Below are 56507 nucleotides of genomic sequence, written 5' to 3' on the forward strand. Positions count from 1 at the left end.
TCATCACCATCCTGGGACCTTCGGGATGCGGAAAGTCGACCCTCTTGCGCATCGTCGCCGGGCTTGAGGCGCCGAGCGAAGGGCGCGTGCTGCTCGACGGCAAGGCGGTGACCCGGCCGGGGCCGGATCGCGGCATGGTCTTCCAGTCCTATACGCTGTTTCCGTGGCTGACGGTCGCCGAAAACATCGCCTTCGGCCTGCGCGAACGCGGCATGGCCGAGCGGGAGAGGGGCGAAATCGTCGCCTCCTATATCGACCTCGTCGGGCTGAAGGGCTTCGAGAATCACTGGCCGAAGCAACTCTCGGGCGGCATGCAGCAGCGCACGGCGATCGCCAGGGCGCTGGCCAACGACCCCGCGATCCTATTGCTGGACGAGCCGTTCGGCGCGCTCGACAACCAGACGCGCGGGCTGATGCAGGAACTGCTGCTTGGCATATGGGAACGGCGCAAGAAGACGGTGCTGTTCGTCACACACGACATCGAAGAGGCGATCTTCATGGCGTCGCGCGTGGTGGTGATGACGGCCAGGCCCGGCCGAATCAAGTCGGATGTCGCCATCGACCTGCCGCACCCGCGCCACTACACGCTGAAGACCAGTCCGGAATTCTCCGTGTTGAAGGCGCGGCTGACCGAGGACATCCGCGTCGAGGCGATGCGAACGGCAGAAGTGCTCTGAGGCGCGCCTCTACGCCGCTAGCAGCTGCTTGCGGTCGACGCGTTCCTGCTGCGGCGAGCGGGCGTAGAGCTCGCGGTAGCATTTCGAGAAATGCGAGGCCGAGACGAAGCCGCAGGCGACCGCCACCTCGACCACCGGCATCGAGGACTGGATCAAGAGATGCCTTGCACGGTCGAGGCGGATTTCGAGGTAATAACGGGCCGGCGAGCGTCCCATCTCGGTGCGGAACAGCCGCTCGATCTGGCGACGCGACAGGTCGACATGGTCGGCGATCTCGATCAGCGACAGCGGCTCCGACAGATTGCCTTCCATCAGTTCGATGATGGTCAGCACTTTCGAGTTCTGTACGCCGAGCCGGGCGCGCAGCGGCAGGCGCTGGCGGTCGGTGGGGCTGCGCACGCGGTCGGTCAGCACCTGTTCGCAGACGCGGTTGACGAGATTCTCGTCGAAATCGTCGCCGATCAGCTTCAGCATCATGTCGAGCGCGGCGGTGCCGCCGGCGCAGGTGTAGATGTTCTGGTCGATCTCGAACAGGTCGGCAAAGACATTGGCTTTCGGGAATGCCTCGGAAAAGCCTGGCAGGTTCTCCCAATGGATGGCGCAGCGCTTGTTGGACAACAGGCCGGCAGCGGCCAGGACATGCGCTCCGGTGCACAGGCCGCCGACGGAGACGCCGCGATTGTATTCCTCGCGCAGCCAGGCAAAGGCGGACTTGTTCTGGTAGCGCTCGACATTGGTGCCGCTACAGACGATGGCCATGTTGGGGCGATCCGGCCCTCCCATCTTCCTGCGCTCCTCCTCCAGCGAGGTGTTGACCGCGCATTCGACACCGTTCGAAGCGCGCACCGGCTTGCCGTCGATGCTGGCGAGGCGCCATCGATAGGCCTCGTAGCCGAGCATGCGATTGGCCGAGCGCAGCGGGTCGAGGGCCGTCGCAAAGGCGATCATGGTGAAGTCGGGGATGAGGAAAAATACAAACGATCGCTTGATCGGATGCTTAACGGCGTTCACGGGAACCTCACGCAGCCATGGCGCGAACAGAATGTCGCGAATAGCATAGCGACAACAGGAAAAACCATCCTTGTCAATCGGCTAAGGAGCTTTAGCAAGATTTAATTTGCGACATGCGTCGCAAATGGGCAATCCGCCGCCGCGCCGCACCGCCGTCATGGCGCAAGCGCTGGCAAAGAGTGTACAAACAAAACGCCGCCTCGGCGGAACCGGGCGACGTCATCTATTCAGGCAGCGCGAGGGAGCGCTGCCTGCATCGGTTCAGGCGACGAAGCCAAGGCGGGCGGCAGCCATGGCGCCGGTCTGGCCGGGCATGGTGTTGGCAAGGCGCTGGCGCTCGAGGGCCGTGGTCAGGTTCATTTCGCGGCGAGGGAAAAGGCGGGCAAAAAGCTTCATGTTCATCTCCAATCGGTTGCTCAGACGGGTCGCCTTCGCTTGATGGAGTGGGGCAGCTCGTTTGCTGGCGTGGATATAGGCTTGTGTAAGTAAAAACTAAATCGCAAAAGCGAAGCACTTGATATGAAAAGCGACACGCAAGGCGGGAGACTTTTCAGGCGCTCCCGGATTTTTCGATAATTTACAGATGGTTAGCTCAAAACCAAGCCGCTATGCGGCTTGTTCATATGCGCCATGCAGCGGTAGCATGGCTCCGAAATTCATGTGAACGCAAATAAAACGGCAAAACAGGTCGGTAAAACAAGAAGACCTGCCGGGCGGTTTGCGCGGCAGGCCTTCAATGCATGATACACACGGTTTACTTTGCTCCAGCCCAGGATCCGACGCCGGTACGCGTGCCGGCCTTCGTGTCGGCCGCTTCAGGCCAGCCAATATCCTTCTGCAGCTCGATCGGCAGGGAGCGGATGGCGCGTTCGGTCTGGTAGCGGGCGCGGGCCGCGCTGATTTCGGTCGCAAGCCGACCGATGGATGACAGGATAGACATTTCGATCTCCTCATGTCGGGGCGGAAGTGCCCAGAAATGCGTTACGTCAGGTCTGTTTCAGCTTCATTTCATGTCGAAGGCAGGTCTGTGTCGTGATCGTTTCGTGGCTGCCTTGGCAGCATCCTGCTTCGATGGAGTTGACTATGCGCCTGAATTGATGTTCAATCAAACGAAATGGAATGATAGTTTGCATCAGAAAAATTGAAGGTCGATCGTCATGAACGCCCCACTCAATCATCCGCTGCCGCTGCTGGACCTCGACGTGCTGCGCACTTTCGTGGCGATTGCCGAAACCGGCAGCTTCACCACCGCGGCCAATGCCGTCTTCCGCACGCCGTCGGCGGTCTCCATGCAGATCAAGAAGCTGGAGGATATTCTGGGCCGCTCGGTGTTCGCGCGCGATGCTCGCTCGGTGACGCTGACCACAGATGGGGAAATGCTGCTGGGCTATGCCCGCCGTCTGCTGTCGATCAACCGCGAGGTGGTGTCCAAGTTCATCGTTCCCGACATTGTCGGCGTGGTGCGGCTGGGCTCGCCGGATGATTATGGCGAGCGCGTGCTGCCGCATGTGCTGAAGCGTTTTGCGCAGTCGCATCCGTCGATCGCCGTCGACGTCACCATCGACCAGAGCAGCAATCTGCGCCGGCGCATGGATGACCGGGCGCTCGACATCACGCTGCTCACCAATTCCTACAAGACCAGCGCGCTCGGCGCCGAGGTGCTGTTGACGGAGCCGATCGTCTGGGCCGGCGCCAAGGGTGGCTGCGCGCATCTGCGCGAACCCTTGCCGGTGTCGCTGTGGGAAGAGGGCTGCGCCTGGCGGGCAGGGGCGCTCGAAGCGCTGAGCCGCGAGGGCCGCAACTACCGCATCGCCTATATGAGCGCGCATACGGCGGGCCAGCGCGCCGCCATCATGTCAGATCTCGCCGTGGCGCCGCTGCCGAAGTCTTTCCTCGGCAACGACATGGTCGAGCTCTGCCCCAAGGACGGCATGCCCGATATCGGCACCTATAACCTCGCCATGGTGGTAGCGCCGGATGCCAGCGCGCCGGTCAAGGCGGTGGCCGACCACATTCGCGCGACGTTCGAGCTCTTCCGGGAAACCGGCAAGTTCTGATCAGCTGGGGTGCTCCGACTGGAGGCTCAGCCCCGAAGCCTCGGCGGACGGCGCTTCGAAGCTTGCGTCGGCGCCTTCAACAAGGGGCGAGGGGTTCTCGGTCAGAAACGCCACGATCCGTTCGCGCGCGCGGCGTGATTCCGGCATGTCGATCAGCGGCCAGACGTGGAACATGCCTTCCTCGTGGACGAGCTCTACCTCGACGCCGGCGGCCCGCGCCTTTTGTGCGAAGATCAGATTGTCGGGCGTGAGAAGATCGCGAGAGCCCGTCAGGAGCAATGTCCTGGGCAGCACCGAGAGGTCGCCATAGACGGGGCTGATATGCCAGTCCGTCGGATGTATTCCGGCACTGTAGAGCCGGATAGCCTCCCGTCCGCCCGCGATGCCGAGCCAGGGATCGTTCCGCTCCGCCTCGAACACCTCGGGGTTTGCAAGCGAGACGTCGAGCCCGGGTGAGATCAGCACATGGCGCGACGGCAAGGGCAGGCCTTCTTCGGCGGCCATCATGGTGAGCACCACGGCCATGTTGCCGCCGGCGGAATCGCCCATGAAGATGATGTCTTCCGCCTCCGTCTCGCCGAGCATCCGGCGATAGACGTCGCCGACCATGCCGAACATGGCGTGGAAGTCATGCTCGGGCGCGATGGGATAGATGGGCACCGTAAAGGCATAGCCCAGCCGGTCGGCCATGTCGGCGATCAGGTGCCAATGATAGGGTGTGATTTCAAAGACATAGGCGCCGCCGTGCAGATAGAGAATCCGCTTCCGCTCGCCGGCCTTTGGGGCGATCTCGTAGACGGGAAAGCCGTCGACGGTGCGTGTCTCGATGTTGAAGCGCTGCTGCACTGACGCCGGAGGGTGATGGTCCTCCGTCCGGCGCGCCGCAGCGATCCAGCGCTGCAGGTTTTCCGGGCTGGAAAACGCCTTCTTGCGACTGTGCCTGAGCACGAAGGACACGACGTGGCTTTTCAAACTTGGCATGCGGATACACGGGTTTCGGCGGCAGCCGACTAAGAGAAGTCCCCTTCATATTTGAAGATCGTGCCCTGGTCGAAGATGTCAAGATTTGCGCTGTGTGCACACGTCGCTGTGATCGGCCCCGCATTTCTCGCGGGAGGGATCAGCGCTGCGGCAGAAGGGCTGCGCGCAGGCGGTTGCTGGTGACGGCCGGAGCCCCGCGCGGGCTCCGGCGCGTGCCGAGCAGTTTGCACTTTTCGGCGAAGGTCATCAGCGCGCAAAGCCCAAAAGCAGAGCGGAAAGCGCCGCCTGCGGGTCGCTGGGCGGCGAGGCCGGCCAGCCGATGTCCTTCTGGACGTGCGCCGGCAGGCTGTTCAGGGCGCGGACGGCCTTGTTCCTGGCATGGGCCTGCCTGATGGTCGCACCGTAGCGGCCGAGATTTTCAAACATCGACATTTTCATCTCCCTTGAAGAACGGCGGCGGCCGAGGATTATCTTCGGCCGCCGTTCGATGCCGGGTAAATGCGCCTGCCATGTATCGGTCGGATTTCGCGAAAACGGTGATTTGGTTTCCGGATCAGTCAATCCGGAAACATTTGCATACAAATGAAATGGGCGTTCGATGCCGGTGGAAGATGGGCGTCAGATAGTGCCTGTCATTCTGCTCGCATGCCGATGCTATTCCCGGCCACGTCGCGCGGCGTGGCCTTCGCGCGAGCGCCGGCGCGGGGTGGCGTCGCCGGCGATGCCGTCTTCGCTCACTGTCTTGCGCGGCGGCAGTTTCACCGCCGCCGACAGTTTCGGGAACGGATCGACCTTGTTCGGCAGCGCCATCGCATAGACGAAGTGCTCCTGGAATTTGGGCTCCAGTGCGGTCTCGATCTTCTCGATCTGGCTAACCGTCTCCTCGATCTCGCGACGATAGCCGCGATTGAGCAGCGCCATGCGCGCACCCGCGCCGGCGGCGTTGCCGACGGCCGAGACCTTGTCGAGGTCGCAATCGGGGATCAGGCCCAGCACCATAGCGTATTTCGGATCGATGAAGGAGCCGAAGGCGCCGGCGAAGTGGATGCGGTCGACATGCTCGGTGTTCTGCTTTTCCATCAACAGCTTGGTGCCGGCATAAAGCGCTGCCTTGGCGAGTTGGATGGCGCGCACGTCGGTCTGGGTGATGGTGATCTTTGGCTCGCCTTCCTTCAGCACGTAGGAGAAGGTGCGGCCGTTGGCGACGATACGCGGCGAGCGCATGCTGAGCGATCCGTCGACGACGCCGTCTTCGGAAATGATGCCGGCCAGATACATCTCCGCTACGATCTCGATGATGCCGGAGCCGCAAATGCCGGTGACGCCGGTAGCCTGCACGCTGTCGAGGAAGCCCGGCTCGTCGGACCACAGTTCAGAGCCGATGACGCGGTATTTCGGCTCCAGCGTCTCGGGATCGATGCGCACGCGCTCGATGGCGCCGGGCGCGGCGCGCTGGCCGCCGGAGATTTCGGCGCCTTCGAAGGCCGGACCGGTGGGCGAGGAAGCGGCCACGACCCGCGCACGATTGCCGAGCACGATCTCGGCATTGGTGCCGACGTCGACGATCAGCATCATCTCGTCCTGGCGATGCGGGCCCTCCGACAGCGTCACCGCCGCGGCGTCGGCCCCGACATGGCCGGCGATGCAGGGCAGCATGTAGAGGCGTGCGCCCGGGTTGAGCTTGAGGCCGATATCCGAGGCCTTGATGCGCACCGCGCCGGAGACGGCGAGCGCGAAGGGGGCGCCGCCAAGTTCGGTCGGATCGATGCCGAGGAACAGATGGTGCATGATCGGATTGCCGACGAAGACGGAATCCAGGATGTCGTTGCGCTGGACATTGCCTTCGGCGCAGACCTTGTCGACAAGGCCGGAGATCGCCTCGCGCACGGCGACCGTCATGCCCTCACGGCCATCCGGATTCATCATCACATAGGAGACGCGGCTCATCAGATCCTCGCCGAAGCGGATCTGCGGGTTGGACGTCCCGGAGGAGGCGGCGACACGGCCCGACAGCAGCGACACCAGATGCATGGCGATGGTGGTCGAACCGATATCGCAGGCCAGCCCATAAGCCTCGTTCTTGAGGCCGGGCCACAAAGCGATGACGCGCGCGATGTCGCTGTCGGCATCCTTGTGGATGGCGGCGGTCGCGGTCCAGTTGCCCTTGCGCAAGATGCCCTGCACCTGCGGCAGCAAATAGAAATCGAATTCGAGGTTCTTGAAGTTCCAGTCCTTCATCAGCGCGATCTTGAGCCGGTCGAGGTCGCCTGACGGATTGTGCATGTCGGGTTCTTCGATCTCGACATAGCACATGCGGATCGCCGTATCGCGCGCGATCACCCTGGTGTCGGCATCCTTGCGGATAGTCTGTGCGTTGATGACCGTGTCCTGCGGCACGTCGATGACGAGGTCGCCGAGGATCTGCGCCGAGCAGGAGAGGCGGCGCCGTTCCGGCAGGCCGCGCACGCGTTCATAGCGCTCTTCCTTCGGGCCCTTGGGCGAGATGTGGTCGTTGGAGGAGACGATCTTGTGCTTGGCGAAATTGCCTTCCTGAACCTCGACCTGGCAGCGCCCGCAAGTGGCGCGACCGCCGCAAACGCTTTCGACATAGACGCCGAGCTGGCGCGCGGCATCGAGCACCGGCGTGCCGACCGGAAACCGCCCGCGCTTGCCCGACGGCATGAACAGCACGAGCGGATCGGTGATGTTGGTATGCGAATTCACGATTGCGCGCTTATCCCCTTGCCATGCGGGCTTCACGGCCGCCACGGCGGCGACCGCCATTGCCGCCGCCTTCGCCTGGTGCATTGACCGCCGTCGGTGCGGCGACCGCCTGGCCGCCTTCGGCCGGCTTGTAATCCTTATAGGTGCGAATCCAGTTGGTGCAATTCTCGTCGGTGCCGTTCAGAACGTTGGCGCCGCGCACGGCCTCCATTTCCTGCGGGCGCACCGGGTTCATGATCGCCGATGTCATGCCGGCGCCGATCACCATCGGGATGAAGGCGGCGTTGATGCCGTGGCGGTGCGGCAGGCCGAAGGAGATGTTGGACAGGCCGCATGTGGTGTTGACCTTCAGTTCCTCGCGCAGGCGCCGCAGCAGGGCGAACACCTGGCGGCCGGCATCTCCCAGCGCGCCGATCGGCATGACCAGCGGATCGACGACGACGTCATGGGCGGGAATGCCGAAATCGGCGCAGCGCTGCACGATTTTCTTGGCGACGGCGAAACGAACGTCCGGATCCATCGAAATGCCGGTCTCGTCATTGGAGATGGCCACGACCGGGACGTTGTATTTCTTGATCAGCGGCAGGATGGCTTCGAGTTTTTCCTCCTCGCCGGTGACGGAGTTGACCAGCGGGCGGCCCTTGGCGACCTTGAGTGCCGCCTCGATCGCGGCGGTGACCGAGGAGTCGATCGACAGCGGCAGGTCGACCAGACCCTGGACGATCTCCAGCGTCTGCACCAGCAATGCCGGCTCGGTCGCGTTGGGGTCGACGGCGGTGACGCCGGCATTGACGTCGAGCATGGTGGCGCCGCAAGCGGCCTGTTCGAGCGCGTCCTTGATGACGGTTTCGAAATTGCCGGCGACCATCTCGGCGGCGAGTTTCTTGCGGCCGGTCGGGTTGATGCGCTCGCCAATCACGCAGAAGGGCTGGTCGAAGCCGATGATGATTTCTCGTGTCGCCGAGGCAACGATGGTCCGGGTCATGAAATCTCTCCGTCGTGATATAAAGAGTTCTTTATATCGTTATCTCTTGTCGATCAAGCGAATGGTGGTTCTCCGCGCAAGTCAATGCGCGGTCTTCACCATGTCCACCTGGGTTTCGGTAACATCGTCGTGCAGGATATGGTCGAGCCGGTCGGCGACCATCTGGTCGTCGCGGCGGATCTCGCGCTTCCAGGGCTGGCGGCCCTTCAGCACGCCCGATTCATCGACGATCTCGGCGACATACTCCTCCTGGCGGTAGGCCATCACATGGATGCCCGAAACGCCCGGGATTTCCTTCACCTCATTGATGATGTCGATGCAGAGCTGCTTGCCTTCCTTCTTCTGATCCTGGGCGCCTTCCAGCCGCTTGATGACGGTATCGGGAATATGGATTCCGGGCACGTTGGAGCGGATCCATTTGGCGGTCTTGGCCGAGGCGAGCGGTCCGACACCGCACAGGACGAACACTTTCTCCGTGTGGCCGAGATCGCGTGCCTTCTGCATGAAGGTCCTGAACATCGGCACGTCGAAACAATACTGCGTTTGAACGAACTGAGCGCCGGCGGCGATCTTCTTGCCGAGATGGATCGGGCGGAAGTCGAAAGGCGGTGCGAACGGATTGACGGCCGCGCCGAGGAACAGCTGCGGCGGCGTGGTGAGCTTGCGGCCGGACAGGAACTTGCCGTTGTCGCGCATGATGCGGATGGTTTCGAGCAGCGACATGGAATCGAGATCGAACACCGGCTTGGCGCCGGGCTGGTCGCCGGCCTGTACGCCATCGCCTGTCAGGCACAGCATGTTGGCGACGCCCATGGCAGCCCCGCCCAGCACGTCGCCCTGGATGGCGATGCGGTTCTTGTCGCGGCAGGCGATCTGCATGATCGGGGCATAGCCCATACGGGTCAGGAGCGCGCAGATGCCGACCGACGACATGTGGCAATTGGCGCCCGACGCATCGACGGCGTTGATGGCGTCGACCCAGCCGTCGAATATCTTCGCCCTGTTGTAGACGTCTTCGGGATCGGCGCTGTCGGGCGGGTTGAGCTCGGTGGTGACCGCGAATTCACCGCGTCGCAGGACGCGTTCGAGCCGGCCGCGCGAGGTGTGGCCGGGCAAGGGGTCGAGCGGCAGATGGATGCCGGCCGGGTTCTCGTCACGCTGGCGGGCGATCATGCGGTCGCTCCGGTCTTCGCATCGGCGGCGGCTTCACGGGCCGCTGCCGCCTGCGCGGTGACGCGCAGCCAGGCGGACGTTTCGCGCAGCGACTGGTCGACCGGCTTCTGCACCGCAAGAATCCTGTCGCCGTGCTCCATGTTGCGCGAGCCTTCCCAGGCCTTGACCCAGACGCAAGGCATGTCAGGCTCGACCTCGCAATTGCCGTTGGCGCGCACGCCGCCGCAGGGGCCGTTGCGCAGCTGTTTTGGGCAGTTCATCGGGCACGACATGCCGGTCGAGGACAGGATGCACTGGCCGCACATGCGGCAGTCGAACATGAAGCCCTTGACGCGCTTTTCGACAAACTTCACCGGGGCCTCGACACGGCTGTAGCCGATGCCTTTCCACAAGGGATGCAGCAGAAGGAACGTGTCGGCGAAGCGGGCATAGAACCATTCGAGCAGGCGCGAGTGCCGGACCGACCATAATCTCACCGCGAAGGAGCGCTGCACGCGGCGCTGTGGCGACACGTCGGCCGGCTTGTAGTCGGATTTCGGTGCTGCCTTTTTGACCAGGGTGGCCTGGGTGACCGGCTGGAGCGCCGCCGGGCTCTCCTTGGCGGGAATGGTTTCAGACATTTTCTTTGCCGCCCGCCTTCACCAGAGCGACCAGCCGCTCGCGGTCATATTTCGCGTCGATCTCCTGAAATGCCTTCTCGACCTCGGCTTCGAGGTCGTCCCCGACCGGGACCGGGTCGGCCTTGCGCCATTCGGCCAGATAGTCGTCCGTGCCGCCGGCGCCGGTCCGCATGGCGCACATGTCGATCGCCTCGGTAAAGCGCAACGGCAGTTCGCGCTTGGCGTTCTGGCGGCCTTTCCTGACGATGACCTGGGCAGGGATATCGCGCCAATAGACGACGATCAGATCGGCCATGAATTCTCACTCCTCGATCTGCGAGCATTGCCGCATGCGCAATTGGGCCGCTTGTTATGGGACGACGCGCGCGCATTCAAAAGCGACGCATTTGGATGTCGTAAAATGAAAGGCGCGTTTATTCGTTCCGGCTTGCACGTCGGCAGGCTCGAGACGTTGGGATAGCCCTGCCTTCGGCACGCGGCGCCGGACGAGGAATGCGCTACCAGATGCCGGTTCTGAACCCCGTCCAGAGGTAATACCAGATCGTCGGATGGTACCATTGCTTCGACGGCAGACCTGGATCGAACGTCGTGAGTTTTCCGGCAAGCGCATCGCTGACCGCCTCGACGCAGATGTCGCGCGAAAACGCCGTCTGGCGCAGCGCATAGCTTGAGATCGTGTCGCCTGGTTTCGGCTGACCGTAAGCCTGTTTCAGCACGCCGCCCGTGTCCACGCCGGCATCGACCAGATGCACAGTGGTGCCGAAATTCGCGGCATCTCCCGATGCCCGCGCCCAATAGCCGCCATTCATGCCGCGATATTTCGGCGTGATGCCGGCGTGGTAGTTGAGCACCGGGCATGGCATCCTGGCCAACATGTCCTTTGACAACAGCCGGCAGCCGTTAAGCAGGACAACACCGGGCTGGATCTTCCGGATCGCCGCGAGGCACTCCGGGCCGTTGGCCGAGGCAACATGGATGATCTCCTGGCCCGGCCGCGGCTCGGTCTCGAGCTTCTCCTGCGCAATCAACCGGGCGGCATGGCTGGCGTAGAGCCGCTTGCCCAGCCTGCTCAGCACCATCGTGCCGAGCTGGCCGATGGCCTGCAACCAGCCCTGGCGGCGGGCACGGCCAAGCAGCAATCGCTTTTTCGATTCAGGGACTTCCAGGATGACGCTGACAGGGCCGACACGGTCGGCGATGGCGTTGACCATTGCCCATACATGCGCGCCACCCCCGGTGACGACCACGATCGGTCTCGGATTGGTTTCCGGTATTGCCATTGATCTTGCCACCCCTGGGACCAACTGCCACGGCCGGACCTTAGGCGAGGCGGGTTAATCCTTGGTATGCCGGAGCCGGCAGGAAGGCTCCGCTCAGCGCTTGAACTCCATGATGTCGAGCTTCGATTCGTAATAGGGAGCGGGGAACTCGATGCGCCATTCCCCGTCGCTATTGCGGAAGGCATAGCCGACCTGGTCTGTCCGAGGACCGCTGCCATAGGGTTTTGCCTGGTCGTTGTTGACGGAACCGGAACCGAGATAGATCGCGCGCTTTTCGCCGTCGTCGAAGAAGCGGCCCTTGGTGCGCTGCGAGCCGGTGAGCTTTTCCAACCGCCAGCCGGAGCCGTCGTCGGTCACCCTGCATTTGAACCAGCCATAGATAACGAGGGGGCCCAGCCCTCCCACCTTGATGGTGCGGCATTGCCATTTGCCGGTGAGGTCCTTATCGGAGAAAGCAACCAGCGGCTTGGCCAGCAAGGCATCGAGCTGCCTGACCTCGCCAGGATTGCCCGCCTTCGCCTCGGCAAGAGCCGCCTTGCGCGTCTCGCCATATTTGTCCAGCCGCGCCTTGTCGGCGGCGGTGATCAGCTTCTGCACCTCGCCGTCGGCAAGGGCGGGTAAGGTGCAGCAGAGAAGGCCGGCAACGGCAAGCATCGGGCGAAGGGTCATCGGCATTCCTCGTCGGTGTCCGGCAGCCGACCGCTGGACGGCGCCTTTAGATGGCTGGCGCGCAATTTACCCATTCGCGGCAGGCTGTCATCAGTGCTTAGCAATGAAACGACGCTGCGATCCAAATTAAGGCAATTGGCCTGGGAACAGATCAAGGCCATTCTCCAGTAGGAGGCGGCGATCCGTCCTGTCTTTGCCTTGGGAAGGGCGATAATCGCCAATCGCCGCGCAGGAGGGCCGCAGCCCAGCCAGCGTCAGATGTCAGCCGCGGCCTTGGCTAGCCCGGCCGTCAGGTCTCCATAGCCTGTTGCGCGCCGCTCATAGACGAGGCCAAGCAGTTTCGCGGCCTTTTCCGCGACCTTGTCGAGCTCCGGATCGTCGGTCTGGGCCAGGTAGATCAGCTTCTCGTAATTGCCGAAATAGTCCTTGATCAGCTCCGGATGCCTGTCGAGGCCGAGCGGCTTCATGAAGAAGGCGTCGAACTGGCGGCAGAGGAAATCGGTCATGTAGAAGGACATCATGTCGTCGTCGGCGACCTTCGCATAGGCATCCATGCCCTGGTAGAAGGCAAAGCAATGCGGACCGGCCATGCGTTCGACGCCATGCTTCTCGCAGACCCGATCGAGCAGGCCGCCGGTGCCGCAATCGGCGTAACCGACGAAGATGTTGCTGTAGCCTTCCGCCTTGGCCTTTTCGATGGCCTTGTCCATCGCCGGCGCGATGCGGTCCGGATAGAAATGGAACTCGGCCGGAAGGCATGTCAATTCGAGGTGATGAAGCCCGAGCTGTTCCTTGACGGCCAACACCTCGCGCGCAATCATCCCGCAGGCGATGATGAGCAGCTTGTCCGCTTGATTCTGCTTGGGTCTGGGCATCTTCATGAAACCAGCCGAGCCGGCTTTCGTTGCTGTGGGGCGATCTACCGAGAGAGGGATAAACCGTCGATGAAACTGTTACGCATTGCGCCAATCGCAATCCTGGCCTGTGCCCTGGCCCTTTCGGCCTGTGCCAACACCGTTCGCGGCGTCGGCAGGGATATCAAGTCTACAGCCAAGGCCGTTGACGATACCGTCAAGAAGCCCTGACCGCCGCTGCTCCCAACATCTGGGAACAAAAAAGCCGCGCTGCAAGGCGCGGCTCTTCCTTTGTCGAGCGTCCGCCTTGCCTTGGTATCAGGCGGAAGCGCGCACATTGTGTTTGCGCTTCATGTAGTCCTTGGCCGTTTCGACCGCCACAGCGGCATCGCGGCAATAGGCGTCGGCGCCGACCGCCTTGCCGAATTCCTCGTTCAGCGGCGCGCCTCCGACCAGGACGACGTAGTCGTCGCGGATGCCCTTTTCCTTCATCGTGTCGATGACGACCTTCATGTAGGGCATGGTCGTGGTCAGCAGCGCCGACATGCCGATAATGTCCGGCTGGTGCTGCTCGATGGCATCGAGATATTTCTCGACCGCATTGTTGATGCCAAGGTCGATGACGTCGAAGCCGGCGCCTTCCATCATCATGCCGACGAGGTTCTTGCCGATGTCGTGGATGTCGCCCTTGACGGTGCCGATCACCATCTTGCCCTGCTTGGGCGCGCCGGTGGCGGCAAGCAGCGGGCGCAGGATGGCCATGCCGGCCTTCATCGCATTGGCCGACAACAACACTTCGGGAACGAACAGGATGCCGTCGCGAAAATCCTCGCCGACGATGCGCATGCCCTCCACCAGCGCCTCGGTCAGCACCTTGTAAGGCGCCCAGCCGCGCTCGAGAAGGATGTTGGTGCCTTCCTCGATCTCTTCTTTCAGACCGTCATAGAGATCGTCGTGCATCTGCTGCACCAACTCGTCGTCGGAAAGCTCGGAGAGGATGATCTCGTCGTCGGACATTGTTTCTCAGGCTCCTTGCTGCCGGGAACGACCATGGCAGCTTAAAATCAACGCGCCAATACCTAACCCGCGAGGGGCGGGTATCCATAGCTGATTTGCGACTTCCCGCAAAAGGAAAGCGACTGAAAAATCTATCGGTTTTCTTGTCGATTTTGCGACAGGCGTTGGCGCGGACGGGCCGTTTCGAATAGGGTGCATGGCTACGATCCGCCGGAAGCCGCGATAGGCGGCCACAACGGTTCCGGGCCGGACGCTAATCAAGCCGGTCCAAATTCAGGGAAGAACGATCATGAGCGAACACGCGGCAGTGGACCAGGAAGCGTCAAACGCGCGACGTGGACGCGGCGCCAGCGGCGGGGCGGCGGCAAGGCGGGCGGCACGTTCGGGCGGCGGTCCCGGCACCCAGCTCACCTACATCAAGCGCAAGATCAACGTCTATGAAGTGCTCGACGAGGAAGGCCTGGCGCTGATCGAGAAGAACACCGACACGGTGCTCGAAGAAATCGGCATCATCTTCCGCGACGATGCGGAGGCGTTGCAGCTGTGGAAAGAGGCGGGCGCCGACGTCAAGGGCGAGCGCGTGCATTTCCCGAAGGGGCTCTGCCGGTCGCTCTTGAAGACCGCGCCCTCCATCTACACCCAGCATGCCCGCAATTCCGAACGCTCGGTGCAGATCGGCGGCAATGCTACCGTCTTCGCCCCGGTCTACGGACCGCCCTTCGTGCGCGACCTCGACGGCGTCAGGCGTTACGCAACGATCGAGGATTTCCAGAATTTCGTGAAGCTCGCCTATATGGCGCCTTCCATCCACCATTCGGGCGGCACCGTGTGCGAGCCGGTCGACGTACCGGTCAACAAGCGCCATCTCGACATGATCTACGCGCACATCAAATATTCCGACAAGCCGTTCATGGGTTCGGTCACCGCGCCGGAACGTGCCGAGGACACGGTCGCCATGGCCAAGCTGGTGTTCGGCGACGACTTCGTCGAAAACAACACGGTCCTGACCAGCCTGATCAACGCCAACTCGCCGATGGTGTTCGACGAGACCATGCTTGGCGCGCTGAAGGTCTATGCGCGCCACAACCAGGCCTGCATCGTCACGCCATTCATCCTCGCCGGCGCGATGAGCCCGGTGACGGTCGCCGGCACGCTAACCCAGGTGCTGGCCGAGGTGCTTGCCGGCGCTTCGTTCACGCAGCTGATCCGGCCGGGCGCGCCGGTGCTGTTCGGCACGTTCGCCTCGTCGATCTCGATGCAGTCGGGCGCGCCGACCTTCGGCACGCCGGAGCCGTCGCTGGTATCCTACGGCGCCGCACAGCTCGCACGGCGCCTCGGCCTGCCATTCCGCACCGGCGGTTCGCTCTGCGCCTCGAAAATCCCCGACGCGCAGGCAGCCTATGAAAGCGCCAACACGCTGAACTCGACCATTCTTGCCGGCACCAATTTCGTCCTCCATTCGGCCGGCTGGCTCGAGGGCGGACTGGCGTCCTGCTACGAAAAATTCATGATGGACATCGACCAGCTCGGCATGACGCAGAAGTTCTCCGAAGGCGTCGACCTGTCGGAAAACGGCCAGGCGATGGACGCCATCCGCCAGGTCGGGCCGGGCAGCCACTATCTCGGCTGCGACCACACGCAGGCGAATTTCCAGACCGCCTTCTACCGTTCCAACATCGCCGACAATAATTCCTACGAGCAGTGGCTGGCCGAAGGCGAGAAGACCGCGCCGCAACGTGCCAACGAACTCGCCCGCCGCTGGCTGGAATCTTATGAGGCGCCGCATCTCGATCCGGCGATCGATGAAGCGCTGAAGGACTTCATCGCCAAGAAGAAGGGGTCGATGCCCGACGCCTTCACGTGAAAGGAGCCCGAGTCAGGCGGGGCTAAAGTCGCCAACATCATCCACAAGGAAGTCTGGCGGAGTGCTTTCTCCGATCCGGTCAAGAAGGGATGATTCTTTCGCGCGGCAAGATAGAGGAGATTGCGGCCGCGCTTGGCGCCAACGGCCTCATCCTGCGTGGCGGCTTCACCTTTGCGGATGGCGAGGCGGCGCCTTGTGGCCGCTCCGGTGCACCGGCCAGGTCGGCGCTCCTGATAGGGCAGGCGGGGGCGGCACCCTGGCCGCATTTCCTGCGCTGGCGTGACAGTCAATCGCAGGCCATCGCCGATCCGCTCGATGCCTGGTCCCGGCAGGTCATTGGCGCGGTCGCGGAAGAATTCGACGCACGCGCCGTATCGCCTTCCGACAAGCCCTATCTGCCGTTCCAGCAATGGGCGATGCGGGCCGAGGGCCTGAAGCCGTCGCCGCTCGGTATCCTCATGCATCCGCAATACGGGCTTTGGCATGCCTATCGCGGCGCGCTGCTGTTCGCGGACGAGATCGCGCTTCCGGAGACTCGCGAGGCGATCCATCTCTGCGACGCCTGCGTCGATAAACCCTGCCTGAAAGCCTGCCCGGTCGACGCCTATTCCGCAGAGGGGTTCGCCCATCAAGCATGCCTGGCGCATGTGCGCGGGCCAAGTGGCGACCCCTGCCGTGACGGCGGCTGCCTCGACCGCAACGCCTGTCCCTATGGCGTGGCCTATCGCTACCCCCCGGACGTGCAGGTCTTTCACATGTCAGCGTTCGCAGGCCTGTAAGCTCGTCGCGCTGCCGCACGAAATGTTGACTGCCAAAATCAGGCAACAGCTTGCCCTGCCGGCCTGCCCGGATATGTATCGCCCAGCAACCGAACGGAGCTGGCGATGGCGAAACAGGACCTTCAGATCAAGACCAGGGACGGTAAAGCGAGGGCGGGGCTGTTCCGCCCGGTCAACGCTTCCCCGCCCAAGGCCGGCGTCATCCTCTACATGGATGCTTTCGGCCCGCGCCCTGCGCTCGACGGCATGGCCGAGCGGCTGGTGGAGGAGGGCTACGCGGTTCTGGTGCCCGATCTCTTTTATCGCAACACGCCGTACGGTCCGTTCGATGCCAAGACCGCCTTCGTCGAGGAAAAAACCAAAGTGCCGCTGATGGCGCTGATCAGCGGCACGACGCAGGAAATGACGATTGCCGACAGCGGCGCCTTCCTCGACGCACTCGCTGCCGAAGGCGTCACCGGGCCGATCGGCGTTGTCGGCTATTGCATGGGCGGCGCGCGGGCGCTGAACGCAGCCGCCTTCTATCCGGATCGCATCAGGGCGGCGGCCAGTTTCCATGGCGGCAATCTCGCCAGCGACGCGGCCGACAGTCCGCACCGCAAGGCGGGGTCGGTCAAGGCACGCATCCATGTCGGCATGGCCGGCGTCGACAGGAGTTTTCCGCCCGAACAGTCGGCGCGGCTCGCCGAGGCGTTCAGGGTGGCGGAAGTCGATTACGTGCTGGAGAATTATGTCGGCATGGCGCATGGCTGGTGCGTGCCGGACCATAGCGTCTACAATGAAGTTGGCGCCGAGCGGCATTGGAACCGGTTGATCACCCTGTTTTCCGAGACGCTCAGGTAGGTCCTTCGGCCCCAACGCAAACCCAGCCCAATTTGCTGGACGCAGTGGGCCCAAACTTTCATGAGCTCGCGCCGCCCGTCCTTGGGCACCTTCATCCCGTAAACGGGGTGAAGGAGAACTGCTTTCCAAAAAAATCTTTCCCTCACCCCAAGGATTAGCCATTAGCCTTCGTCCAACAGGCAAATGATGGCGATGATGCTGGATGAGAGCGAAGCCTCCGACGCCGAGCTGATCGGGCGGGCGAAGGGCGGAGACAAGGGGGCTTTCGGCGCGTTGCTCGAAAGGCACTACGACTTCGTCTATCGCGCCGCCTACCGCTGGTGCGGCCGGAAGGCGGATGCCGAAGACATCGCCCAGGAAGTCTGCGTCCGGCTCGGCAAGGCGATCCGCGACTATCGCGGCGGCAGCGCCTTCACCACCTGGCTTTATGCCATGACGCTGAACGCCGCGCGCGACATGATGCGCAAGAGCGCCCGCGAGACGGTCAAGACCGAAGCCTATGGCGTCCATGCGCTGATTTCGGGCGAGAATTGCGAAGAGCCGGAAGACCCTGCCGAGGCGCTGTGGGCCGCGGTGCGGCGACTGCCGGACAAGCAGCGCGACGCCGTGCTGCTGGTCTATGGCGAAGGCTTGAGCCACGCCGCCGCCGCCGAGGCGATGGCGATCTCGGAGGCGACGGTTTCCTGGCACATCCATGAAGCGAAGAAACGGCTGAAGACGTTGATGCGCTCGGCCGGGGAAGTGTGACCATGGTCGACGACAAGGACCTTAGAAGGCTGCACGACATCGCAGCACCAGCACCCGGCGAGAGCGCGAAGGCGCGCGCCTTCGAAGCCGCCATGCGCGCCTATGATGAGGAAAATATTTCCGCCGCCGCCCAAGGATCGGTCGGCGGTCTTCGTCTCACAGAGCGAGCACGAAAGCTCTGGAGCGAAATCATGCAAAAGAAACTCATTGCCACGCCGGCCATTGCCGGGCTCGTCGCCCTGCCGATCGCCGGATACGCCACTTTCCATATGCTGAGGGAGCAGCCGTCGACTTTCGGTGGTGGCGAGAAGATCACCGAGACGCTAGCCGACAAGCCCGCCACGGTGAAGCCGCTGGCCAAACAGGCGACGGGCGATCAGGCGATCAACGAACCGCTCGCAACGAGCGCGCCTGAGAAAGACAAGAAGGCCGACGCGGAAAGCCGCGACGCAAAAGACGCCTTGGCGGCGCCGAGCAAATCCGAATCGGCCGTTGCCGGAGGCTTGGCACCGCAGAATGCGCAGGAACAGGTTGCGCCGGCGGAACCTGCACCACCTGCGCCAACGGGCGAGTTCGCCCTGGATAGCACTGCCGCGCCCAGCACGTCGCGAGCCGCACGCATGTCCAAAACGATGGTACCGCAGCAGCCCGCCATGGCGCCGGCGGACCAGATCGCACCACCGGAGGAAAACCGCGATCGCGTCCAGGATTTCAAGACCAATCCGGTGCATTCGGCACTCGAGGACCCGGTTTCGACCTTTTCGATCGATGTCGACACCGCTTCCTATTCCTTCGTGCGCCGTTCGCTGAAGGAGGGCTTCCTGCCGCAGGCCGACACGGTGCGGGTCGAGGAGATGATCAACTACTTCCCCTATGACTGGAAGGGGCCGGCCTCCGCGTCGACGCCGTTCAATTCGACCGTCAGCGTCATGCCGACGCCGTGGAACGCGCACAGCAAGCTGATGCATGTCGCCATCAAGGGTTTCGACTTCAAGCCGGCCGAGCAGCCCAAGGCCAATCTGGTGTTTTTGATCGACGTCTCGGGTTCGATGGACGAACCGGATAAATTGCCGCTGCTCAAGTCGGCATTCCGGCTTCTGGTCAGCAAGCTGAAGACCGACGACACCATCTCGATCGTCACCTATGCGGGCGATGCCGGCACGGTGCTGATGCCGACGAAGGTTGCAGAGAAGGACAAGATCCTCAACGCCATCGACAATTTGCAGCCCGGCGGCTCGACCGCCGGGGAGGCGGGCATCAAGGAGGCCTACAAATTGGCCGAGCAGTCCTTCATCAAGGACGGCGTCAACCGCGTGATGCTCGCCACCGACGGCGACTTCAATGTCGGCCAGAGCGACGACGACGATCTCAAGCGCCTGATCGAACAAGAGCGCAAGAGCGGCGTCTTCCTTTCGGTGTTCGGCTTCGGCCGCGGCAATCTGAACGACCAGATGATGCAGACCATCGCGCAGAACGGCAATGGTACCGCCGCCTATATCGACACCCTGGCCGAGGCCGAGAAGGTGCTGGTCGAGGATTCCTCCTCGACGCTGTTCCCCATTGCCAAGGACGTGAAGATCCAGGTCGAGTTCAATCCCGCCAAGGTCTCGGAATATAGGCTGATCGGCTATGAGACCCGCGCCTTGAACCGCGAGGATTTCAACAATGACCGCGTCGATGCCGGCGAGATCGGCTCGGGCCACTCGGTCACCGCCATCTTCGAGATCACCCCCAAGGGCAGCGGGGGGGAGCAGGTCGATCCGCTGCGCTATGGCCAGGCCGCGGTGAACAATGGCGGCGTCGCCAATGCGGACGAATACGCCTTCGTTAAGATCCGCTACAAGCTGCCCAAGGAGGACGTCTCGAAGCTGATCACCACGCCGGTGACGTCGGCCAACGAGGTGGCGTCCTTCGACCAGGCCAGCGCCGACCAGCGTTTCTCCGTCGCCGTCGCGGCGTTCGGCCAGAAGCTGCGCGACGAGGATGCGACGGCGAAGTTCGGCTATGACAAGATCATGGAGATCGCCACTGGAGCCCGGGGAGCCGACCCGTTTGGGTACAGGTCCGAGTTCCTGTCGCTTGTGCGCCTTGCCTCCGCGCTGGGCGGCAATCGGTAGTGATGACGGCCGGTTTCTTCAGATGAGACCGTTCCGACGGAGGAACCGACCCACGGGCGGGTGAGGCAGGCCGGCGAGGGATTTCACCCTTGCCGGCCTTTTTTCGGAATCTGCGATCGTTAAATTGCGCGGCATTTCCGGTACCGGATCGCAATTTCCTGTTGCTACGCCGGACAGGTATAGGGGCTTGAGGGAGCCGGAATTGCAGATCAGGACTACCGCCAACTCGACACCGCCGGCACGGGACGCTTCGGCGGGTTCACCAGCCCAATCGGCCGAATCCAGGCGCATCGGCGACGATGTCGCGCAGGCGCGCCACACCGCCATGTCGGCTCTGACCAACGAGCGTTTCCGCATCATGCTGGAGCAGATCACCGATCCGGTTTCATCCGGAGCGCTGATGACGATGCGCGGCGACAATGTCGTCGATCTCAAATCGGCGCAGTCGAGCTACGCCGACAACAGCGAGTGATCTAACCCGACCAAGTCAGGCCCGGCCGCGGCGACGCTCGCGGCGGGCCTCGCCGGTCTCGGCGGTGTTCGCCGTGGCCACCTTGTTGCGCATCGGACCGATGCGCTCGACGATCGTCTCGACGGTCGGGCGATCCGCCTTGGTGTGGGCGTCGAGCGCCTTGCGCATGGCGGCCAGGTGCTGGAACGAGGTGCCGCAGCAGCCGCCGATGATTTTCGCGCCGCCGTCGACGGCAAGGCGCACATAGTCGGCCATCAATTCGGGCGTGCCGGAATAGTGGATTTCGGTGCCGCGGAATTCGGGAATGCCGCAATTGCCTTTGACGATCACAGTCGCCTCCGGCTTCGCCTGCGTCATGTCGAGCAGCGAGGCGAGGATGTCGGAAGCGCCGACGCCGCAATTGGCGCCGACGCCGAGCGGTGCTTGCGACAAGCCGTCGGCGACGCCGTGTATGTCCTTCGGCAGCAGGCCCATCATGGTGCGGCCGGCGGTGTCGAAGGAACCGGTATAGGTGTAGGGCAGGCCGACGCGGATCGCCGCCTGGGCGGCGGCACGGATCTCGTCGGGCGCCGACATGGTCTCGATCCAGGCGACCTCGGCGCCGCCTTCCTTGAGGCCTTCGATCTGCTCGGCGAAGGCGTCGACCGCCTCGTCATAGGTCATGGCGCCAAGCGGCACCAGCAACTCACCGGTCGGACCAACGGAGCCGGCGACGATCACCTTGCGGCCGGCCTTGTCGGCAACCGCGCGGGCGATCTCGGCGGCGCGCTTGTTCAACGCGTGCACGCGGTCCTGCGCATGATGCAGCTTCAGCCGGTGACGGGTGCCGCCGAAGGAATTGGTCAGGATGATGTCGGCGCCGGCGTCGACGAAATTCTGGTGCAGGCTGGTGATGGTGTCCGGGGCGGTCTCGTTCAGCAGCTCAGGCGCCTCGCCGGCCTCCAGACCCATTGCGAACAAATTGGTGCCGGTGGCGCCGTCAGCCAAAAGCACGCCTTTTTGCGCCAGCAGCGCGTCGATCGGGTTGGTCGTCGTCATCGGGTTGGCTTTCATATCCTGAATTCGGATAAGGATATAAAGAAGTCTTTATGTCTAGTCAATGAAATAGCGACGGCAGCGTCGCAGCCAAAGGCGCCGTAATTGTCGACAGTGGTCATGCGGAGCCAGAGGAAAACGACATGTCGGCCAGATTGCGCGCGAACGCGGCCGCCTCGTGCGGATTGACGTCGGCGGCACGGATCAGATTGTCGAAATGCCGGGTCAATGCCTGGACCGGCTGGGTGGCGTTCAGCACGACATACATGTCGCCGACATAGATGGCGGCACGGTAGGGCCCGAAGATGGTGAGCGGGATGGAATAGCGCATGCGGCCGTCGTAGAGAAACAGGCGGAAAGTCGGGTAGAGATCGTCAAGCAACGTCGCCATATGGGCGAGTTGCTGCCGACGGTCGGCCTCCGGGAAGCGGTCCCAGACGCCGAGGCCGCGCGCAAAAATCTCCAGCGTGTGTCGCGGCATGCAGACTTCCATGTCGGTTTCCGGGCGCCGGTTGTATTCGATGCGGTATTGCGTCTCATTTGCCTGTGCGAGCCGGCTTCTGTTGGTGATGTTTGCCTCATAGTCGACCAGCGCGTGCGTCCGCAGAAGATCGGGGATGCCGGCCGGCACGTAGCGGATCTTGGTGCCGGCGGCCTCGGCGAACCATCTGGCCAGAAGCGTGCGGTCAAAACCGTCGGGGGCTTCCTCGATTTCCAGGCTTTCGCGGATTTCACCGGTGACGCCCTCGTCCTGGCTGAGGCCGAGCAGCCAGTCCAGCGACACTTTGAACTCGGCCGCAATGTTGAGCAGCGTCTCGGCCCGCGGCAGGCGCGTCGACGCGCCCGACATCAGCTGCGACAGCGCCGACCGATCGATGCCGACGGCGGTGGCGAAGGCGGACTGGTTGAGGTCGGACCTTGTCAGGAGCAGCTTGAGACGCTCCCGAAAGATTGCTGACAGATCTCGTTTGTCCATCTCCCAACTCCCGAATCATGAGGAAAAATTTTCGCCGGAACCTCCCCACGAGGCGCTTCTGGCGCAAATGAATCTCTAGGTATGTTTACAATCTGTAACATGTGCGGTCGAAAATGCGCAATCGCAACATTTTGTACACTTTGTCTCGTTGAGTCGAATCGTTTCTCCTGACACTATGCTGTCAGGAGCCACTGGGGTTCCGGCGACTGAGGGGCAGTGGTCGATAGCATGACTGGCAAGAGCATAAGGCGACGCAACACACCGGCCATCGAGTGGCCGACCGTAGCCCTCGCTTTCTTCTGTTACGGAGCATGGCTCGCCACCGGTCTGCTGCTCTGGCCGTCCTACCCGATCCCCGCACTCGCTCTCCTCGGTTTCATCCTGGCACTCCAGTCGTCGATCATGCACGAAGTGCTGCACGGCCATCCGACGCGCAATGCGCTGATCAACGAGGCTTTCGTCTTCCTGCCGATCGGTCTGGTCTGGCCGTTCCGCCGTTTCAAGACGCTTCACCTGCGCCACCATGCCGACGAGCGCCTGACCGATCCGCTCGACGATCCGGAGAGCTACTACCAGGCGCTGTGGCAGCATGACGACCTGCCGCGGGCAATGAAATTCCTGCTCAGGATCAACAACACCATGGCCGGCCGGTTCTTCCTCGGTCCCTGGCTGTCCTGCATCGGCTTCTTCATCGACGACGCCAAGCATATGATGGCCGGCGACAAGGCCATCCGCAAAGCCTGGCTGCTGCATGCGATCGGCCTCGCCATCGTGGCGCCGATCGTGCAGTTCGGCTTCGGCATTCCGCTTTGGCTCTATATTCTGCCTGTGTGGCTCGGCCAGTCGCTGATCGCGATCCGCACCTTTGCCGAGCATCAATGGTCCGAGCACCCGGAAGGCCGCACGGTGATCATCGAGCGCTCGCCCCTGTCGTTCCTGTTCCTCAACAACAATTTGCACTTCGTCCACCACAAGACCCCGACGGTGGCCTGGTACCGGCTGCCTCAGCTGTTTCGCGAGCGTCGCGAGGAATGGCTGCGGATGAACAATGGCTATGCCTATCCCAACTATTTCGCGCTGATCAGGTCCTATGCTTTCAAGGCCAAGGAGCCGATCGTGCATCCGGTGTTGCGGCGTCAGCCGGAACCGGGCAGGGCATTCAAGCCGCGCGTCAGGGCGCGCAGCATCAGTGGGCTCGGCACCGCACCGGTCCCGGCCGAGCCGCCCAAGGAATGAATCCTGCGACACGACCGACGGTGTCGGCTATTTCTAATCCAGCGGCGCGTTTTTGCGATCCCTTCTCCAGATTTGATGGTCAAATCCCGGCATGAGCGAATTCATTGCAGCGCTGCCGATGTATGACTGGCCCGAGGCGCACCGCGAGGTCGACGCCCAATGGGCACTGCTGCGCGATGCCTTCCGGCAAGGGGGGATAATCGATGCGCCGGAGTCCGTCATTCGCCGCAACGGCGATCTGCCGCCGGTGCCGGGCGGCATCCTTGACGACGCCGGCGTCCTGATCGCGCCCGATCCAGCGACACTGCCGCCGGACGCGCTCGATTTTCACCAGCTCTGGCTGCATCCCGCACTGCTGTTCGCGCAGACTTGCTGGGGGCCGATGGAGCTTGGCCTGACCAGCCATGTGCAGCTTGTCGGCCAGCCGAGCTATGACCTCTACGAAGGCGGCCAGGGCGAGCTTTATTCGAGCGCGCTGGTGATGCGGGCGGACGGCAAGGCGTCCGTGCCTGCGCCTGCCAATGGCAGGCCCGTCATCCCGCTCGATCTGATCCGCGGCAAACGCTTCACCTTCAACAGCCTCGATTCCATGTCCGGTATCATCGCGCCGACGCGCGATCTACAAGCGCTGGGCGAAAGCCTCGATGTGTTTTCCTCGCGCAGCGAAAGCGGCGGACATCGCGCTTCGATCGTCGCCGTGGCCGAGGGCAGGGCCGATGTCGCGGCGATCGACTGCGAGAGCTGGGCGTTGGCGCAGCGCTTCGAACCGGCGGCCCGGCAAGTGAAGGTCGTCGGCTGGACGGGCCTTCGCAAGGGCCTGCCCTTCATCACCGCGAAAGCGACGCCGGAAAAAGCGGTTGCCGCGATGCGCGAAGCCCTTGCCGGCTTAGCCGAGCAGCCTCGCATCCAGCGGATAGGTTGAAAGCTTTTCGTTGCCGGTGCCGGTGATCAGGATCTGTTCCTCGATCTTGACGCCCTCGCGCCCGCCGAGCCTGCCGATATAGCTTTCCACGCACAGCACCATGCCTGGCTCGATCACACCGTCCGGCGTGTCCGATGTCCAGTCGTCGGCATGCGGCAAGGTCGGGTATTCGTCGGCCAGCCCGACGCCATGGTAGAGCACGCCATAGCGGGCCGGGAAACAGTCGCCGGGCGGCACCGCCGAGCGCTCGACAAGATCGCGGAAAGAGATGCCCGGCCGCATCAGTTGCGTGTTGTGGGCGATCTGGTCGGCGGCGATGCGGAAAAGATCGCGTTGTTCGTCGGTTGGCTTCACATCCCCGCACAGCCAGGTGCGCGAGAGATCGGCACAGAAGCCATAGGGGCCGATCAGGTCGGTGTCGAAGGCGACGAGATCGCCCGCCTCGATGAGGCGCGAGGAGCATTCCTGGAACCATGGATTGGTGCGAGGGCCCGAAGCCAGCAGCCGCGTCTCGATCCATTCGCCGCCGCGGGCAATGTTGCCGCGATGCAGTTCGGCCCATAATTCATTCTCGGAGATGCCGGGCTTCAGCGCCTGTTCCATTTCGCCCATTGCCGCCTCGCAGGCGAGGATGGCGCGGCGCATGGCAAGGATCTCGTCCGGGGATTTGATCAGCCGCGCATTCTCCATCACCGCTTCGCCATTGCCGATGGAGATGCCAAGCCGGGCAAGTTCCTCGACGCCTTCCGGGTTGATGTGGTCGACCGCGATGCGGCCGTTGCCACCGCCATGTTCCCGCACCAGATCGGCGATCCCGGCCGCCCAGCGGCGGACTTTCTGCTCGGTGAGCTCGCCACTGTAGAGATACATCCACGAGACGGCGGGGCGAACCTCGTCGACAACGCCGGAATGGTCCGACAGATGCTCGCAGGAGAAATAGTCGAACAGCACCACCGGCCCCTCGGTGGCAACGAAACAATGCCGTGTCGGGTTGTGCGCCACCCAAAGCTGCATGTTCGTGGAATCGGTGGCATAGCGGATGTTGACGGGATCGTAGAGCAGCGCACCGGCGTAGCCGCGGCGCCTCAGCTCGGCGCGGATGCGCCCCAGCCGGTATCGGCGCATTTCGGCCAAGTCGGGGGCGGCAATGCCCGCCGCCGCCCATTCCGCTTCGGCTATCGCGCCGTAGCCCAGCACATGCTGGTTGAGATCGGCCGCCTTCTGGCGGGAGGCGTCGCGCAGCGCCTCGATCGAGCCTGATACAAACGGCATGATCTTGCGATGGCGGCCGAAGCTCCCCTTTGGCGCCGCGCTGTCCATGGCGAAACCTCAGCTCCGCATCTTCTCGCCGCTCGGGTCGAACGGCGGCTCGACATTGATGCGGGCCGGACGGCGATGGCCGAGAATCTCGATCTCGAACAGGCCGGCGCTTTCATCCTCGGCCAGCGCCGCCGGCACATAGCCCTGCGCCATCGATTTCTGGACGTAGTGTGCATAGCCGCCAGAGGTTACCCAACCGACCACGCGCCAGTCGCCGTCGACGATGCCGCGCACGGCGGACGCGCCTTGCGCCGCCTTGGAACCACGCAGTTCCTTGCCCGCTGCATCGAAGCGCGGCGCGCCAAAGCCATGCGGCTTTTCCACCGTACCGTAGTCCTTGCTGACCTTGGCCCAGATCGGCTCGTCACCCATCACATCGGCGTCGGCCGCCTCGACGATGAAGGACACGCGGCGCAGCTTCGGTCCTTCGGCCCGTTCCCTGGCGGCCACGTCGCGGCCGATGAAGTCGTTCTTCTCCAGCTTGATGAAGCGGTCCATCGAGCCTTCGAACGGTCCGTAGATCGGCCTGAGTTCGCGGAACCAGGTCGGGAAGTTCTTTTCCAGGCGCATCGACAGCAGGGCGCGCATGCCGAAATCGACCAGGCCGAATTCTTCGCCTGCATCCTTGATCGCCTTGTAAACCAAGCGCTGATAGGCCGGCGCCATCCAGATCTCGTAGCCGAGGTCGCCGGTATAGGTGATGCGGTTGACCATGCAGGGCGCGCCGCCGACCGCCATCTCGCGGAAATCCATGAAGCGGAAGGCTTTGGTCGAGATGTCGACATCGACCAGCTTCTGCAGCAGGTCCCGCGACTTCGGTCCGGCAATCGACAGGCCGACCAGCGTCTGGTCGAAGCGGTGAATCCGCACCGAACCGTCCTTCGGCAGATGCTTTTCGAACCAGCGCATGTGATATTTCTGCGCGGCCGACGAGCCCCAGATCATGAAGCGTTCTTCCGCTGCCTTGGCGATGGTGAAGTCGCCGATCAGCTTGCCGAATTCGTTGATCATCGGTGTCAGCACGATGCGGCCCGCCTTCGGCATACGGTTGGTCATCAGCCGGTTGAGGAAATCCTCCGCCCCCGGTCCGGAGACCTCGTATTTGGCGAAGTTGGCGATTTCGGTGACGCCGACGCGCTCGCGCGTGGCGCGCACTTCCTCGCCGATCGGCCCAAAATCGTTGGAACGGTGGAAGGAGACGATATCCTTGGGCTCCTTGCCCTTCGGCGCGAACCATAGCGGGGTCTCAAGGCCCCAGGAGTCGCCCATGACGGCGTTGTTGGCGAGCATGGTGTCGTAGAGCGGCGTCGTCTGCGCCGGGCGCGCTGCCGGCAGTTCCTCATTGGGGAAGCGGATCGAGAAGCGGCGTGAATAATTCTCGCGCACCTTCGCGTTGGTGTAGCGCAGGCTGGCCCATTCGCCGAAGCGGGCGACGTCCATGCCCCAGACGTCGAAGCCGGGATCGCCATGCACCATCCAGTTGGACAGCGCCAGGCCGACACCGCCGCCTTGGCTGAAGCCGGCCATGACGGCACAGGCGCACCAGAAGTTGGTCAGGCCCTGTACCGGGCCGACCAGCGGATTGCCGTCCAATGCGAAAGTGAAGGGACCGTTGATGATCTGCTTGATGCCGGCCTTCTCGATGCCGGGGAAATGCTTGAAACCGACCTCCAGCGACGGCGCGATGCGGTCGAGGTCGGGCTGCAACAGCTCGTGGCCGAAATCCCAGGGCGTGTTGACCGGCGACCACGGCTTGCACTCCTTTTCGTAAGTGCCGAGCAGGATGCCGTTGCGCTCCTGGCGGGTGTAAATCTCGCCCTTGAAATCCATCACGCCGATCATCTCGCGGCCGGTCGATTTGTTGAATTCCTCGACCTCCGGCATGGGTTCTGTCAGGAGATACATGTGCTCCATGGCGAGCACCGGCAGTTCGAGGCCGACCATGCGGCCAATCTCGCGCGCCCACAGGCCGCCGCAGTTGACGACATGCTCGGCGTGAACCGTGCCTTGTTCGGTGATGACGTTCCAGGTGCCGTCGACCTGCTGCGTCAGTTCGACGACGCGGTTTCGCAGCACGATCTCGGCGCCGAGCTTTTTCGCCGCTTTTGAGTACGCAATCGTAGTGCCGGATGGATCGAGATGACCCTCGACCGGATCCCACATGGCGCCGACGAAATTCGTCTCGTCCATCAGCGGGAACATCGCCTTGGCCTCGGATGGCGTGATCAGCTCGGTATCCATGCCGAGATAGCGGCCCTTGGCATGGGCAAGCCGCAGGAAGTCCATGCGCTCGGGGGAGTCAGCCATCATCACGCCGCCGGTCAGGTGCAGCGAACAGGACTGGCCGGAAAGCTCCTCGATCTCCTTGTAGAGCTGCACGGTGTAGGCCTGCAGCTTGGCGACGTTGGGATCGCCGTTGAGCGTATGAAAGCCGCCCGCCGCGTGCCAGGACGAGCCGGAGGTGAGCTCCGAGCGCTCGATCAGCATGATGTCGGTCCAGCCGGCCTTGGCCAGGTGATAGAGCACCGAGCAGCCGACGACGCCGCCGCCGATGACAACCGCTTTTACATGGGATTTCATGAAGGTAGGTCCGTTTTTAGAGAAATTGAATCGGGTGAGCGGGGCGCGAAGACAAAGCGGAGGTCGGAGGCAGCGATGTCTTCGGCCAGCCTGCCATCAAGCGCGGCATGGATGGTTTCGCAGACGCGATATCACAAGCCTGCGTCATCCTCGGGCTTGTCCCGAGGATCTGCCGTCCCTCGCCAGAGTAGTGCGATCGGAATTGAGAAGTGGTTAGATCCTCGGGACAAGCCCGAGGATGACGGCGCGGATGAGTTCGCTCCAAAGCCGCCCAATCCTGGCGACTGCGCGTTTCGCCAGCGCCATCCCCCGCTCCGTCGCTGGCTCGCAGCGCCACCTCTCTCCCCTCGGGAGGGCGAGGAAGTGAGCCTCCCAGCATAAGCTCGCGCCCTTCCTCTCCCCCGTCGATCGGGGGAGAGGTGTCGAGCGCAGCTCGACGGAGTGAGAGTCGACTGTTCATGAAGCCAATACAGATCAAAAATCGGTCGGCGCGCCGCCTTCGGCGCGGCGCTTCTGGACGAAGGCGTTGAGCTCTTCGCGGATCGCCGGGTCCATGTAGGGCTCGTCATAGGAGGCCAGCCGCTCCTTCCACACCTTGTTGGCCTTTTCGAGCGCCGTCGGCGAGCCGGCTTCCGCCCAGGTCTCGAAATTGCGCCAGTCGGACAGGATCGGCGAGTAGAAGGCCGTCTTGTAGCGATCCTGCGTGTGCTGGGTGCCGAAGAAGTGGCCGCCGGGACCGACCGACTGGATGGCGTCGAAGCCAAGCGCCTGTTCGGACAGGTCGAGCGGGGTCAAGAATTCCGCCACCATCTGCAACAGGTCGATGTCGAGGATGGTCTTCTCGTAGGAGCAGCGCAGGCCGCCTTCGAGCCAGCCTGCGGCGTGCATCATCAGATTGCCGCCGCCCTGGATGGCGCCCCACAGCGAGAACACGCTTTCATAGGCGGCCTGCGCGTCGACCGTGTTGGCCGCGCAGGTGTTGGAGGTGCGGTAGGGGATGTTGTAGCGGCGGGCGAGCTGGCCGCCGACGAGTTGCGCCTTCATGTATTCGGGCGTGCCGAAGGCGGGCGCGCCGGACTTCATGTCCACGTTTGAGGTGAAGCCGCCATAACCGACCGGCGCGCCCTTCCGGACCATCTGGGCAAACGCGATGCCGGACAGGGCCTCGGCGTTCTGCTGCACCAGCGCGCCGGCAATGGTCACCGGCGCCATGGCCCCTGACAGGGTGAACGGCGTGACGATGACGACCTGGCCCTTGCTCGACATCTGGATGATGCCTTCCATCATCGGCACGTCGAGTTTGAGCGGCGAATTGGTGTTGATGATGGTGAAGACGGACGGCTCTTCGAGCAGCTGCTCGTGGCTGATGCCGCGCGCGATGCGGGTGATCTCGATGCCGTCGACGTTTCGTTCCTTGCCGAGCGAATAGATGTGGAACACCTTGTCGGTCAGCGTGGCGAGATCGCGGATGCATTCGAGGTGGCGGACGGAGGGATGGATGTCGATCGGCTCGACCGGATAGCCGCCCGTGCAGTTCAGTATGTTGTGCATCTGCGCCAGGCGCAGGAAATTGCGATAGTCCTGCTGGTTGCCGGGCCGGCGGCCACGATCGATGTCCGAGCAATTGGGCGCCGAGGCCATCATCGAGATGATCAGATTATCGCCGCCGAAGCGCACATTATGCGCGGGGTTGCGGGCATGGATGGTGAATTCAGACGGGCAATGCGACACCAGATCGAGGATCATGTCGCTGTCGAAGCGCACGCGCTCGCTGCCTTCGCGCACGTCGGCGCCATGTTCCTTCATGATGCGGCGGGCTTCGTCATGCAGGACGTCGACACCGATCTCCTTCAGCACCCGCAGCGAGGCCAGATGGATCGATTCCAGCTCGTCGTCGGAGACCAGCTTGGTCGGCTGGAGCGGGATTTTCAGCTGGCGGAACGGCGGCTGCTCGAACGCGGCCGAGCCGCCTGCGCGTTTTCCGGCGCGGCCGCCGCGGCGGGCACGATCGGTTGCCAATGCCGGTTCGGCGGGTTGAAGGGCGGCGGTCATGAGGGGCCTCGTACGATGCGAAAGTGGGCGGCATAATGGACCGGCGGCTGTCCGGCCATTGCGGAGGCGGCGACCACTAGAGCGAGGGAAGCGACATGCCGGGACGGGAGCTGCGTGGTCCCTAGGCAGGCCGGCGGATGGGGGCCATGCGTTGCAGTATCGTCTTTTGCTTCTGATAAGCTTGTGCGTCCAATATCTCTGGAGGGAGAGCCATGCCTGACGTCGTCAAAGTGCGTGCCGCCACCAACAACGAAGTCGCGTTCCTCTCCTGGGATATCGACGGGATGATCCCGGGCTGCCTGGGCTTCGAGATCGTCCGCCTCTATCCCGACACCGGCGAGGAGCGTTGCCTGGCGTCCTGGGTGCCGTTCAAGGGACAGCGCAACAAGGATTGGATTCCTCAGGATACCGGCGTCTGGCCGGTGCAGAAGACATTCTGGCGCGATCTCACTGTCCGGCGACGCCGCGACAGCCTCGATGTCAGGCCGGACGGCGAAATGATCGCCTACCGGGTGCGTCCGGTCGGCGACATGAAGGCGGGGCTCGAGCCCGTGCCGGTGCGTCCCGAAAAGACCTATACGGGGCCGGCGCGCCCTCTCGGCTACCTCGGCCGGGGCGCGGTCAGTCCGCCGATCTTCCTCGGTCAGATGTTCGGCAAGGCGCGCGTCGCCTTCACCAATGGCGTGCTGTCGACGCAATGGATGTCGCGCGCGCTGGCCGAGGCCGGCATCAAGGTCGGTCAACGCGACAAGATCAGGGCTGTGCTGCAGGACCCGGCCAGCAAGATACGCGCCTACCTGCATGGCGACGTGCCCGACGTGCTGACCAGCCTCTTGAAACGGGCCAAGGCCGAAGGCGGCACGGTCAGGCTTGCGCTCTACGAGCTTGGCGACGACGAACTGTGCGACGCAATCATCGCCGCCAAGGATGTCGTCGAGGTCATTCTTTCCAATTCGGGCAGGGACGACCAGACGAAGGCCTGGGACGCGGCCAACGCACCTTACCGGAAGCGGCTGCACGACGCGGGCGTCGCGGTGACGGATCGCCTGTTCAACAACAACCATATCGGCCACAACAAGTTCGCCGTCTATCGCGATGCGCAGGGCAAGCCGCAATCGGTGATGACGGGCAGCACCAACTGGACCTCCACCGGCATTTGCGGGCAATCCAACAACGCCTTCATCCGCGACGACCCGGCGATGGCGGAGATCTTCGACGCCTACTGGCAGCGCATGAAGGCCGACCTGTTCCCGCCGCCGGCCACGGAAAGTGCTGCCGGTCACGTCGCGCAGACGCAAGGCGTGCCGTTCCGTAGGGAGAACCACAGGCCAAATCCGCTCAATGGCGCCACGGCGGCGCTGGACGGCATGACGGTGTGGTTCTCGCCCAATGATCCCGAGCGTAACAAGAAGGACATCTCGGTGCGGCCGGTCGATCTCGAGGACCTTTTCGCCCGCATCAAGGCGGCCAGGCGCGCCGTGCTGTTCCTGGTGTTCAATCCTTCGCGGCTCGGCGACAATTCGATCGTCGACCAGGCGGTGGCGGCGGCAAAAGCCGATCCGAAGCTGATCGTGCAAGGGGCGATCAGCGATGAGACCGCCATGCCCAACTATGTCGCGTCGACCAAGGATCCGGTCACCCATAAGTCGAACAGGGACGGCAAGTCGCCCTTCGTCTATCCGGACAAGGTCTGGGAGGCACCGAACGTTTCCATCGTGCGGGCGGCGAACCTGACCGGCGCCACGATCGCCCGGGATTTCCAGGCGGAGGTGCTGACCGTCGGCCATGCGATCGTGCACGACAAGATCGTCATCATCGATCCGATGGAGGACAACGCGACGGTCGTCACCGGCAGCCACAATCTCGGTTACAAGGCTTCGTACGAGAACGACGAGAACATGGTGATCGTCGAAGGCGACAAGACTTTCGCCGCGGCCTATGCCGTGCATATGCTCGACGTGTTCGACCACTACAAGTTCCGCGCCTGGCGCAGGACCATCGGCAAGGGACCTTCGGATGACGATGGGCTGTCCACCGATGACAAGTGGCTGAAGCCTTACGCGCAAGGCAGGAAAGGCGCGATCGCACGATATTTTCCGTAGCGCTGCCGGCAGGGCCGCCGGCTGTTGGCGCGAGCCTTTCCGCCCGGCGCCAGCCGTTGGCGCAAGCGGATTTCGCTGTCCGGCCCTTCCTTTCCCGGGATCGAACCGGTAGCTGATGGCTTGCCGATCCGCAGGTCGGCGATTCACTCATGGAACGGCAGCATGGTCGCGACCGGCTCGAGCCAAGGCGAAGCGGCAACGCAGTGGGCAGCGCTCGCCGGCGTCACCGCGGCGCTGGCGATGTTCGGCGCCGCGCAAGGGCTGAGCTCCCCGCTGTTCACGCTGCTGATGCAGAAGCAAGGCATGTCGCCGGGCCTGATCGGGCTGTCGGCAGCGATGATGCCGGTCGGCTTGATCTTGTCTGCCTCGTTCGTGCCGGCTGCCGTGCGGCTGGTCGGCGCCCGCACGCTCGCCGTCGGCTGCTCGCTGATCGGTGCGCTGTGCTTCCTGGGCATCGGCTATCTTCAGGACTGGGTGGCGTGGTTCGTCCTCCGTTTCATCATCGGCGTGGTCATCAACCCGCTCTATATCCTCGGCGAGGTGTGGGCGCTGTCGCTGGCGCCGCCGGCGCGACGCGGCCGGGTGATGGGCGTGTTCAACACGCTGATGGGGGCCGGCTACGCGGCCGGGCCTTTCACCTTGACCCTGGTCGGCACGTCGGGCTGGGCCCCCTTCAGCGTCGGCATTGGCGGTTTCGTGCTCTGCGCTGTCATTCTGCGCCTTGTCTCCTCAAAGCTCACCGGTTTCGAGGACGACGGCCAGCCAGCCGGCAGCTTTGTCGGTTTTGCCCGGCTGGCGCCGGCGCTGCTGCTTGCCGTGCTGGTCTCGGCGGCGGTCCAGCAAAGCACCTACGCGCTGGTTCCGGTCTTCGGCGCCGGCTATGGCCTGCCGGAAGCCGTGCTCGCCGCGCTGGTGATGGCGTTATCCCTGGGCAATATCCTGCTGCAGATCCCGCTCGGCCTGCTCGCCGAACGCTTCGGCGGCCGCTCCATGATCCTGGTTTGCGCGGTGGCGACCACCGTTTGTGCGCTTCTGCTGCCGCTGCTGATCACGACGCCGCTGATCTGGGCGGTGCTGCTGGTGATGGGAGCGGTCGGCTATGGCGTCTACACGATGGCGCTGGTGGAACTCGGCAGCCGGTTCAAGGGCTCGCTGCTGGTCACCGGCAACGCCGCTTTCGCCTTGTTGTGGGGCGTTGGCGGCATTGTCGGTCCGCCCAGCGCCGGCCTGGTGATGCAGGCGATCGGGCCTTTGGGATTGCCTGCGGTGATCGTCGGCCTGGATGCGCTGCTGGTCGCCTTCGCGCTCTACAGATCGGCCAGCCGCAGAGGCTCCTGACAGAGTTTGGCCGGAACAAGCTTGGGTTCGGGCTTTGGGGCTTACGGCTGTCCGGTCGAAACGCTAAGCCTGCAGCCGAGAGGCGATGTGGATCATGGACCGGGTGGAACCGAAGCGCGACGAGACGATGCAGTGGGCAGCGATCACCGGTGTGATCGCGACCGTGTCGGTGTTCGCGATCGCGCAGGGATTGTCCTATCCGCTCTTGAGCTTCATCCTGCAGCGGCAGGGCGTTTCGCCTGTCATGATCGGCCTGTCGGCGGCGATGACGCCGATCGGCTTCATCGTCTCGTCGCCGCTCATTCCGTCACTGGCGCGGCGGTTCGGGGCAGGGCGCACGGCGCTGACCTGCGCGGCGCTCTCGGCGGTCGTGCTGGCGCTGATCGGCTGGACGCAGAATCTCTATCTCTGGTTTCCGCTGCGGTTCCTGATCGGCGCGGTGACCAATCCGCTTTACGTGCTCAGCGAAATCTGGGTGATCGCGCTGGCGCCGCCGGCCCGGCGCGGCCGCATCATGGGCGTCTATTCCACGATCATCTCGGCCGGCTTCGCCGCCGGGCCGCTTTGCCTGCTGGCCGTCGGTACGGAGGGCTGGCCGCCATTCCTGGTCGGCATTTGCGCCTTCATCTTCTGCGGCGGCTGCCTGGCCCTGGTGATCAGGCGCCTGCCCAAGGTCGACGAGGCCGGGCATCGACTTTCGGTGATGGGCTTCATGCCGCTGGCATGGCTGCTTTTGTCGGCAGTGGTCGTGGCTGCCGGATTCGAGCAGGCGGTGTTGGCGCTGTTGCCCGTCTACGGCACGCATTATGGCATCGCCGAGAGCCGCATGTCGGCGCTGCTGTCGACGATGATCGCCGGCAACATCGCCATGCAGGTGCCGCTCGGCCTGCTGGCCGAGCGGCTGACGGCGCGCCTGGTGCGGTTCATTTGCCTGGTGCTGACGCTGCTCGGCTGTCTGCTGCTGCCGCTATTGATCGAAACGCCGCTGGTTTGGCCGATGATCTTCGTCTGGGGCGCTGTGTCCTACGGCATTTATACGATGGCGATCATCGAACTCGGCGAGCGTTTCAGCGGCTCGGCGCTGGTCGCCGGCAATGCCGCTTTCTCTCTGATGTGGGGCGTCGGCGGCATCCTCGTCCCACCGCTTGCGGGCGGTGTGATGGACAGGATCGGCGCGAGCGGCCTGCCGGTGACGCTCGGCGCGATCTGCCTGGCGCTGGCGGCTGCGACCGTCATCCGGCGGCGGATCGTGTGACGGCCTGAAGCGATCTGCCGCGATGACGCGGCTTCGACACCTTGAATCCGGCGCCCTTTGACGCGATGTAGGCAGGGCCGCCCCCCGATTTCCCGGAGACCCGCATGACCATTTCGACGACAAAGCCTGGCTTGGCGACCAATGATCCCTTTCTTTGGCTGGAGGAAAGGACAAGCAAGGAGGCGCTCGACTGGGTACATCGCCAGAACGAAATCACGGTGGCGCAATTGCAGGGCGATCCATCCTACCAGGCATCGTTCGAAACCGCGCTCGATCTGATGACCGCCGAGGACAACATCGCCGTCGGCTCCGCGCTCAACGGCCACGTCTATAATTTCTGGCAGGACAAGACCAATGTGTTGGGCCTGTGGCGCCGCACGACGATAGCTTCCTACAAGACCGACAGACCGGACTGGGAAACCATCATCGACTTCGACCAGCTCGCGACGAAGGAGGGAGTGAAGTGGGTGTTCGGCGGCGCCAGCCGGCTCTACCCCGATTTCAACCGCTGCCTGGTTTCGATGTCGCCTGATGGCGGCGACGCCAGCGAGATGCGCGAATTCGACATCGCGGCCAGATCCTTCGTCGAGGACGGGTTTCGCGCGCCCGCTTCCAAATCCGGCTTCGGCTGGCTCGACAAGGACACGGTGATCGTCTCGGCAGCGTTCGAAGAGGTTGACAAGACCGAATCCGGCTATCCACGCGTGGTCAAGCTCTGGAAGCGCGGGACCAGGCTGGAAGACGCGACGCCGATCTTCGAGGCGCAGAAGGAAAACCTCGCCGTTGGCGCGGCGCTCGAGTTCGATGGCGACCGGCGTTATCTCGTGCTGGCACGAACGCTCAATTTCTTCGCTTCGCATATTTTCCTGCGGCTGCCTTCGGGCGAGAACAGGCGCCTGCCGCTGCCTGACGACATGACCGATACGGCGATCTTCAGAGATCAACTCGTCTTCGGTGTGCGCAGCCCGTGGACGGCGCCGGACGGCACGCTGTGCAAGCCCGACGGTCTCTATTCGCTGGACCTGGCGCGCTGGGTAGAAGCCGGCGCACTCGGACCCGTCCAGACTTTGCTGGAACCGACGCATCGGGTGTCCATCGCAGGCATGGCCCGCACGCAGGACCGGCTGTTCATCAACCTGATGGATAATGTGCGCGGCAAGGTCGTCGTCTGCGCGCGCGAAAAGGGCGGCTGGTCGCTGAAGCCTGTCGCGCTGCCCGAAAACGGCAATGTCGGCATCAGCCATGCGGAGCATTTCGGCTCCAGCGTGTCCTTCTCCTTTACCGATTTCCTGACGCCGAGCTCGATCATCTGGTCCGACGACAATGGCGAGACGCTCGCCACCGTGAAGTCGCAGCCGTCGCGATTCGATGCTTCGCCGCTCGTCTCGGAACAGTTCGAGGCGCGCTCGAAGGACGGCACGATGATCCCCTATTTCGTCGTCAGGCGGCGTGACCAGAAGGGCCCGGTGCCGACGCTGCTCTACGGCTATGGCGGCTTCGAAGTGCCTTTGCTGCCCGGCTATGCCGGTGTGCGCGGCAGGCTGTGGCTGGAGAAGGGCAATGCCTATGTGCAGGCCTGCATCCGCGGCGGCGGCGAGTTCGGTCCGGCCTGGCACCAGGCAGCGCTGAAGGGAAACCGGCAGAACGCCTTTGACGATTTCGCCGCGGTGGCCGAGGACGTCGTCAGGCGCGGCATTGCGACAGCCGCCTCGCTCGGTATCCAAGGCGGCTCGAATGGCGGCCTGCTGACGGGCGTCTCGCTGACGCAGCATCCTGAGCTGTTCGGCGCCGTCATCATCGAGGTGCCGCTGCTCGACATGCTGCGCTACACCGAATTGCCGCCCGGCGCGTCGTGGATGGCCGAATATGGTGATCCGTCCAAGCCGGAAGATGCGACCTGGCTCGCCGCCTACTCGCCTTACCAGCATGTCGGGGCCGGTGACTATCCGCCGGTGCTGCTCACCACCTCGACCGCCGACGACCGGGTGCATCCGGGCCATGCGCGCAAGATGGCCGCCCGCCTGCAGGAGGCCGGCCATGCCGGGACGCTCTTCTTCGAGGAGACCGAAGGCGGCCATGGCGGCCGCGGCGACCGCCGGCCGCAGGCGGCGCAGGCCGCGATGAAGTACGTTTTCCTGCAAAGGGCGCTGGGCGGGAAGGGCTGAACCGAAAGCCATCGGACCAGAGCAAAGGGTGGTTCACCTTGAACCTTCTTTGCTCTAAGGTGCCCTCATGGCTCCCGGGGTGACATTGGCCGGCCTTTTCGGGGTTCGGGTATTTGGGGGCGCGGTGACGCCGTCGCCGCGCACCTTGCGCGCCGAGCTTTTGCGGCTTTGCGCCCGCATCGGCTATTCGCCACCCGCCATCCTCTGAAGAATCCGCCCCGGCGCAGCCGGATTGGTTCCAGAGGAAAGATCAAATCCATGACCTATCAGAATTATTCGCTGAAGCAGCTTCAGCAGCTCGACGCCGCGCATCATTTGCATCCGTTCACCGACCATAGGGAATTGCGCGAGGCCGGATCGCGCATCATCACCCACGCCAATGGTCCCTTCATCTATGATTCCGAAGGGAACGAATTGCTCGACGGCATGGCCGGGCTGTGGTGCGTCAATATCGGCTATGGCCGCGACGAGCTCGCCGAGGCCGCCTATGCGCAGATGAAGGAACTGCCTTACTACAACTCCTTCTTCAAATGCTCGACGCCGACGCCGGTGCTGCTGTCGAAGAAGCTGGCGGAGATCGCGCCGAAGACCATCAACCAGGTGTTCTATGGCTCCTCCGGTTCGGAAGCCAACGACACCGCGCTCAGGCTTGTGCGCCACTATTGGGCGCTCGAAGGCAAGCCGCAGAAGAACCGCGTCATCTCGCGCAAGATGGCCTATCACGGCTCGACCATCGCCGGCACGTCGCTCGGCGGCATGGACGCCATGCACAAGCAGCTCAACGGAGAGGTGCCCAACATCGTCCATGTGATGACGCCGTACGCCTACGAGCTGTCGCTGCCGGGCGAGAGCGATCATGATTTCGGCCTGCGCGCGGCAAAGGCGGTCGAGGACGCCATCCTCGAGGCCGGCGCCGACAAGGTCGCTGCCTTCATAGGCGAGCCGGTGATGGGAGCCGGCGGCGTGAAGATACCGCCGGCAAGCTATTGGCCCGAGGTACAGCGCATCTGCCGCAAATACGATGTGCTGCTGATGCTGGATGAGGTCATCACCGGTTACGGCCGCACCGGCGAATGGTTTGCCGCGCAGACGCTTGGCATCGAGGCCGACACCATCACCACCGCCAAGGCGCTGACGTCGGGCTACCAGCCGCTGTCGGCGCTGCTGGTCGGCGATCGCATTGCCTCGACGCTGATCGAGAAGGGCGGCGAGTTCAATCACGGCTATACCTATTCCGGCCATCCCGTGGCTTGCGCCGTGGCGCTGAAGAACCTGGAGATCATGGAGCAGGAGGGTCTGGTCGATCGCGTCAGGACCGACACCGGGCCCTATTTCGCCAAGGCGCTGCAAGAGCGCATCGCCGGGCACGAGCTGGTCGGCGAGGTGCGTTCGATCGGGCTGATGGGCGCGATCGAGATCGTCAAGGACAAGGCGACGAAGGAACGGTTCCTGCCCGCGGGAAGTGCCGCGGTGACCGTGCGCGACCATGCGATCGCCAACGGAATGATGCTGCGCGCAACCGGTGACACGATGATCCTGTCGCCGCCGCTGATCTGGACCCGGGACACGATCGACATGGCCTGCGAGCGTATCGGCAAGGCGCTCGACCTGGCGCAAGCGGATCTGCGCAAGCGGTAAAAGAAATGGCCGGGCGTTCGTGACCGAGACGCCCGGCCGTCGATGGCCCAATTGCCGGTCCCAGGCGCACCGGAGGGTTCCGGTCCCCGGCGCCATCGGCTACAACCGCCAAGGCAATTTTTTGCCGACGGGGGATGCCATGGCCGGACAACCGCTCAACCAGCCCGCCGAAATCCCGGCCGAGCTCGATCGCTGGAATTGGGGCGCCTTCTTCCTCAACTGGATCTGGGGCATCGGCAACTCCACCTTCATCGCGCTGCTGGCGCTGATCCCGATCGTCAACATCGTCATGATCTTCGTGCTTGGTGCGCGGGGCAGCCGCTGGGCATGGCGCAACCGTGCATGGCGCGATGCCGAGCAGTTCCGCAGAACGCAGCGCAACTGGGCGATCGCCGGTCTTGCCGTCTGGGTGCTCAGTATCGGGGGCTGCGCGACGATGGTCGGCAGCATCCCTTTCATGATCAAGAACAGTGACGCCTATCACATGACCATGGATGCCATTCGCGCCGACACCCGGGTGAAAGCCGCTATCGGCGACGACTTGACCGCCAATTTCTGGGTCGGCGGCCATCTCAACGTCGACGCGAATGGGACGGGTGACGCGCGGTTCAGCATTCCCATCCACGGCGCCAAGGGAAAGGGCACGGTGTTTTCGCACCTGGTTCGCAATGCAGGCACGTGGAGCACGCGCCTGCTCGTGGTCCGGGTCGATGGCGCCGATGCGCCGATCGTGCTGACCAATGAAGATCACGTGCCGATCCCGAACGCTGCAATCGGAATATGAGGGATGTCGGATCCTGGAACGCAAAAACCGCGCCCCACCGGGAACGCGGCTTTGCCAGGTACGCTTGGCGTTTCGCTACGCAAACACTTGGCGAAACTTACGGGCTCCGGGACGCGAGACCTGATCCGGAGCGCCGGGCGGACGCGATATCCGCCTCGCAATCCGTTTTACAGGGACATCGTTACCGCGGAGTTATCGAGAGCTTAAGCAAACCTAAATTTTGCGGTTCTTCGGCGAAGCGCACGAAAGAAAAACGAGCTTTATCAACCACTTATTGATTGGCGCCGCGCAGAAAATTTATGATCCCGGAAAAATCGGCGCCGGCATTCCCTTGCGCGTTGAACAGGCCGTAGAGCTGTGTCGCTTCGGCGCCAAGCGGTGTCACCGCGCCCGCCGCTTGAGCGGCTTCCTGCGACAGCTTCAAATCCTTGAGCATGAGTGCGGCGGCGAAGCCGGGCTTGTAATCGCGGTTGGCGGGCGAGGTCGGCACCAGGCCGGGCACCGGGCAATAGGTGGTCAGCGACCAGCACTGGCCTGAAGAGGTCGAGGCAACGTCGAACAGGGCCTGGTGCGCCAGGCCGAGCTTTTCGGCCAGCACGAAGGCCTCGGCGACGCCGATCATCGAAATGCCGAGAATCATATTGTTGCAGATCTTGGCCGCCTGTCCGGCGCCGTCGCCGCCGCAATGGACGATGCGGCCGGCCATGGGCTTCAGGATCGGCTCGGCGGCGGCGAAGGCATCGTCGGAGCCGCCGGCCATGAAGGTCAGCGTGCCGGCCGTGGCACCGCCCGTACCGCCCGAGACCGGCGCATCGACCGACAGCAAGCCGTGCTTTGCGGCAATGGCATGCGCCTTGCGCGCCGAATCGACGTCGATGGTCGAGGAATCGATGAACAGCGCGCCCTTCTTTGCCTTGGACGCGATCTCTTCGTAGACCGACAGGACATGCTTGCCGGCGGGCAGCATGGTGATGACGACGTCGGCATCCATCACCGCGGCCGGCGCATTGGCCATGACGACGACGCCATGCTCGCGCGCGACCGTCAAATTGTCCGGCATCAGGTCGAAGCCATGCACGGGATACCCCGCCTTGACCAGGTTCGCCGCCATTGGATTGCCCATATTGCCAAGGCCGATGAAGGCGATCGTCGTCATTGCGTTCTCCCGGAGTTTGCAGGCTTCAGCGGCCGATCAACGCGCGGGCGATGATGACACGCATGATCTCGTTGGTGCCTTCGAGGATCTGGTGGACGCGCAGGTCGCGCACCAGTTTCTCGATGCCGTAATCGTGCAGGTAACCGTAGCCGCCGAGCAGTTGCAGCGCATCGTTGGCGACGTTGAAACCGGTGTCGGTGACGAAGCGCTTGGCCATTGCCGACCATTTGCCCGCATCCGGGGCCTTGCGGTCGAGCCTGGAGGCGGCGGCGTAGAGGAAGATGCGTGCCGCCTGCAACTCGGTTTCCATATCGGCCAGCCGGAACTGCAAAGCCTGGAACTGGTTGATCCTGGAGCCGAACGCCTTGCGCTCTGATGTGTAGGACAGCGCCTTGTCGAGCGCCGACTGGGCCCCGCCCAGCGAACACGCGGCGATGTTCAGCCGGCCGCCATCGAGCCCGGCCATGGCGATGCCGAAACCGGCGCCTTCACCCGATAAGAGATTTTCCGCCGGCACTTTGCAATCCTCGAAGATGACTTGGCGGGTCGACTGCATGTGCCAGCCCATCTTGTGTTCATTGGCGCCGAAGGAAAGGCCCGGCGCATCTTTCGGCACGACGATGGTGGAAATGCCTTTTGGTCCCTCGGAGCCGGTGCGCACCATAACGGCATAGACATCGCTGTCGCCGGCGCCGGAGATGAACTGCTTGGCGCCGTTCAGCACGTAGTCGCCGCCGCTCTTCACCGCCCGCGTCTTCAGGGCAGCGGCGTCGGAGCCGGAACCCGGCTCGGTCAGGCAATAGCTCGCCAGCCATTCCATGGAGGTCAGCTTCGGCAGGAAGCGCCGGCGCTGGTCGTCGTCGCCGAAACGGTCGATCATCGAAGCCACCATATTGTGGATCGAGATAAAGGAGGAAAAGGCCGGGTCGGCGTGGGACAGCGCTTCGAAGATCAGCACGGCGTCGAGCCGGCCGAGCGCGGAGCCGCCGACATCGTCCCTGACATAGATGCCGCCGAGGCCCAGCGGGCCAGTCTCGCGGATCACGTCGGCGGGGAAATGCTTGTTGCGGTCCCAGTCTAGCGCGTTCGGCGCGACCCGGTCGGCGGCGAAGGCCTGAGCCATTTCCTGGATGGCGCGCTGGTCCTCGTTGAGTTCGAACTGGCTGGTGCTCGCATCGACCGCGGCGTCCATGGCGTGCTCCCTATATGCTGGCCAGCAGGCTCGCTGGCCTGTCGTTTTTGGCTTTGCGCGCGCACCAATCTAGACCAATGATGCCGCCGCGCAACCCGAGCCGCCGCGGAGCGGTTGTGCGTCAATGCATGTCCGGAGCAAGATGTGACGACAAAATTCGATGAGCTGCTAGATCGGTTCCACGCCTATCTCGCTTCCGTGGATGAAGTCCGGGTGCAGGATGCGGTGGCGCGCATAGAGTGGGATATGCCGACCCGCGAGCTTGAGCCGCATCCGCTCGGCTGCCTACGCCATCTCGATCGCGCCGCCGATTTGACGCCGGCGCGGGCCAAGCAGTTGGTGCAATTTCTGGCGCAGGAGCGCGGCGAATTGCGCTGGGGCCAGACATACGGCGAGTCGGATTTCGGCAAGGCGTTCATCGACAATTATGGTTGGCTCGAAGTATTCGGCACCCGCGGCCACTTCGCCAATGACGAGGTCGCCGCCGGCGTGCTGATCCTTGGGCCCGGTATCGTCTACCCCGACCACCACCATGTCGCCGAGGAGATCTATATCCCGCTCACAGGCGGCACGGAATGGCGCATGGGCGAGGGCAGCTTTCAGAAGCGAGAGGCCGGCGAGGTCGTGTACCACGCTTCCGAGGTCAATCACGCCATGCGCACCGGAAAGGAGCCGTTGCTGGCGCTCTATATCTGGCGCGGCGGGCCGCTGGCGCAGAAATCCACGATCACCGGGACCGCGACGCAGGGCAGGGGCTGAGCCATGGCTAAAGCCATCATGCTGCAAGGCACGGGCTCGGATGTCGGCAAGACCGTGCTGGTCGCCGGGCTGTGCCGCGCCGCTAAAAAGCGTGGGCTGAAGGTGCGTCCGTTCAAGCCGCAGAACATGTCGAACAATGCCGCCGTCGCCGACATTCCCGGCGACAACAGGGCTGGCGGCGGCGAGATCGGCCGCGCGCAATGGCTGCAGGCGATCGCCTGCGGCGTGCCGCCATCGGCTCACATGAACCCGGTGCTGCTCAAGCCGCAGACCGATGTCGGTGCCCAGGTCATCGTGCAAGGCAAGGTGTTCGGCGAGGCGCGGGCGCGCGACTACCAGGCGTTGAAGGGCCGGCTGATGGACGCCGTGCTGGACTCCTGGGGCAAGGTCGGCGAGGGCGCCGATCTCGTCATCGTCGAGGGCGCGGGTTCGCCGGCGGAGATCAACCTCAGAAGCCGCGACATCGCCAATATGGGCTTTGCGACGCGGGCCGATGTGCCTGTCGTGCTGGTCGGCGACATCGATCGCGGCGGCGTCATCGCCTCGGTCGCGGGCACCCATCTAATCCTGTCGGAGGAAGACCGGCGCATGATCGTCGGCTATCTCATCAACAAGTTCCGTGGTGACGTCTCGCTGTTCGACGACGGCATCAAGGCGATCGAAGGGTTCACCGGCTGGCGCTGCTTCGGTGTCGTGCCGTGGCTGAAGGCGGCAGCGCGGCTGCCCTCGGAGGATTCGGTGGTGCTGGAACGGCTTGCCTCCGGGGAGGCGCGTGCGCTGAAGGTGGCGGTGCCGATGCTCGGTCGCATCGCCAATTTCGACGATCTCGACCCGCTCAAGGCCGAGCCGCAGGTGGAAGTGGTGTTCGTGCCGCCTGGAAAGCCGTTGCCGCAGGATGCGGGACTGGTGGTCATTCCCGGCTCGAAGTCGACGATCGGGGATCTGCTGAAATTTCGCGAAAATGGCTGGGACCGTGATCTTCTTGCCCATCGCAGGCGCGGCGGCCATGTCGTCGGCATTTGCGGCGGCTTCCAGATGCTTGGCCGTGTCGTGCGCGATCCCGACGGCATCGAAGGCAGCGTCACCGAAGCGGAAGGGCTTGGCCTGCTCGACATTGAAACGGTGATGGAACCGGAAAAGACGGTGCGCAACGTCAGCGCCCGCTCGGTGCCGTTCGACCTGCCGCTCGAAGGCTACGAGATCCATCTCGGCCGCACCACCGGCCCGGACATGCTGCGGCCGTCGGCGATCATCAACGGCGCCGAGGACGGTGCGGTCTCGGCGGATGGCAAGGTGGTCGGAACCTATATGCACGGCCTGTTTGGCGCCGACGCCTTTCGAGGGAGATTCCTCGAAAGCCTTGGCGTCAAGGGCGGCGGCATCGACTATCGCGCCGAGGTCGAGCGGGCTCTCGACGAGGTCGCGGCCCAGTTGGAGAGCCATCTCGACTGCGACGCGATCTTTTCGCTGGCGCGGTAGCTAGTTGGCCATTTCGCCTGCCTTCGGCCAGTAAGTGCCGAAGGACCAGACATTCCCCTCCGGGTCGCGGCAGATGAATTCGCGGCTGCCATAGTCGCGGTCGGTCAATTCCTGGAGGATCGTGGCGCCTGCCTTCTTCGCTTTGGCGTAGGCGGCGTCTGCGTCGTCAACGGCGATGTAGATCGACTTGCCGCCACCTGAGCCGGGTTCGCCGACCATCTTGCCGTAGTCATCCTCGCGCGTGCTGCCGAGCATGATCATCGAGGAGCCGAAGACCAGTTCGGCGTGATGCACGACATCGCCTTCGCCGTAGCGGGCACGGACGCTGAAGCCGAAGGCATCGCACAGCCAGTCGATCATTGTCGCCGCGTTCCTGTAACGCAAGGCGGGGTACAGGCGGGGGGCTTCAGGTGATGCGGGCATGGCAACCTCCTTCATTCGGGCTCATCGATGAACCCAGTCTGAGCGACAGCCGTTCCGGCGTCTTGAAGAAATGTTACCCGGGGCTTCAGGCCTGTGCCGGAACCGGGAGCGCTGTCGGTGTCTCGCCGGCAAGGACGCGGAACTCACGCACCAGATGCGCCTGGTCGGCATAGCCGCAATCGGCCGCGATGTCGGCCCAATCGCCGGCTTGCTGCCTCGACAGGCCAAGCGCACGGTTGAAGCGGACGATGCGCGACAGCTTCTTCGGGCCGATGCCGGTCGCGTCGGCGAATTTCCCCGCCAGATGCTTGCGGCTCCAGCCCAGCCTGTCGGCCAGCGACGAGATGCGCATGCGGCCGCCCGAGGCGACGATCCTGTCGTAGGCCCAGGCAATTCCGACCTGCGTTTCCGGCGCAGCTGCCAGCCGGGCGGCGACGAACATCTCGACAAGTGCAAAACGCTTGCTCCAGCCGGCCGTGTTGCCAAGCCGCTCGCGCAAGGCGACGCCTTCAAGGCCGAGCACATCGTCCAGGCTGATCATGCGGTCCGTCAACCCGCTCATCGGCTGGTCAAAGAACCGGCGTGCGCCAAGCGGGGTGAAATTGACCTGAATGCAGCAGGCGCCGCCGAAGGATTCGATCATCACGGGTCCCGCATAGAGGCCGGCGGCGAAACTGGCGAAGCGATCATTGTCGCCGGGCGGCTTGCCAAGGCCGATGGCGAAGGGTTCGGCGAAGCTGATGACCAGAGGCACGGTAAGGGAGGCATATTCTACATTGCGGTAATGGCCGGGCGCCGTTTCGCGATAACCGCAAATGTCTGACACAATGCCCGCGAGGGCAGGGTTGGGACGGCGCCGGCGCATCTCGAACCGCCCGGGGACTGACTGGTCCTGTTCCTGCTGGCATGGCATCTCGATTGACATCGACTGGACTCTAGCAGAGCCCGGACCGGAATCAAAAGCGCCCGGCTTTTGGCCGGGCGCTCCGAGTGGCATTCCATCAAGCGCGCGGGTCACACACCAATCAGGACGCGCAGCGGGTTTGCCGGGTCGGCCAGGAGCTTCGCCGCCAATGCGACGCAGACGATGACAAGCAGCGGCTTGATCAGCCTGGCGCCGATGCGCATGGCCAGACTGGCGCCGAGGCGGGCGCCGAGGAACTGGGCGACGCCCATCATCAGGCCGATCTTCCAGGAGATGACACCGACCGCGGCGAAGACGACGAAGCCGCCGATGTTGGAGGCGAAATTGAGCAGCTTGGTGTGGGCCGTCGCCTTGAGCACGCCGTAGCCGGCAAGCGCGACGAAGGCCAACATGTAGAAGGAGCCGGCACCCGGCCCGAACAGGCCGTCGTAAAAGCCGATGGCCGGCACCAGCGTTATCCCGAACAGGAAGGGCGTCATACGCTCGGCGCGATCGACGTCGGTCATGTTGGGCTTCAGGGCGAAATAGAGCGCGATGGCGATCAGCACCAGCGGCAGAAGCGCCCGCAGCAGATCGCCGGGCACGACCGTTGCCAGCAAGGCGCCGACGGCACCGCCGGCAAGCGCCAGCAGCGCAGAAGGCAGTTGCCGGCGAAGGTCGACATGGCCTTTCGCGGCATAGTGGATGGTTGCGGATCCCGAGCCGAACATGCCCTGCAGCTTGTTGGTCCCCAGCGCCTCGACCGGCGAGAAGCCGGCCAGCAGCAGTGCGGGAATGGTGATCAGCCCACCGCCGCCGGCGATCGAGTCGACAAAACCCGCGGCAAAACCGGCGAAGGCAAGCATGGCGACGGATTGTAAGGTGAGGTCGATCATCAGGTGGGAAGTATCAAGCCAAAAGACGCTCCGGCTTCGATCACGAACACCCCGTTTGCGCAAGACCGATTTCACGCTACTTCTATCCCAAGCGTCGCGCCTGGATTTGTGTTTGTGCTGTCGTTATCCCAACCGCTGCGCTTTTTGGGCTACATGGATTAGAGGAATCGGCAAAGGGGCTTCCGATGGCATTCGAACTGCTCGACCAGATACGCTCGATCTTCGACGGCGACCCGGGCGTGCGCAAGGTGGCGGACGACCCCGTGTTGTCGGCGGAACTTCTGATGCTGTTCCGCATGATCCTGGCCGACGGAACGGTGAGCGAGAGCGAGATGGTTGCCTTCCGACGCATCTGCAAGGATGCCTTCGGCATTCCGGAAACCAGCATCGACGCCGTCATCGAATATCTCAACGAATTCGGCTACGAGACCAACGGCTCGCAGGCCATTGCGCTGTTTCGCGACCTCGATATCGGGCGGCGCAAGCAACTGGCGCAGCATATGGCCGAGATCGCCAAGGCGGATGCGCAATTGGCCGAGACCGAGGTACGCCTGCTGCGCCGCACGCTCGACCTGCTCGACATCAGCCCGGTCGACGTGGTGAAATCGGAGCAGTAGGTTGATGGGATCCCGGCCGGGGCCGGCTGCCCACGGCATCCTCCGGCATTTGCGGCCTTTCACTCACACGGCGGATCGCTTCTCGAACCGATCGCTCACCCCTGCTCCTGCATACGGCGTGCAATTGCCCTGTGCAGGTCCGGCGCTGCGGCGACAAGCGCCTTGGCCGCCTCGGATTGCGGGTGATCCAGCACCTCATTCGTCTTGCCGCGCTCGACGATCTGGCCGTCATGCATGACCAGCACCTCGTCCGTGATGGCACGGGCGACGGTGAGGTCGTGGGTGATGAAGAGATAGGCGATGCCGAGTTTCTGGTTGAGCTCGGCGAACAGGTCGAGGATCTGAGCGCGGATCGAAACATCGAGCGCCGAAACAGGCTCGTCGGCGACGACCAGTTTCGGGCGGGTGATGATGGCGCGGGCGATCGACAGGCGCTGGCGCTGGCCGCCGGAAAATTCGTGCGGATACTTTTCCATGTCGTTCTGGTCGAGGCCGACCTCATGCAGCGCCTGCGCCACCATCTCGCGGCGCTCGGCGCGCCCCGGTTTCCTGTCCAGCACGTGCAGCGGCTCGGCGACCAGTTTCTCGACCTTCTGGCGCGGATCGAACGAGCCATAAGGGTCCTGGAACACCACCTGCATGTCGCGCCGCGCCGGCTTCAGGTCCGCCTCGCTCTTGCCGGTGAGGGGCTCGCCGCGAAAGCGGATGGTCCCCGAACTCGGCCGGTCCAGCGCCAGGATCATGCGTGCCAAGGTAGACTTGCCGCAGCCGGAGCGGCCGACCAGCGCCACCGACTGGCCCGGCGCCATCGATAGCGACACGCCGTCGACGGCGCGGATATCAGGCGCGCGCCTGAACAGCGAGGTACGCCGGCCGGGATAGTCGCGCGTCACGCCCTCGACCTCGAGCAAGGGCCTGGCTGCCGCGGCGCCACGCGGCCGGACGCGTGCGGGCACGTGCATCGAGGCCAGCGCCAGCTGACGGGTATAGGGGTGGAGCTGCTCGGAGAGCGTGCGTGCCGTATCGCCGGCTTCCATGACTTCGCCCCGACGAAGGATGGTGATGCGGTCCGCCATCTCGGTGACGACGGCGAGGTCATGCGAGATCAGCAGCAGGCCCATGCCGCTCTCGGCGACCAGGTCGCGCAAGAGGGCGAGGATTTGCGCCTGCAGCACCACGTCGAGCGCCGTCGTCGGCTCGTCGGCGATCAGCAGTTTCGGCTTCAGCGCGCAGGCCATGGCAATGACGACACGTTGGCGCTGGCCGCCGGACAGTTCGTGCGGATAGCGCGACAGCGGGAATTTTGCCGATGGCAAGCCGACCCGGTCGAGCATTTTTCGCGCCCGCTCTTCCGCCTCGGCGCGTGTTGCCTTGGCATGCCAGCGTATGCCTTCGGCGACCTGCTCGCCGATGGTCTTGAGCGGGTTCAGCGCGGTCATCGGTTCCTGGAACACCATGCCGATATCGTCGCCGCGCAGGGCGCACATCTGATCCTCGCTTGCCGCGAGGATGTCGATACCGTCGAAGGTGACGCGCCCGCTGGCACGCGCGGCATATGGCAAAAGCCGCATGACGCTCAGCGCCGTCATCGATTTGCCGGAGCCGGATTCGCCGACCAGTCCCATCACCTCGCCGGGCGTGACGGAGAGCTCGACGCCTTTGAGGATCGGTGTGTCTCCGATCGCCAGCGACAGATTGTCGATTTCCAGCAGGCTCATCGTTGCCGCCGCGATTTCGGATCGAGGATGTCGGCGATGCCGTCGCCCAGGAGGTTCAGCCCAAGCACGGTGATCACGATCGCCATGCCGGGAAAGATCGCCATCCAGGGCGCCACCACCATGCGGGTCTGGGCGTCGAACAGCATGCGGCCCCAGCTCGGCATTGGCGGTTGGGCGCCAAGGCCCAGATAGGAAAGCCCGGCCTCGGCCAATATGCCGAGCGCGAACTGGATAGTGCCTTGCACCAAGAGCAAGGTGGCGATGTTGGGCAGCACATGTTCGATTGATATCAGCGCTTTGCCCTTGCCCGCCGCGCGGGCGGCGAGGATGAATTCGCGCGGCCAGATCGCCAAGGCGCCGGCGCGGGCGACGCGGGCAAAGACAGGGATGTTGAAGATGCCGATGGCGATGATGGCATTGACGGCGCCGGGGCCGAAGATGGCGGTGATCATGATGGCCGACAAAAGGGCAGGGAAGGCGAAGACGAGATCGTTGATGCGCATCAGCGCCTCGTCGACGAGGCCGCCGCGCGCCGCCGCAAAACCGCCGAGCGGCACGCCGACGCCCATGCCGATGCCGACCGCGACCAGCGCCACGGCGATCGAATTGCGGGCGCCGACCATGATCATCGACAGGATGTCGCGACCGAAATGGTCGGTGCCGAACCAGTGCGCCCAGGACGGCGCGAGCGTCTTGTCGGATATGACCAGCCGGGTCACGTCATAAGGCGTCCAGACATAGGAGAGGATCGCCACCGCCGCCACGAACATCGTGACGACGAAGCCGGCGAGAAACGAGCGGTTGCCGAACGCCTTGACGAGGATGCTGCCCAACGTCTCTTCGGGGATGTCCGGATGCAGCGTCATTGCCGGCTCCTGAGGCGCGGATCGACGACGGCATAGGAAAGGTCGACGATGAGGTTGACGGCGATGACGGCGGCGACCAGCAGCATGACGACGCTTTCGACGACGATCAGGTCGCGCTGGGTGATCGCCTGGAACACCAGCCGGCCGAGGCCGGGCAGGTAAAAGACGTTCTCGATGATGATGGTGCCGGCGAGCAGGAAGGCGAGTTGCAGGCCAAGGATGGTCAGCACCGGGATCATGGCGTTGCGCAGCGCGTGCCGCCACAGGACCGCGCGATAGGGCAGACCCTTGGCGCGGGCGGTGCGGATATAATCCTCGTTCAGCACCTCGATCAGCGCCGAACGGGTGACGCGTGCCAGGATCGCGGCCTGCGGCAGCGCGAGCGCCACCGCGGGCAAAAGCAGAGATTTCAGCGCCGGCCAGGCGCCGGCCCCCCAGCCGGGAAAGCCGCCGGCCGGAACCAGCCGCAACCAGACTGCGAAGAGATAGATCAGCATCAGCGCGAACCAGAAATTGGGGATGGCGACGCCGAGCTGTGCGGCGCCCATCGCTGCCGTGTCACCCATCCGGCCGCGATGGTTCGCTGAAAACAGGCCGACCGGAATGGCGATGAGGGTGGATAGGGCGAGCGCGATCAGCGCCAGCGGCAAAGAGACGACGAGACGCTCCCGCACAAGATCGATGACCGGTACCGAATAGGTGTAGGAGCGGCCGAAATCCAGGCTGAGCAGGCCGCCGGCCCAGTGCAGGTAGCGCCAGGCCAGCGGCGCGTCGAGGCCCATCTGGTTGCGCAGCAGCTCGACCTGGTCGGCGCTGGCGTTCATGCCCAGCATCAGCCGCGCCGGATCGCCGGGCAGGATTTCCAGCACGGCGAAGACGACCATGGAGGCCAGCGCCAGCGTGGCGGCGGCGATGGCGAGGCGCTTGAGGAGGTAGGCGGTCATGGGAGGTGGGAGGCCGGCGTGTTGCCTGGGGCGAATAGCCGGCGACGGTATAGCCCTACGGCGCCTCCCTCTGTCCTGCCGGACATCTCCCCCACAAGGGGGGAGCTCGCTCGTTCATCACGGCTTTCGCCAATCGCTAGGATGGCATGGTCGGTGGCGGCGCTGAAATTGCCAATCTCCCCCTTTGTGGGGGAGATGCCCGGCAGGGCAGAGGGGGGCGCGAAGGAACGCAATCGTCGCCTGTTGCGCAACAATCTCACTCGCTCCACTTCACCTTGGTGAGATCATTGGCCTGGATCGGCGCGTTTTCCCACAGGCCCTGCAGCTTGGCGTCCCAGACGCCGACCTTGGGCAGTTCGTAGAGGAAGCTGACCACGGCGTCGTCGGCCAGGATCTTCTGTGCCTGCCCCAGCAACTCCTTGCGCTTGGCCTCGTCGGAGGTGACGTCCAGATCGGCAATCACCTTGTCGAAGGCCGGGTTGTCGTAGTTGAAGTAATAATCCTTGCGCGCGTAGATACCGATGTCGTTGGGCTCGGTATGGGAGACGATGGTCAGGTCGTAGTCCTTCTTGGTGAACACCTGATCCAGCCATTGGGCCCACTCGACGGGAATGATCTCGAGGTTGATGCCGACGTCACGGAGCTGCGAGGCGATGATCTCGCCGCCGAGCCTGGCATAGGTGGGCGGCGGCAGCTTCAGCGTCGCCTTGAAGCCGTTCTCCAGGCCTGCTTCCTTCAAGAGTTCCTTGGCCTTGGCGACATCGTGCGGATAGCGGCCGGTGAGGTCGACGTAGTCCTTGTTGGCCGGCGACATATGCGAGCCGATCGGCAGGCCGAGGCCGGCCGAGGCACCGTCGATGATCGCCTTGCGATCGAGCGCGTAGGAGATCGCCTGCCTGACCCGCAATTTGTCGAAGGGCGGCTTCTTGTTGTTGATCGACAGGATGGTTTCGCCTTCGGTCGAACCGATCACCACCTTGAAACGCGGATCGTCCTTGACCTGCGCGAGACTGTCGGGATCGAAGAATGGGAACGCCTGGATATCGCCGGAAAGCAATGCCGGTACGCTAGCGGCGGCATCGGGCACGATGCGGAATTCGACCTTGTCGAGGTAAGCCGGCGTGCCCCAATAGCTGTCGGATTTCACCAGCGTGATCGAGGATCCCTTGGCCCAGCTCTGGAATTTGAACGGGCCGGTTCCGACCGGCTTTTCCTTGTTGGCGTCAGCGGATTTCGGCGACACGATGACTGCGTCGCCCCAGCCCATATTGTAAAGGAAAGACCCTTGCGGGTTCTTCAACGTCACCTTGACCGTTGCTGGGTCAACCACGTCGACCGTATCGATGGCCGCGAACAGGGCTTTTTGCGCATTGACCGAATTGTCGGCGCGGGCGCGGTCGAGCGAGAATTTCACATCTTCGGCGCTGAAGCCGGCGCCGTCGTGAAACTTCACGCCGCTGTGCAGCTTGAAGGTGTATGTCTTGCCGTCATCGGAGATGGTCCAGCTTTCGGCCAGGTCCGGAAGCACCTCGCCGTTGGGGCCGATGCGGGTCAGGCCCTCGAACACGTTGGCGTAGAGGACCTCATCAATGGCCGCGGCGGCGCCGGCGGTCGGATCGAGATGCGGCGGTTCGAGCGGGATGCCGATGACCAGATCGGTGCGCGCCGCGAACGCGGGAGTGCCGGCGGCCAGCGCCAGGACGGCGGCTGCCAGGATGGTTTTCCACAATTTCATCGTGCGACTCCCCGTGTGGTCAAACATGCGCTCAAACCGGGCGAATAGAAGCGTGATTTCGCGCGGGAGTAAATTGCGTTTCGTGCGGCGCGGCGGCGTAGCCGGGAATGTTTTTCTCCGGACGGCCGCGTCGATCATTGGCTCTTGTCCGTGCGGCGCTATCGGGCGCCGCGCAATAGCACGTTGAGCCCAATCGCCATCACCTTGGCTGATTCCACCATATCCGAGATGCCGACCCATTCGTCCGGCCGGTGGGCGAGATCGAGAATGCCCGGGCCATAGGCGATGCAATCATAGACATGGCCGATGCGGGCAATGTGCTTCTGGTCGTAGGTGCCGGGTGAAATGACGTAATCGGGCTCGCGGTCGAAGATCGCGTGGATGCCTTGCGCGATCGCCTTGACGACGGGAGCGTCGCGCTCGGTCATCAGCGGCAGCACCTCCATCAGGTCGCGGATCTCGTAGTCGAATTTTTGCCGCTCGCGCTTCAGCCGGTCGAGGATCCCGGTCACCTCACTCTTGACGGTATCCAGGTCTTCCTCGAGCAGGAAGCGGCGGTCGATGGTCAGCCGGCAGGAATCGGGCACGTTGGGCGAGGGCAGGCCGGGCCGGAAATCCTCGGTCTGGCCGCCATGGATGGAGTTGATATTCATGGTCGAGCGCTTCGCCCCTTCGGGCACGACCGGCATGCGCGTCATCTTGCGGTCGAGCGCGGGGAACAATTCGTCCTCGAATGCCTGCAGCACGGCGCCCATATGGCGCACCGCATTGTCGCCAAGGAACGGCATCGAGCCATGCGCGATTTCGCCCTTGGTCTCGATCTCGGCCCACCAGACGCCGCGATGGCCAAGGCAGATGCGGTCCTTGTTCAATGGTTCGGGAATGATGACGTGGTCGACCCTGGGTTTCGAGAAATAGCCGAGCCTCGCCAGATGCGCGACACCGCCGAAGCCGCCGGATTCCTCGTCGACCGTGCCTGATATCTCGATGGCACCGGGAAAATCGGGAAATACCTCCATGAAGGCTTCGGCCGCGATGATCGAGGAAGCCAGGCCGCCTTTCATGTCGCAGGCGCCGCGGCCGTAGACCTTGCCGTCCCTGACGACGCCGCCGAAAGGATCGACGGTCCAGCCGTCGCCGGCCTCGACGACATCGATATGCGAGTTGAAGTGGACGCAGGCGCCGGGCGAGCGGCCGTCGAAGCGAGCGACGACGTTGACGCGCGGGTAGCGGTCGGTGTCGCCGGGCGTGCCCTCGGCACGGATGAACTCGGTCTGAAAGCCGCTCTTCTTCATCCGCGCGCCAAGAAATTCGGCGCATGGCCGGTACGCTTCGCCGGGCGGGTTGATGGTGGGAAAACGGATCAGCTCGGCGGTCAGCGCGACGAGATCGTCACGCCGGTCATCGATCGCTTGCAAGAGTCGCTCGTTCATGGCTCGAGTTGAGCAGCGATCGGCGTCGTTTTGCAAGTCCGCTGGCAATTAGGCCGTTGCGGCGTGTCGTTACGGCAACTCCTGCGGGAATTCGTTCAATTCGCTGCTTTGGATTCGCGAATTGGTCAAAGGTATATGTTATGCTGTTCACCTGCCATTAAAGAGATGAAAAACGACATGAAGGCAGGCAAGGGGCAATCAAGGGGGTTTGATCGCATGAAAAAGACAGTTCTCATGGCAGCAGCACTTGTCACGATGCTGTTCGGTGCTTCGGTGCAGAGCTGGGCAGCCAGCCTCATTGCAAATATAGACGTGTCGTCGCAGACAATGACGGTCAGGTACGGCCAGGAGGTTTACCGGTGGAACGTGTCCACGGCCCGGCCCGGCTACTTCACGCCGCGCGGCACCTACCGGCCGCAGCGAACGGCCCGGATGTGGTATTCGCGCAAATACGACATGTCGCCGATGCCTTATTCCGTGTTCTTCCACGGCGGCTATGCCATCCATGGAACGGGCGCGGTGAGGCAGCTCGGCCGACCGGCCTCGCATGGCTGCGTGCGGCTGCATACGGCCAATGCGGCGGCTTTCTACTCGATGGTGCGAGAAGTCGGCTTCGGCAACACGCGCATCGTCGTGAGGAACTGACTGCTACGCCGGCCATTGTGCCTGAGGCGCATCGGACGGATTCAGGTTAGGCGCTTCGGGTCTTTGCCTTGCGTCGCTTGCGGCTGATGTCCCATCTCTTGTGGAACCACATCCACTGGCCGGGATACTCGCGCACCCAGCGCTCGACCACGTCGTTGAGGAGCTGGGTGGTGGCGCGCACGTCGACGCTGCCATCGGCGGTGCGCGGTAATGTCAGCTTCTCTTCTATCTCGAGCCTGAAGCGGTTGCCCGGCAGCCTGACGCAGCGCGCCGGGTAGACGTCGCAATCATAGTGACGGGCAAGTGTGCCGAGCACGCGATTGCTCTGGCAGGGGCGGCCGAAGAATGTCGTTTCCAGGCCGCCCGTGAATTTCTGGTCGACAAGAACCCCGATATTGCCGCCGTTTTCCAATACCGAGGCGAGCGCGAACGAAGCGCCCGCCATCGAGGGCAGCAAAGATCCCATCGTCGCGCGGCGCGTCGAGAGGATGTAGTCGGCCAAATAGGGATTATTGGGCGGGCGAAACAGCGCGGTGATATTCATGCCGAACGTGGCTGCCGCCACCGGCAGCAATTCGAAATTGCCGAGATGCCCGGTGAAGACGATGTGCGGCTTCTTTTCGGCCGCGATTTCCACGAAGTGGTCTACTCCCTTGACCTCGACGCGGCCGGGACTGGCGGCGGCTGGATCGTAATCGAACAAGGCGTCGAGGAAGATGTATTCGGCGGCCAGCCGCGCCATGTTGCCCCACATGTCGGAGGCGATGGCCTGGATCTCGGCTTCGCTCTTCTGCGGATAGGCCTTGCGCAGATTTTCGACGGCCACATTATGGCGTCCGACCCATGGACCGATGCGGCGGGCGACGCGGTCAGCGAAATTCAGCGCGCTGTCGGGCGGCAGCAGGCGCAGCACCGAGATGATGATCATCGCAATGCGCGCAACCAGCCAGTGCTCGAACCGGCGCAATTGCCGGCCGTAGCGGAACATCAGGTCGCGGCGAAGCTTCTTCAACACAGAAGTCAGGGCCTAGACGACGCGCAGGATGATCTTGCCAAAGACGTCGCGGCCTTCCATGCGCTTCAGCGCGGCGTCGATGTCGTCGAAGCCGACTTCGGTGTCGATGACGGGTGCGACCTGTCCCGCCGCCATCTTCTGCATGGCGTTGGCCATGTTCTCCATGCGGCAGCCGAACGAGCCGAGCAGCTTCAGCTGCTGCTGGAAGAGCTGCATCAGGTTGACCTGCGTCGACACGCCCGATGTCGAGCCGCAGGTGACGAGCCGGCCGCCGCGCCTCAGGCACAGCATCGAGCCGGCAAAAGTGTCCGCGCCGACATGTTCGAACACGACGTCGACGCCCTTCTTCCTGGTCAGCTTGCGTACGACGCCCTCGAACCGGTCGTCACGGTAGTTGATGACATGATCGGCGCCGAGCGCCTTGGCTTTGTCGATCTTGTCGTTCGAGCCGA

Annotated in this window: 52 protein-coding genes (2 of these 52 only partly in view); 21 read left to right on the forward strand and 31 right to left on the reverse strand. The window is 63.7% G+C overall.

Features of this window, described 5'->3' with window-relative positions; all coding sequences use genetic code 11:
* Positions 1-677, forward strand: partial view of an ABC transporter ATP-binding protein gene (locus LB566_RS23965; protein WP_140551347.1) — the 3' portion only. The gene continues 109 nt to the left of window position 1, outside the view; the window shows 677 of its 786 coding nt (coding positions 110-786); its start codon lies beyond the left edge, outside the window; its stop codon occupies positions 675-677.
* A gap of 9 nt (positions 678-686) precedes the next feature.
* Here the strand turns inward: LB566_RS23965 and LB566_RS23970 are convergent, their stop codons facing one another.
* From LB566_RS23970 to LB566_RS23975, 3 genes are all read right to left on the reverse strand, one after another.
* Positions 687-1625: a GlxA family transcriptional regulator gene (locus tag LB566_RS23970; RefSeq protein WP_263482988.1), complete on the reverse strand. Its 939-nt coding sequence runs from the start codon at positions 1623-1625 to the stop codon at positions 687-689.
* Positions 1626-1949: 324 nt separating this feature from the next.
* Complete coding sequence (locus LB566_RS30405; RefSeq protein ID WP_127853696.1) at positions 1950-2084, reverse strand: hypothetical protein; 135 nt, start codon at positions 2082-2084, stop codon at positions 1950-1952.
* 358 nt (positions 2085-2442) lie between these two features.
* On the reverse strand, positions 2443-2628 hold the full coding sequence (locus LB566_RS23975; RefSeq protein ID WP_140551348.1) for a hypothetical protein: 186 nt from the start codon (positions 2626-2628) through the stop codon (positions 2443-2445).
* Positions 2629-2845: 217 nt separating this feature from the next.
* Here LB566_RS23975 and LB566_RS23980 point away from each other — a divergent pair, with 217 nt between their 5' ends.
* Positions 2846-3745 carry a LysR substrate-binding domain-containing protein gene (locus tag LB566_RS23980; protein WP_224627855.1) on the forward strand — a complete coding sequence of 300 codons (900 nt, stop codon included), beginning with the start codon at positions 2846-2848 and terminating at the stop codon, positions 3743-3745.
* On the opposite strand, the gene LB566_RS23985 is transcribed toward LB566_RS23980, so the two are convergent.
* The 11 genes from LB566_RS23985 to LB566_RS24035 form a co-directional block, all read right to left on the reverse strand.
* The gene (locus LB566_RS23985; protein ID WP_224627857.1) at positions 3746-4726 is read right to left on the reverse strand and encodes an alpha/beta hydrolase; all 981 of its coding nucleotides are present in this window, start codon (positions 4724-4726) and stop codon (positions 3746-3748) included.
* A 246-nt stretch (positions 4727-4972) separates the two neighbouring features.
* A complete protein-coding gene (locus LB566_RS23990) occupies positions 4973-5158 on the reverse strand; it encodes a hypothetical protein (protein ID WP_224627859.1) in 186 nt (61 codons plus the stop codon).
* 222 nt (positions 5159-5380) lie between these two features.
* Positions 5381-7510, reverse strand: coding sequence for an ASKHA domain-containing protein (locus tag LB566_RS23995; RefSeq protein ID WP_224627861.1), 2130 nt, complete (start codon positions 7508-7510; stop codon positions 5381-5383).
* Entirely contained in the window at positions 7461-8435 is a 975-nt protein-coding gene (locus LB566_RS24000) for a methyltetrahydrofolate cobalamin methyltransferase (RefSeq protein WP_140564154.1), read from the reverse strand. The genes LB566_RS23995 and LB566_RS24000 overlap by 50 nt, the downstream gene beginning before the upstream one ends.
* A gap of 81 nt (positions 8436-8516) precedes the next feature.
* Entirely contained in the window at positions 8517-9608 is a 1092-nt protein-coding gene (locus LB566_RS24005; protein WP_140551353.1) for a methylenetetrahydrofolate reductase, read from the reverse strand.
* Positions 9605-10228: a methylenetetrahydrofolate reductase C-terminal domain-containing protein gene (locus LB566_RS24010; protein WP_140551354.1), complete on the reverse strand. Its 624-nt coding sequence runs from the start codon at positions 10226-10228 to the stop codon at positions 9605-9607. Before LB566_RS24010 ends, LB566_RS24005 begins: the two co-directional genes overlap by 4 nt.
* Positions 10221-10523, reverse strand: coding sequence for a virulence factor (locus LB566_RS24015; RefSeq protein WP_140551355.1), 303 nt, complete (start codon positions 10521-10523; stop codon positions 10221-10223). Before LB566_RS24015 ends, LB566_RS24010 begins: the two co-directional genes overlap by 8 nt.
* A gap of 202 nt (positions 10524-10725) precedes the next feature.
* A complete protein-coding gene (locus tag LB566_RS24020) occupies positions 10726-11508 on the reverse strand; it encodes a formyl transferase (RefSeq protein ID WP_224627863.1) in 783 nt (260 codons plus the stop codon).
* A gap of 93 nt (positions 11509-11601) precedes the next feature.
* Positions 11602-12177, reverse strand: coding sequence for a DUF4893 domain-containing protein (locus LB566_RS24025; protein WP_140551357.1), 576 nt, complete (start codon positions 12175-12177; stop codon positions 11602-11604).
* Between the two features lie 254 nt (positions 12178-12431).
* Positions 12432-13058, reverse strand: a complete 627-nt coding sequence (locus LB566_RS24030; RefSeq protein ID WP_224627865.1) for a DUF1638 domain-containing protein — start codon at positions 13056-13058, stop codon at positions 12432-12434.
* A gap of 291 nt (positions 13059-13349) precedes the next feature.
* Positions 13350-14048 (reverse strand): corrinoid protein, encoded by a 699-nt coding sequence (locus LB566_RS24035; protein WP_140551359.1) that lies wholly within the window; start codon positions 14046-14048, stop codon positions 13350-13352.
* Positions 14049-14337: 289 nt separating this feature from the next.
* Here LB566_RS24035 and LB566_RS24040 point away from each other — a divergent pair, with 289 nt between their 5' ends.
* The 6 genes from LB566_RS24040 to LB566_RS24065 all read left to right on the forward strand — a co-directional run bounded on the left by LB566_RS24040 (position 14338) and on the right by LB566_RS24065 (position 20870).
* Positions 14338-15912: a trimethylamine methyltransferase family protein gene (locus LB566_RS24040; RefSeq protein WP_140559618.1), complete on the forward strand. Its 1575-nt coding sequence runs from the start codon at positions 14338-14340 to the stop codon at positions 15910-15912.
* An 89-nt stretch (positions 15913-16001) separates the two neighbouring features.
* A complete protein-coding gene (locus tag LB566_RS24045; RefSeq protein WP_224627868.1) occupies positions 16002-16691 on the forward strand; it encodes a 4Fe-4S dicluster domain-containing protein in 690 nt (229 codons plus the stop codon).
* A 105-nt stretch (positions 16692-16796) separates the two neighbouring features.
* Positions 16797-17534, forward strand: a complete 738-nt coding sequence (locus LB566_RS24050; RefSeq protein ID WP_224627870.1) for a dienelactone hydrolase family protein — start codon at positions 16797-16799, stop codon at positions 17532-17534.
* Between the two features lie 186 nt (positions 17535-17720).
* Positions 17721-18281 carry an RNA polymerase sigma factor gene (locus LB566_RS24055; protein WP_224627872.1) on the forward strand — a complete coding sequence of 187 codons (561 nt, stop codon included), beginning with the start codon at positions 17721-17723 and terminating at the stop codon, positions 18279-18281.
* A gap of 2 nt (positions 18282-18283) precedes the next feature.
* Positions 18284-20398 (forward strand): vWA domain-containing protein, encoded by a 2115-nt coding sequence (locus LB566_RS24060; RefSeq protein ID WP_224627874.1) that lies wholly within the window; start codon positions 18284-18286, stop codon positions 20396-20398.
* A gap of 202 nt (positions 20399-20600) precedes the next feature.
* On the forward strand, positions 20601-20870 hold the full coding sequence (locus LB566_RS24065) for a hypothetical protein (protein ID WP_181172500.1): 270 nt from the start codon (positions 20601-20603) through the stop codon (positions 20868-20870).
* A gap of 15 nt (positions 20871-20885) precedes the next feature.
* Here LB566_RS24065 and bmt read toward each other — a convergent pair whose 3' ends face one another.
* Complete coding sequence (gene bmt / locus LB566_RS24070; protein ID WP_181172501.1) at positions 20886-21908, reverse strand: betaine--homocysteine S-methyltransferase; 1023 nt, start codon at positions 21906-21908, stop codon at positions 20886-20888.
* Between the two features lie 115 nt (positions 21909-22023).
* Positions 22024-22881, reverse strand: coding sequence for a helix-turn-helix domain-containing protein (locus LB566_RS24075; RefSeq protein WP_224627876.1), 858 nt, complete (start codon positions 22879-22881; stop codon positions 22024-22026).
* Positions 22882-23109: 228 nt separating this feature from the next.
* On the opposite strand from LB566_RS24075, the gene LB566_RS24080 reads away from it, so the two are divergent.
* Together LB566_RS24080 and LB566_RS24085 are read left to right on the forward strand one after the other, a co-directional pair.
* Positions 23110-24117, forward strand: a complete 1008-nt coding sequence (locus tag LB566_RS24080) for a fatty acid desaturase (protein ID WP_224627878.1) — start codon at positions 23110-23112, stop codon at positions 24115-24117.
* Between the two features lie 91 nt (positions 24118-24208).
* Positions 24209-25039 carry a phosphate/phosphite/phosphonate ABC transporter substrate-binding protein gene (locus LB566_RS24085; RefSeq protein ID WP_224627880.1) on the forward strand — a complete coding sequence of 277 codons (831 nt, stop codon included), beginning with the start codon at positions 24209-24211 and terminating at the stop codon, positions 25037-25039.
* Here the strand turns inward: LB566_RS24085 and LB566_RS24090 are convergent.
* From LB566_RS24090 to LB566_RS24100, 3 genes are all read right to left on the reverse strand, one after another.
* Positions 25004-26359, reverse strand: a complete 1356-nt coding sequence (locus LB566_RS24090; RefSeq protein ID WP_224627890.1) for a M24 family metallopeptidase — start codon at positions 26357-26359, stop codon at positions 25004-25006. The two genes, LB566_RS24085 and LB566_RS24090, sit on opposite strands and share 36 nt — an antisense overlap.
* Positions 26360-26368: 9 nt before the next feature.
* Positions 26369-28939: an FAD-dependent oxidoreductase gene (locus tag LB566_RS24095; protein WP_224627892.1), complete on the reverse strand. Its 2571-nt coding sequence runs from the start codon at positions 28937-28939 to the stop codon at positions 26369-26371.
* A 474-nt stretch (positions 28940-29413) separates the two neighbouring features.
* Positions 29414-30991 carry a trimethylamine methyltransferase family protein gene (locus tag LB566_RS24100; protein ID WP_140551371.1) on the reverse strand — a complete coding sequence of 526 codons (1578 nt, stop codon included), beginning with the start codon at positions 30989-30991 and terminating at the stop codon, positions 29414-29416.
* 212 nt (positions 30992-31203) lie between these two features.
* On the opposite strand from LB566_RS24100, the gene LB566_RS24105 reads away from it, so the two are divergent.
* The 7 genes from LB566_RS24105 (at position 31204) to LB566_RS24135 (ending at position 40273) form a co-directional block, all read left to right on the forward strand.
* Positions 31204-33093 (forward strand): phospholipase D-like domain-containing protein, encoded by a 1890-nt coding sequence (locus tag LB566_RS24105; RefSeq protein ID WP_224627893.1) that lies wholly within the window; start codon positions 31204-31206, stop codon positions 33091-33093.
* 162 nt (positions 33094-33255) lie between these two features.
* Positions 33256-34431, forward strand: coding sequence for an MFS transporter (locus LB566_RS24110; protein WP_224627895.1), 1176 nt, complete (start codon positions 33256-33258; stop codon positions 34429-34431).
* A gap of 94 nt (positions 34432-34525) precedes the next feature.
* Positions 34526-35686 carry an MFS transporter gene (locus LB566_RS24115; RefSeq protein ID WP_224627897.1) on the forward strand — a complete coding sequence of 387 codons (1161 nt, stop codon included), beginning with the start codon at positions 34526-34528 and terminating at the stop codon, positions 35684-35686.
* A 104-nt stretch (positions 35687-35790) separates the two neighbouring features.
* Complete coding sequence (locus LB566_RS24120) at positions 35791-37851, forward strand: prolyl oligopeptidase family serine peptidase (RefSeq protein WP_224627898.1); 2061 nt, start codon at positions 35791-35793, stop codon at positions 37849-37851.
* Positions 37852-37918: 67 nt separating this feature from the next.
* On the forward strand, positions 37919-38059 hold the full coding sequence (locus LB566_RS24125; RefSeq protein WP_224627900.1) for a capsid protein: 141 nt from the start codon (positions 37919-37921) through the stop codon (positions 38057-38059).
* Between the two features lie 50 nt (positions 38060-38109).
* Complete coding sequence (locus LB566_RS24130; protein ID WP_224627902.1) at positions 38110-39489, forward strand: aspartate aminotransferase family protein; 1380 nt, start codon at positions 38110-38112, stop codon at positions 39487-39489.
* A 139-nt stretch (positions 39490-39628) separates the two neighbouring features.
* Complete coding sequence (locus LB566_RS24135) at positions 39629-40273, forward strand: cytochrome c oxidase assembly factor Coa1 family protein (RefSeq protein ID WP_224627904.1); 645 nt, start codon at positions 39629-39631, stop codon at positions 40271-40273.
* 271 nt (positions 40274-40544) lie between these two features.
* Here LB566_RS24135 and mmsB read toward each other — a convergent pair whose 3' ends face one another.
* On the reverse strand, positions 40545-41429 hold the full coding sequence (gene mmsB, locus LB566_RS24140) for a 3-hydroxyisobutyrate dehydrogenase (RefSeq protein ID WP_224627906.1): 885 nt from the start codon (positions 41427-41429) through the stop codon (positions 40545-40547).
* 25 nt (positions 41430-41454) lie between these two features.
* The gene (locus LB566_RS24145) at positions 41455-42621 is read right to left on the reverse strand and encodes an isobutyryl-CoA dehydrogenase (RefSeq protein WP_224627908.1); all 1167 of its coding nucleotides are present in this window, start codon (positions 42619-42621) and stop codon (positions 41455-41457) included.
* A gap of 144 nt (positions 42622-42765) precedes the next feature.
* Here LB566_RS24145 and LB566_RS24150 point away from each other — a divergent pair, with 144 nt between their 5' ends.
* Both LB566_RS24150 and LB566_RS24155 read left to right on the forward strand, forming a co-directional pair.
* Positions 42766-43380 (forward strand): dimethylsulfonioproprionate lyase family protein, encoded by a 615-nt coding sequence (locus tag LB566_RS24150; protein WP_224627910.1) that lies wholly within the window; start codon positions 42766-42768, stop codon positions 43378-43380.
* A gap of 3 nt (positions 43381-43383) precedes the next feature.
* Complete coding sequence (locus tag LB566_RS24155; RefSeq protein ID WP_224627913.1) at positions 43384-44859, forward strand: cobyric acid synthase; 1476 nt, start codon at positions 43384-43386, stop codon at positions 44857-44859.
* On the opposite strand, the gene LB566_RS24160 is transcribed toward LB566_RS24155, so the two are convergent.
* The 3 genes from LB566_RS24160 to LB566_RS24170 form a co-directional block, all read right to left on the reverse strand.
* Entirely contained in the window at positions 44860-45282 is a 423-nt protein-coding gene (locus LB566_RS24160; protein ID WP_224627923.1) for a VOC family protein, read from the reverse strand.
* 85 nt (positions 45283-45367) lie between these two features.
* Positions 45368-46207: a helix-turn-helix domain-containing protein gene (locus LB566_RS24165; RefSeq protein ID WP_224627925.1), complete on the reverse strand. Its 840-nt coding sequence runs from the start codon at positions 46205-46207 to the stop codon at positions 45368-45370.
* A gap of 89 nt (positions 46208-46296) precedes the next feature.
* On the reverse strand, positions 46297-47082 hold the full coding sequence (locus LB566_RS24170) for a TSUP family transporter (protein ID WP_140551386.1): 786 nt from the start codon (positions 47080-47082) through the stop codon (positions 46297-46299).
* A 185-nt stretch (positions 47083-47267) separates the two neighbouring features.
* Between LB566_RS24170 and LB566_RS24175 the strand changes: the two genes are divergently transcribed.
* Positions 47268-47699, forward strand: coding sequence for a TerB family tellurite resistance protein (locus tag LB566_RS24175; protein WP_224627927.1), 432 nt, complete (start codon positions 47268-47270; stop codon positions 47697-47699).
* Positions 47700-47794: 95 nt separating this feature from the next.
* Here LB566_RS24175 and LB566_RS24180 read toward each other — a convergent pair whose 3' ends face one another.
* The 5 genes from LB566_RS24180 to LB566_RS24200 all read right to left on the reverse strand — a co-directional run bounded on the left by LB566_RS24180 (position 47795) and on the right by LB566_RS24200 (position 54395).
* Positions 47795-49417 (reverse strand): ABC transporter ATP-binding protein, encoded by a 1623-nt coding sequence (locus LB566_RS24180; protein ID WP_224627929.1) that lies wholly within the window; start codon positions 49415-49417, stop codon positions 47795-47797.
* Positions 49414-50283, reverse strand: a complete 870-nt coding sequence (locus tag LB566_RS24185; RefSeq protein WP_140551389.1) for an ABC transporter permease — start codon at positions 50281-50283, stop codon at positions 49414-49416. Before LB566_RS24185 ends, LB566_RS24180 begins: the two co-directional genes overlap by 4 nt.
* Positions 50280-51227: an ABC transporter permease gene (locus LB566_RS24190; RefSeq protein WP_224627930.1), complete on the reverse strand. Its 948-nt coding sequence runs from the start codon at positions 51225-51227 to the stop codon at positions 50280-50282. The genes LB566_RS24185 and LB566_RS24190 overlap by 4 nt, the downstream gene beginning before the upstream one ends.
* Before the next feature lie 256 nt (positions 51228-51483).
* Positions 51484-52962, reverse strand: a complete 1479-nt coding sequence (locus LB566_RS24195) for an ABC transporter substrate-binding protein (protein ID WP_224627933.1) — start codon at positions 52960-52962, stop codon at positions 51484-51486.
* A 158-nt stretch (positions 52963-53120) separates the two neighbouring features.
* Entirely contained in the window at positions 53121-54395 is a 1275-nt protein-coding gene (locus tag LB566_RS24200; protein WP_224627936.1) for an acetylornithine deacetylase/succinyl-diaminopimelate desuccinylase family protein, read from the reverse strand.
* A 216-nt stretch (positions 54396-54611) separates the two neighbouring features.
* Here LB566_RS24200 and LB566_RS24205 point away from each other — a divergent pair, with 216 nt between their 5' ends.
* Complete coding sequence (locus LB566_RS24205) at positions 54612-55040, forward strand: L,D-transpeptidase (protein WP_140551394.1); 429 nt, start codon at positions 54612-54614, stop codon at positions 55038-55040.
* A gap of 46 nt (positions 55041-55086) precedes the next feature.
* Here LB566_RS24205 and LB566_RS24210 read toward each other — a convergent pair whose 3' ends face one another.
* Both LB566_RS24210 and LB566_RS24215 read right to left on the reverse strand, forming a co-directional pair.
* Positions 55087-56028 carry a lipid A biosynthesis lauroyl acyltransferase gene (locus LB566_RS24210; RefSeq protein ID WP_263498343.1) on the reverse strand — a complete coding sequence of 314 codons (942 nt, stop codon included), beginning with the start codon at positions 56026-56028 and terminating at the stop codon, positions 55087-55089.
* A gap of 39 nt (positions 56029-56067) precedes the next feature.
* On the reverse strand, positions 56068-56507 hold the end of the coding sequence (locus tag LB566_RS24215) for a zinc-binding dehydrogenase (protein ID WP_224627940.1). Its footprint extends 589 nt past the window's final position; the window shows 440 of its 1029 coding nt (coding positions 590-1029); its start codon lies beyond the right edge, outside the window; its stop codon occupies positions 56068-56070.

Source organism: Mesorhizobium sp. CA13 (assembly GCF_020165235.1).
Classification (GTDB): domain Bacteria; phylum Pseudomonadota; class Alphaproteobacteria; order Rhizobiales; family Rhizobiaceae; genus Mesorhizobium.

Bases quoted from the DNA above. Each gene is read 5' to 3' on its own strand.
- LB566_RS23970 (WP_263482988.1), bottom strand. From the start codon at position 1,625: ATGATCGCCTTTGCGACGGCCCTCGACCCGCTGCGCTCGGCCAATCGC.
- LB566_RS30405 (WP_127853696.1), bottom strand. From the start codon at position 2,084: ATGAAGCTTTTTGCCCGCCTTTTCCCTCGCCGCGAAATGAACCTGACC.
- LB566_RS23975 (WP_140551348.1), bottom strand. From the start codon at position 2,628: ATGTCTATCCTGTCATCCATCGGTCGGCTTGCGACCGAAATCAGCGCG.
- LB566_RS23980 (WP_224627855.1), top strand. From the start codon at position 2,846: ATGAACGCCCCACTCAATCATCCGCTGCCGCTGCTGGACCTCGACGTG.
- LB566_RS23985 (WP_224627857.1), bottom strand. From the start codon at position 4,726: ATGCCAAGTTTGAAAAGCCACGTCGTGTCCTTCGTGCTCAGGCACAGT.
- LB566_RS23990 (WP_224627859.1), bottom strand. From the start codon at position 5,158: ATGTCGATGTTTGAAAATCTCGGCCGCTACGGTGCGACCATCAGGCAG.
- LB566_RS23995 (WP_224627861.1), bottom strand. From the start codon at position 7,510: ATGGCGGTCGCCGCCGTGGCGGCCGTGAAGCCCGCATGGCAAGGGGAT.
- LB566_RS24000 (WP_140564154.1), bottom strand. From the start codon at position 8,435: ATGACCCGGACCATCGTTGCCTCGGCGACACGAGAAATCATCATCGGC.
- LB566_RS24005 (WP_140551353.1), bottom strand. From the start codon at position 9,608: ATGATCGCCCGCCAGCGTGACGAGAACCCGGCCGGCATCCATCTGCCG.
- LB566_RS24010 (WP_140551354.1), bottom strand. From the start codon at position 10,228: ATGTCTGAAACCATTCCCGCCAAGGAGAGCCCGGCGGCGCTCCAGCCG.
- LB566_RS24015 (WP_140551355.1), bottom strand. From the start codon at position 10,523: ATGGCCGATCTGATCGTCGTCTATTGGCGCGATATCCCTGCCCAGGTC.
- LB566_RS24020 (WP_224627863.1), bottom strand. From the start codon at position 11,508: ATGGCAATACCGGAAACCAATCCGAGACCGATCGTGGTCGTCACCGGG.
- LB566_RS24025 (WP_140551357.1), bottom strand. From the start codon at position 12,177: ATGACCCTTCGCCCGATGCTTGCCGTTGCCGGCCTTCTCTGCTGCACC.
- LB566_RS24030 (WP_224627865.1), bottom strand. From the start codon at position 13,058: ATGAAGATGCCCAGACCCAAGCAGAATCAAGCGGACAAGCTGCTCATC.
- LB566_RS24035 (WP_140551359.1), bottom strand. From the start codon at position 14,048: ATGTCCGACGACGAGATCATCCTCTCCGAGCTTTCCGACGACGAGTTG.
- LB566_RS24040 (WP_140559618.1), top strand. From the start codon at position 14,338: ATGAGCGAACACGCGGCAGTGGACCAGGAAGCGTCAAACGCGCGACGT.
- LB566_RS24045 (WP_224627868.1), top strand. From the start codon at position 16,002: ATGATTCTTTCGCGCGGCAAGATAGAGGAGATTGCGGCCGCGCTTGGC.
- LB566_RS24050 (WP_224627870.1), top strand. From the start codon at position 16,797: ATGGCGAAACAGGACCTTCAGATCAAGACCAGGGACGGTAAAGCGAGG.
- LB566_RS24055 (WP_224627872.1), top strand. From the start codon at position 17,721: ATGGCGATGATGCTGGATGAGAGCGAAGCCTCCGACGCCGAGCTGATC.
- LB566_RS24060 (WP_224627874.1), top strand. From the start codon at position 18,284: ATGGTCGACGACAAGGACCTTAGAAGGCTGCACGACATCGCAGCACCA.
- bmt (WP_181172501.1), bottom strand. From the start codon at position 21,908: ATGACGACGACCAACCCGATCGACGCGCTGCTGGCGCAAAAAGGCGTG.
- LB566_RS24075 (WP_224627876.1), bottom strand. From the start codon at position 22,881: ATGGACAAACGAGATCTGTCAGCAATCTTTCGGGAGCGTCTCAAGCTG.
- LB566_RS24080 (WP_224627878.1), top strand. From the start codon at position 23,110: ATGACTGGCAAGAGCATAAGGCGACGCAACACACCGGCCATCGAGTGG.
- LB566_RS24085 (WP_224627880.1), top strand. From the start codon at position 24,209: ATGAGCGAATTCATTGCAGCGCTGCCGATGTATGACTGGCCCGAGGCG.
- LB566_RS24090 (WP_224627890.1), bottom strand. From the start codon at position 26,359: ATGGACAGCGCGGCGCCAAAGGGGAGCTTCGGCCGCCATCGCAAGATC.
- LB566_RS24095 (WP_224627892.1), bottom strand. From the start codon at position 28,939: ATGAAATCCCATGTAAAAGCGGTTGTCATCGGCGGCGGCGTCGTCGGC.
- LB566_RS24100 (WP_140551371.1), bottom strand. From the start codon at position 30,991: ATGACCGCCGCCCTTCAACCCGCCGAACCGGCATTGGCAACCGATCGT.
- LB566_RS24105 (WP_224627893.1), top strand. From the start codon at position 31,204: ATGCCTGACGTCGTCAAAGTGCGTGCCGCCACCAACAACGAAGTCGCG.
- LB566_RS24110 (WP_224627895.1), top strand. From the start codon at position 33,256: ATGGTCGCGACCGGCTCGAGCCAAGGCGAAGCGGCAACGCAGTGGGCA.
- LB566_RS24115 (WP_224627897.1), top strand. From the start codon at position 34,526: ATGGACCGGGTGGAACCGAAGCGCGACGAGACGATGCAGTGGGCAGCG.
- LB566_RS24120 (WP_224627898.1), top strand. From the start codon at position 35,791: ATGACCATTTCGACGACAAAGCCTGGCTTGGCGACCAATGATCCCTTT.
- LB566_RS24125 (WP_224627900.1), top strand. From the start codon at position 37,919: ATGGCTCCCGGGGTGACATTGGCCGGCCTTTTCGGGGTTCGGGTATTT.
- LB566_RS24130 (WP_224627902.1), top strand. From the start codon at position 38,110: ATGACCTATCAGAATTATTCGCTGAAGCAGCTTCAGCAGCTCGACGCC.
- LB566_RS24135 (WP_224627904.1), top strand. From the start codon at position 39,629: ATGGCCGGACAACCGCTCAACCAGCCCGCCGAAATCCCGGCCGAGCTC.
- mmsB (WP_224627906.1), bottom strand. From the start codon at position 41,429: ATGACGACGATCGCCTTCATCGGCCTTGGCAATATGGGCAATCCAATG.
- LB566_RS24145 (WP_224627908.1), bottom strand. From the start codon at position 42,621: ATGGACGCCGCGGTCGATGCGAGCACCAGCCAGTTCGAACTCAACGAG.
- LB566_RS24155 (WP_224627913.1), top strand. From the start codon at position 43,384: ATGGCTAAAGCCATCATGCTGCAAGGCACGGGCTCGGATGTCGGCAAG.
- LB566_RS24160 (WP_224627923.1), bottom strand. From the start codon at position 45,282: ATGCCCGCATCACCTGAAGCCCCCCGCCTGTACCCCGCCTTGCGTTAC.
- LB566_RS24165 (WP_224627925.1), bottom strand. From the start codon at position 46,207: ATGTCAATCGAGATGCCATGCCAGCAGGAACAGGACCAGTCAGTCCCC.
- LB566_RS24170 (WP_140551386.1), bottom strand. From the start codon at position 47,082: ATGATCGACCTCACCTTACAATCCGTCGCCATGCTTGCCTTCGCCGGT.
- LB566_RS24175 (WP_224627927.1), top strand. From the start codon at position 47,268: ATGGCATTCGAACTGCTCGACCAGATACGCTCGATCTTCGACGGCGAC.
- LB566_RS24180 (WP_224627929.1), bottom strand. From the start codon at position 49,417: ATGAGCCTGCTGGAAATCGACAATCTGTCGCTGGCGATCGGAGACACA.
- LB566_RS24185 (WP_140551389.1), bottom strand. From the start codon at position 50,283: ATGACGCTGCATCCGGACATCCCCGAAGAGACGTTGGGCAGCATCCTC.
- LB566_RS24190 (WP_224627930.1), bottom strand. From the start codon at position 51,227: ATGACCGCCTACCTCCTCAAGCGCCTCGCCATCGCCGCCGCCACGCTG.
- LB566_RS24195 (WP_224627933.1), bottom strand. From the start codon at position 52,962: ATGAAATTGTGGAAAACCATCCTGGCAGCCGCCGTCCTGGCGCTGGCC.
- LB566_RS24200 (WP_224627936.1), bottom strand. From the start codon at position 54,395: ATGAACGAGCGACTCTTGCAAGCGATCGATGACCGGCGTGACGATCTC.
- LB566_RS24205 (WP_140551394.1), top strand. From the start codon at position 54,612: ATGAAAAAGACAGTTCTCATGGCAGCAGCACTTGTCACGATGCTGTTC.
- LB566_RS24210 (WP_263498343.1), bottom strand. From the start codon at position 56,028: ATGTTCCGCTACGGCCGGCAATTGCGCCGGTTCGAGCACTGGCTGGTT.